Origin of the sequence: Staphylococcus coagulans (assembly GCF_002901995.1) — a bacterium.
Classification (GTDB): domain Bacteria; phylum Bacillota; class Bacilli; order Staphylococcales; family Staphylococcaceae; genus Staphylococcus; species Staphylococcus coagulans.
In genome coordinates this window covers 1-53,344 of the sequence record NZ_PPQN01000040.1, presented here as the reverse complement: position 1 = coordinate 53,344, position 53,344 = coordinate 1, and the positions used below count along the sequence as shown (strand labels likewise).

Sequence of the window (53,344 nt, the reverse complement as noted above, 5' to 3'; positions counted from 1 at the left end):
CTTTTTTAGTCATTATCTCTTCTATATTTTGCACAATTATAGTCCGTCATCATCAAAACATTTAAGTTTACGATATTCATTCATATATAAATAAAAAAATTGATATTATATATTTTTCAACTTGCATCCCATTTATAACTCAGTATAATATAAATATCTATTTGATATGAGGTGCCCGGATGTCAAAAAAATTAATATTTATTGTCTTATTATTTATTTTGCTGCCCTTTTCTTTTATGACATTCTTTTTATTTTTTAATAACCAATCAGAAAACTCTGATTTAAAAATGGTGCGTGCCAGTGCTTCCCAGCCTTTAGTGTTAAATGGCATTGTGCAATCGGACTATCAAAAAGTAATTGTAAATCAAACAGCACTAGGAGAAATTAAAAAGATTGAGGTTGTCGATGGACAATCTGTAAAAATAAATGATTCACTTCTCACTTTCCACAACGCTTCTAAATCCCACCAAATCAACTTTCTTTCCCATCTTATTCAACAAAATCGAAACCCTTCCAACACCTTAAACTATCGTGCTCAGATTGCCCAACTCCAAGAGCAACAAGACACAACAATCAAATCCCCCTTTGAAGGAATCGTGCATTTGCACAAACATTTCCCAAGTCTCCAGAACGAAAAAATACTTGAGATTTATTCCAAAAAACAGCATCTTTCATTTAAAGTTCCAGAAAATTTGTATGCGAAAATCAAAGTTAATCAGCCTGTATCTGTCAAGAAAGTTTTTGATACCAAAACTTACAAAGGCACGGTGACTTCTATATCTCCAGTACCTACCACTTCTGACAATCCTTCAAGTTTTTCCACTTATTCATTCAATGTTAAAGTAGCCGAAAGCTTTCCTATTGGTACACACTTCACTTTACAAATCGAACAACCACGTATTGTCTTACCCCAAGACACTCTTTTTGACCGTAATTCTGTTGTTATAAATAAGAATGGAAAATTCATTAAACGAATAATAAATTATGATAGAATAAATGAGCAACTTTTAATTGATAAAGGGGTTTTTATTGGAGAAAAAGTTGTTAGAAATCCAAATGCAAATATTTTAGAACCAAGTTAAACATGATATTTATCATTTTTTTACATTTTATTGCAATTTTTAGTTATTTAAAGGGAATAGTGGGTAAAAGAGCATTATATAAGAAGTTATATTGCAGAGAATGAATAAGCATCATTTCGTTTAAGATTGTTCTACAGATATCTTTCTTATTTTACAATTTTACACCAATTAGATATGCTGTAATAAATAATTGCACGCGAAATAAATTAAATATAAATTATAATCGCATATTATTATGGTGTAAGATAGACTTTGTTTGCTATAATATAAAGTGAGCACTGGATTAATTCATTGATATTTATAGCATATATGCGTATTATGATTTGAGTTAATTTTTTAAGGGTTATACAAATGGGAGGTTATGAGAATGGCTGTTACAAGAGTCAAAGATTGTTTTGAATTATTATCCATGGTTACTTATGCTGATAGATTGAAAAGTGTGATTAAAAAGGAGTTCAAAATTAGTTTTGAAGAGTTCGCTGTTTTAACACATTTAAGCTATCGTATTGAAGAGGAATACTACTTGAAAGATATTATTAACAACTTGAATTACAAGCAACCTCAAGTTGTTAAAGCTGTTAAAAATTTATCTCAAGAAGGTTATTTCGATAAGCGTCGTAATGAAAATGACGAGCGTACAGTACTTATTTTGATTAATGATGAACAACGCGAAAAAATTAATGCTTTATTAGAACGTGTGAATGAAACGATCAAATCTACTGATATTAGACCGCAATAAGAATTTACATCAATGATTATTCATAAATCATTCATCTTAATATGGGGAAAGTCTCAACACAAATGAGATTAATTAAATTAAAAACCACTCACAAAATCGACCATTTCTCATATGGTTGTACTTAGGATGAGTGGTTTTTAGGATACCTATCATCTCGCACTGCTACACTCAATTTTCTAACTCTCTTTATTGCGTGCGGTGCTTATATATTTTCTACTTAAAGATCATTTAACCTTTAAATGATACTTCATAAAACCCTCGTTTTAATAAAAAAGTGAATAAAGCGAATGAACCATCACGTTCATTGTTTTACTCACTCTTTTTAATCACTTTTTTATGATTTTATATTTTCCATTTAATACGCCTTAAATATGTGAATCTTATGATTTCGTTCTTGAAGATAATTCAATGGTGTAAAAAATAATCAGGACAAGAATCATCACCCATATCGCTATGGAAATTAATTGTGCTGCTTGTCCATCAGAAATTATAACATCAATCGTCTTTTGCAATAGTAGTAAACCGATGCCAGTGTATTCAAGATGTTTTAAATACAGACCTATACTCATAATTATTAACCCAATAAATGCTACAGCCATATGTGCGTATTGTGTGACGACATGAATACCTAAATTAAAATCGAAGGCATTCATCATAATTAAAACAAACGCAATGAGTGCTAAAATGACACCGATATAACTTTCGAATTTGTTGCGATATAAATAATTTTTATGCATGATGCGTATATAAATAATAATTGAAATGGGTAAAATAATTAAAATATAAACTAATGATAAGCCTGTTGCAGCACCAAATGCAACGAGCTGTTTATCATATAGATATGAAATCAAGATAAAGTTGATAATAAAAAACACCACTGGATTAAACTGTAGTGTAAACAAATTCTTTTGAATAATTAATATAATTTCAGCAGGTGATTTATGGCGATACTCAATGTAATCTTTATCTTCCGCTTCTGATTTTTGAATATCTTTTCTTAAATTTTCTTTTACATCATCAATCAAATGCGGAGAAACACCTTTATGCTTCAAATAATCTTCTACATTCTCTAGCAAAGTACGATTATTGACTCTCATATAATCCTCCGTCTCACTTAATACATAATCATATTATATTAAAAACCTAACGCATACGCCACCAACAATTTAATGAAGTCTTATTTGAGTTACTATCTTTTGATTGATATTTGCAAAATAATATTGATTACAAAGTCTATAAAATAAAAAGGAGCGTGGCAGAAATCATTTTGATTTCATTGCCCCGCCCTATCAAGGTCATGCACAAAAGATATCTTTAAAGGATGCCTCTTACGTTTAAGCTTCTAAATCAATGCGATAAAGTTTTAAGTGATGATCTTTTGGATTTTTAGATGCAAATTGATAAGCTACTTTGCCATCTACCACGTAACCATTATTTCCTGTCACAGAATTATAATGTGCACGTGTAATCGCTTTTTGGCTAACTTCTTTTTTTACATCCTCATAACTTGGTCCGTTGAGTGCTTGATAACTCATACTAATTCTTTTTACTTTAGACTGCTCACTTTGTCCATTTGTAGTTACAATCATAAGCCCTTTTTTAGTATGATACTCATAATAATGATCGTGTCCATAGGCTTGTTGCGTATGAATCCCTTTTCCTTTTTCACGAAAAACATCTTTCAAACTTTGACCAATTGTTACCCCTTCAATTGTTTGATCACCATTTTGTAATGCTTTAACTGACTCCAAATCATTTCCTGTCATTGCGTTTGCTGTTCCTGTGTACGTAGTCAACAATGTCACACATGCGATAAGTATTGCACTGACTAGCTTTTTCATAAAGCGCACACTCCTTTTTTATGCCGTTATCTTTAGTTATCCATACCCGTAATCACCATAAAATAACAATTTGATTACAAAAACATTACAACTCCATATGATGCGTCGTTCTTTGCATAAAATCTTTGACTTGTTTAAGAAATTTTTCTTTTTCTTCTACAAATGGGTAAACACCTGACTTATTAAATAATTCATATGTTGCATTTGGCATTAACTCTGCAACATGCTTTGACTCATTCGGTGTCACACGTTCATTTGCCTGACCTGCAATAATGAGCGTTCTCACGTGAATTTCAGGTAAAATCTTTTCTAATCCATTTTCCGTAAATGAATGATCAACAGCTGTTTTTTCATAATCTGTTAATAACGCCTCAGAATCATTCACATTTTTAAGAAATTTACGCACTTTTCCTTTAGAATGATATAAATGCTTCTCTAAAAACTTTTCTTGTTCAGATTCATTACATGTTCGAATTGTTTCTGCGTATTTGCGAAATAATCGCTCATGTGGTAATAAAGTATCATCAGCAGTAGGATTAATCAGTATTAACTCAGAAACTTTATTTGACGCACTCAAAGTCAAATCTAACGCGACCGCGCTACCTAACTCATTACCTATTACTGTCGCACTTTCAATGTAAAGAAAGTCCATTAGCTCTTTTATATCTTGGCTATATTCATGAAAATCAATCGCCAAAGGTTTATCAGAATAACCATGTCCACGTAAATCGATTAATATAACTTGAAAATAACGTGCCAATCGTGTGGCAATGTCTTCAAAAACCGTATGGTTCATATATATCGAATGTATCATAACGATGGGATAACCTTTACCCATTGAGCGATAATTTAATGCCGTACCATCAGATGTCCTAAATAGTTCCATTACTTTTCAGCCTCCCGCTTTACATTTAAAATATCTAACAACTCTTCAAGTGTTGTGATTTCATAATCCATTTCTGAATCTAGAGGAACGACTTCATCTTCTTGTCCTTCATGACGATACCAAACACTTACCATTCCCATCGCATGTGCCGGCGCAACATCGTTTAATGCATCATCCCCGACATATATAACCTCTTCGGGTTGAACATCTAACTTTTCTAAAATATCCTCATAAATACGTGGGTGTGGTTTGCGGAAGCCGACCGTTTCTGAAGTGGATAAATGATTGACGTATTCTTCAATACCTAGCGCATAAACACGATACTGTTTAATTTTAGATTTACCATTCGCAATAACGCCAATCTTATATCCCGCTGCTTTCAATCTTTCTAACGTATAGTTCGTGTCGTAAAATGGGAATACATAACGATAAAAATGCATTTCAAAGTCATGAAATAAGTCCTTCCAACTTAATCGATCAACGTTGAACTGCTTAATAATTTCTTTGTATAAGTCCGGTTTATCATGGTCTTCATCGTCATCTAATTCAATGAATTTTTTACGAAAATCCGAGGCCTGTACACGTACTAAGTAATCATGAAATCGCTCATACTGCTCTTCGATAAATTTATCTCGAGACTTTTTACGATCCAATAAAGTACCTTCTAAATCAAATATTATTGCTTTAATTTGTGTTAAGTCCATTGATTTCCCCTCATTGTTATTCTTGAAAATTACATAACTCTATCATAGTCAATTGCCTATCGCCGTTCAACTATCATGAGATAAAACATTAAAGGAATACCTATTATTGCCAATACAATGCTTGCCGGTATTTGAATAGGCGCAAGCAATTGAGTGCCTAAGACGTCTGCTAATACCATCATGGTTCCCCCGATGACGAGATTAAGCAGCACTTTAATCGTAAGGGATTGTTGACTGATACGATGTACAAATTGAGGAATCACCATGCCAATAAATCCTATGACACCAACAAAGCCTATAATAACGGTTGAAATTGCCGTCGACAATAATAAAACTACGATTGATAAACGTTCTACATGAAGACCTAAAGCAGCACTTGATAACGTATTCATTTGTAATAGCTTAATTTTAGGAAGACATATCAAAATTGCGCCTAATGTTAGACCTAAAACGATACTGACATAGATGACCTCGCGATATTCCGAAGCTGAAAAACCACCGAACATATAGGCAACGATATTTCGTAATTTTGTAGGATTAAATTGCACCATTAAAAATAATATCGCGTTTAGCAGAGAACCAATTAATATTCCGGCTAGAATCAGTGAACGCGTGGGATAACCGCGTGTTATGAAATATGCGACAGCAATCACAATGAAAAGTGAGACCATCCCCATTATCATCGCAAACGGGGCAATCCAACTAAAAGATAGGCCTAAAAGAACAGCGCATGCTGCACCCACTGTCGCACCATTTGCCAGCCCTAGCGTAAAACTGTCTGCCAGTGGATTGTTCAAAATAATTTGGAACATTTGCCCCGCTAAAGTTAAACCCATGCCTGATAAAAGTGCTAATAATACGCGTGGGAGTCTGACCTCTAATATCAATGTTGCCGCCAAAGGAGTTCCCCATTCAATTTGGCTAAGAAGGCCATACGCACAGACAACAATCAGTGCAATTATCCAAAGCATTATGCTGATTAAGCCACGCAAGGCCTTATTTTTCATATATGGCATCTCTTAACAATTTCATGGCATCATCTAAGCGTGGTCCAGGTCGAGACAACATATCATCATTTAAAGCCACGACGCTCTCTTTTTTCACTGCGCGAATTTGTTCAAAACCACCACGTTGTTTCACGCTTTGTTGATAGTCCTTTGTTGAAACGCCTGCAGTCGACACCATGACATCAGGATCTTTCTTTATAATTTGCTCTTTACTCACTTTCGGCCATCCTTCTGTATCATCAAATACATTTTTAGCGTGCAGTTGTTTAAGCATGTCATTCATAAATGTGCCTTTTCCAGCGGTATAAATTTCTGGTTCTGAAGCAATTTCAATAAATACTTTAGGCTCTTTTTTCTGTTTTGGAACACTATCTGTTACTTTCTTAATATTTGCTTTTGTCTCATCGATTAAAGATTTTGCTTGTTTTTCTCTACCTGTAAGCTTTCCGATTTGTTCAAATGATTCATACATTTCATTAATTGATTGGGCATCTTTCACATATGCCACTTTAATACCACTTTCACTCAAATCTTTTAACACTTTTCCTTGTGTCGCTTTTTGAGATTCATGCGCTAAGATTAAATCTGGTTGCGCTTTAATCAAAGCTTCTTTATTTAAATGCATCGCATCAAATTTTTCCTTTTGTTTTACTTCCTTTGGATAATCATCCACTGTAGAAACGCCGGTAACTTTATCACCGATGCCTAATGCATATAATACCTCTGTGTTACTAGGCATCAAAGAAATAATGCGCTCTGGTACTTTATTCGTTGATTTTCCCGTATCCTTAGATTGATTTGCATTAAAATTACAGCCTGCAAGCACAACTACAATGAGTAGTAAGATGCTTATAAAACTTTTCCCCCTCATGGTTTCACTCCTATTTTAATTATTTCGTATATCTTATCATTTTCTAAAGTTTAATGGTGCATAAAAATTATTTTCTATAATAAATAATGTAAAATTCGAAGCCCTATCACAATCATCCCTTGACCCAAAATCAATTTTTACGCATATTCGAAGATTGAATAACCAAAAAGAAGGCAGAAACCTATGTTCGTTTGCTAGATTTCTACCTTACTTTACTTTTAATTTTATGATTTATAGTCTAATTTTACATTTGTTCTGGTGCAGAAACGCCGACTAAATGTAATGCATTTCGTAAAGTGATACGCACTGCATCAACTAATGCGATGTGGGCCCGAGTTTTTGCATCGTCTTCTGTTAACACTTTTTCTGCGTTATAAAATTTATGGAAATGCGCAGCTAAATCTTGAATATAATTTGTCACACGATGAGGGGCTCTCGCTTCTGCTGCACTTTCAATCATCGGTTCAAATTCGGCGATTTTCTTTAATAATTCAATCGCTTTTTCATTTGTGATTGTTTGATAATCTGCACCTTTTTCTACTTGATAACCTTGTGCTTTTGCTTGTCTTAAGATAGAGCAAATACGTGCATGTGCATACTGCGCATAATATACAGGGTTATCTTGTGATTGCTCTTTTGCAAGCGCCATATCAAAGTCAAAATGTGTGTCTGGGCTACGCATTGTTAAGAAATAACGTGCTGCATCTACACCCACTTCATCCATAATTTCTCGTAGTGTAATGGCATTTCCTGTACGTTTACTCATTTTGACTTCTTCGCCATCCTGCATTAAACGTACCATTTGCATAATTTGTATTTCTAAACGATTACTATCAACACCAAATGTCTCTAATGAAGCTTTCAGACGATTAATATAGCCATGATGATCTGCGCCGAACAAGTTGATTAGTTTTTGATTACCACGTTGAATTTTATCATAATGATACGCAATATCAGGTAGGAAGTACGTATAAGTACCATCCTTTTTGATTAATACACGATCTTTATCGTCTTTAAAATCAGTCGTACGTAACCAGGTTGCGCCATCTTTTTCATACGTGTAGCCTAATTCATCCATTTTAGCGAGAACCGCTTTAATTTCATTTTTCTCATAGAGCGATGTTTCGCTAAACCAATGATCAAAATGCGTATTAAAATCAGCAAGATCTTGCTTTAATTTTTCCATTTCATAGTCTACACCTAATTTTCTAAACGTTTTTAAACGTTCATCTTCTGCTAAATCAACTAAATGCGGCTGTTTTTCTGCTAAATCTGCACCTATATTTTTAATGTCTTGACCATGATAGCCATCTTGTGGCATTTCCGCATCATATCCTAATTGTTGTAAGTAGCGTGCTTCAATGGATTTGGCTAGGTTTGTGATTTGATTACCTGCATCATTGATATAATATTCACGTGTCACGTCATAGCCGGCTGCATCAAGTACATTACTCAACGTATCTCCGACTGCAGCGTTACGTGCGTGCCCAATATGTAAATCTCCAGTAGGATTGGCTGATACATATTCAACTAGAATCTTTTCATTTTTAGGTTCAGCTACACGACCAAATGCGAGATCTTGCTCTAACGCTTGATCAATCACAACATTGAGATAACTTGGGTCTAAATAAAAATTAATAAACCCTGGTCCAGCGATATCGATAGATTTTACATGTGCCGCTTCCGTATCTAAATGGTCAACAATAAGTTGTGCAATTTCTCTCGGATTGCGCTTTGCTAATTTTGTTAAAACCATAGCGATATTTGTTGAATAATCCCCGTTTTTACTATCTTTTGGGATTTCAATTTTAATATCAGGAATTGTGTCCACGATTTGCGCTTGTTGAATACTATTTTTAATTTCTTGAACTAAAGTGTCTTTAACTTGATCGATAATATTCATCTTATATCTCCTTATATTTAATTTCGTATTGATATTTTCCAATCTGTTCATTTCCTTGAAATAAGGCGTAATACACTTTAAGTTTTCCACCATTTTCGCTCACAAAATGTAATATACTCATTGTATGGACGGTTAACACCATTTTACCATGCGGAAACTCATAAAATGTGGTCGTATCTTGACCTTCAACAAAATGAAGTGTCATATTGATATCACCTTTACGAATAATCTTGATACTGTCATCCGCTAATTTTACGGTCACATTTACAGCAGCGTCATCCACTTTTTCATGATATCGAATGAAATCTGCATCTTTTTTCAACCATTGCCCAGTCGTTTGATGGGAGAAAATGTCCTTGTCTCCATCTTTTTTTACAATTTGACGCACATCAACTTTGATATTATGTTCCACAGTGTCATTCACCTTACTTTATAGAATAATACAAGCCATTATATCACACAATACAATAAAGAAAAGAGAGCAAGACATCATGTCCGGCTCCCTTTTTCTGGAAAATGTTAGTTTGCTTCATCGTTCAGCGCTTGATGCAACGTCACATCTGAGTTGCGCCACATTTCAGGATGATGCGATTTTAAAAATTCAGCGAGGACTTTACGATTGTCCGCACCAATATGGTCGACAATGACTTTGTGCTTCATCGATTTATCCATCATATTCACATGTTCAGGCATACTTTTATATCCCCGACGAATTGACTTATTAACAAGCATATAAGCTGCAGTCACGCCAGCGTAATAGGGTCCTTGCTCTCCTCTTTCTGTTGTGACCCAACATAACCAATAGGCTTTTGCGCCATCAACATCAACAATTTCCTTGTCTGTTATCCATTTCACACCACGCTCTACTTTAGCACGTGCATGCATCGCACCAATATCTATAAACGCTTCTTGTGCTTCGATATCAATAAAAACCGGTGCCACATTATCTAAACTAATGGAACCTAAATTCGTCCCTTTATGACCATCTAGCGGGTCTTTTTTAATAATATTAAAATTAAAGCCTTTTTTCTCCGCCATTGCATATCCCTCCATCAAACATGTTCTCTCAAATACAAGTGAAGGATAAAAATTGATTTGAAAGACGTCTTCCCAATCAGTAATAGTAATAAGAAGTAAGCCACGCCTCATTCAAAGCGTATGCCCAATCCCCATCCTTAACGGCAACATAATCTTTTGTGCCCCTTCATATGACGCAAAACGCATGGTTCTCTCAATCACTAATTGATTAATTCAACTCATTCAAAAGATTAATAATAGTACTTTTTATCTCGAGATCTTCAATATTAATAATAAGCTCTTTAGGATAATAGAGCTTATAGTCTTCACGTTTAATACCTGTAATACTTGAAATAATCAGCGATTGGCTACTGATTTCTCGAATACTACCATTATTTTGTAATAAATGTATCGGTTGTCTATTAGATCCAGGTCGGTCATAATCATAAGGTAAGTCTGAAAATGAATCACTGACAAAATAATAGTCAGGGTCGATACCCGCCTGTTGAAATAGATCGCGTAACTCAGTAATCGTAATAATTGAACCATCAAATGGTAAATACTTAAATAAATCACGATTAATAAAGCGACGCGACAAATCACTTAAAATCGGATCCGTTTCTTCCATCCATTCTTTCAAGTAATATGTAACATCTGTTTCATCTAATTTAATATATTCTTCAACTGTTGCTCTATTCTCAAAAAAAGGCACAAAATCTCTTGGAGAAATCTTAAAAGCATAGCCTTGCTCATATAAGTATTTCGCGCGTTTAAAACAATGATTAAGCAAAACCTCTCCACCACGACTCACAGGGTGAAAGTAGATTTGCCAATACATTTGATAGCGACTCATAATAAAGTTTTCAACGGCATGCATTCCGCTCTCTTTAATCAGTACCTCATCTTTCGAAGGGCGCATCAATCTTAAAATACGTTCCATATCAAACATACCATAAGACACACCTGTGAAATAAGCATCCCGTTGTAAGTAATCCATTCGATCTGCATCAATTTGTGATGAAATCATTGAAATGACTAACTTATTGTCATGCGTTTTATTAATCACTTCGGCGACTTCATTTGGAAACGTGTCACTGACACGTTTCAGTACCTTATTGACTTCCGTGTCTCCTACAATAATCGCCTGAGTATATGCTTCGTGGTCTGTATCAAAGATTTTTTCAAAACTATGGGAAAATGGGCCATGTCCTAAGTCGTGTAACAAGGCTGCGCACATCGCTAGTGGTCGATCTGCATCATTCCATTCTGGCCGTCCTCTAAACGATTCGTCAATCATGCGTCGAACAATCTCATAAACGCCAAGCGAATGACCAAAACGGCTATGTTCAGCAGTATGAAATGCTAAATTGAGCGTACCGAGTTGTTTAATTCGGCGTAACCTCTGGAATTCTTTTGTTTTGATTAAATCCCAAATCAATTGATCTTGTACGTGTATATAGCGATGAATCGGATCTTTGAAAACTTTTTCTTCTGGTAATTTACGTGCTGCATAAGTTGATTTCGTCAATCGAAAATCCTCCTTAATCGCAATTTTATCTCAGTCTTTTTTTCATAAGGGCGAGATGCATCGTTTCACCATACATCACATGTTCATATGTACGTAATACTTCAAAGCCTTCTTGTTCATAAAATGCGACACCTTTTTCATTTTGCGTATCGACTTCAAGGTAGACAGCATCATATTGACCATCGTAGTGTGAAAGTCCTTTTTCTAACAATAAACGTCCATAACCTTTATTTTGTGAGTGTGGACGCACATAATGCGCTGATAAATAAAGTTCGCTTCCTTGTATAAAGTTAGCGAAACCTACCACTTCTTTATCTTCAATTGCGACAATAAAGAGTTGGTCTTCTAATCTTTTACGCAAATGCTCTTCGTTATATGAAGCCGCGAGTAATTCATTCACAGTGGAAGCCGCATAAATATTCAAATACGTATTGTACCACGCTTTGGTCGCAACATCGCGGATACCAATGACATCATCAGGTGTAGCAATTCTTACTTCATACATTCAACATTTCGCTCCTTACTTGCATTATAGAATACATACTATTATACCATAAATGCACAATTAAATAGGATTGAAAATATTTATTTCGTCACGCGTAAAACTGGTTCCAACGCTTTGCTTCTTTCATTGCATAGCTATCATCACGAATATCTCCTGGGCGTTCTGCATAGCCAATTAAATAGTCTTGTAAATGCGCACCTAAATACTGCAAACTATATTCAATCTGTTGTACGCAAGGTAGCGCTTTAATTCTAGGACTATCGCCACCCACAATAATTAATCTAAAGTTGATTCTCGCCATTTTTTCTTTAAAATCAACGTAACGCGGATCTTGTAATGTTTCCGACCAATGGTCAATAAATGATTTTAATGTCGCACTCACACTGTACCAATAAACCGGTGAAGCAAATATCACTTCATCGCTTTGTAGCACTTTATCAATGACTTCTTGATAGTCGTCATTGTAATCTAGTATCGTTTCATGTTGATGTCTGACATCTCTCACTGGATTAAACTTTAATTTTGTCAAATTAATCCATTCATAGTCGTATCCGTTTAATGCTTCTTTAACCAGTGCAGCCGTATTGCCGTGATCTCGACTTCCCCCGAATAGCACCGTAATCATAAATTATCATCCCTCTTACTTTTTTGAATGTATGGATACTATTCCCATGTAAAGCGCTAAATATGCATGATTTCTTTTATCTTGCACCTGAACAAAGTTTTCAAAACCGACTATAGCGCATAAAAAAGGCTAAGACGTCATCACGTCTTAACCTTTTTAAGGATTTGAAATGACATCATTATTTCTAGGTGCGCCACACCGTAAAACAACGGCATATCCGTACATGTCTGTCGCCATTTCTCTCTTATTTATTTTGAATCAATTCAATGATTTAACCGTTTATTGACGTTTAGCGAGTTTTTCTTTCAGCTTCCGATCTTGTTCTTCTTTTCGACGCTTACGCTCCTCATTACGCTTTCTGAGACGTTCTTCTTCCTCTGGATCTCTTGGTTTTTGGAGTTGTTTCGTTACCTTTTCTATCAATTCTTCCTCAGTTTGCGCAGCGAGTGGTCGATTGTTAACAAACGCAAAAGTTTTACGTCTTCCTGGTCCACAGTATGATTGACAGCCCACTTCAATTTCCGCTTCAGGATCTAACTTTTTAAGCTTTTGCGTCAATGTTTTAATGTTAACCGCTTGGCAATCATCGCAAACCATGAATTTATTTTTCACTTTAGCGTCCCACCTCTCAATTTTTTAACTCTATCCATTTTACTCTTTTTTCAATATTTTTCAAGTTACAAATCTTTAGAGATATGAACGTCAACCCATATTTTTACGCCACTTAACAACTTATTAAGAACGTCCCTCGCCCAACATTAAAGAACCTAAAAAAGGAGTGGAACAGAAATCGGTTTAATTTCGTTATTCCACTCCAGCACAAATGACTAAAATTGAGTAAAGCTTGCTTCAAGCATATGTGCAATCCAGTCAGTTACTGCTTTTAATTTATTTAAAACTTTTTGTAGATTGAACCCTGTATCTCATTAATATCGTTCATTTAAATCAATACGGCACTATTTATTCCATTTTTGCATTCATTTTCGCGTTACGCGCTAACATTCGTTCGTAATACCCTTCATAGCGCTCCCATTCAAATGAAGTAATTGGATCCATATTCAGTGTACCACCTAAATCTTTAATCGCATAAAGCAATTTAAACATGACCTCTTGAACAGTTAAAGAATGACCTAAAAGTTCTTCCAAAGATGCCATACATTCTGGCTCAATGCTTGGATACGTAAACTTTGTCTTCTCACCGTGAAGCGCATGTTCGTAAAATGCACGCATTAATTCAGCACGTTCACTGCCTGAGCCTTCAACACAAAGATAAATTTGCACAGCTATTCCACCTCGTACACGCCGTTGTGAGATGCCAGCAAACTTTTTATTATTGATACTCAAATCAAACTTACCTGGGCAATAAGAGTGTTGAATTTCGTGTGTATCTATGTCTACATTTTCGTCTTCAAACATTTTGCTAATTAATAAGTACATCACTGTAAAAGCTTCATCGATAGAGGTTTCCGTTTTACCTTTAAACATCAGTGAAATATTTAATACACCTTGATCTAAAACAACACCTAAACCACCTGAATTACGGACAATCGCATTATAACCGCGTGTATCTGTCAAATAACGAATACCGTCTTGCAAATGAGGAAGTCGCGAATCGTGAATACCTAAAATCACTGTATGTTGATGAACCCATGTTCTTACTACATTCGGAGATAAATCTTTGCCCACACTTTCCGAAAACGTATCATCAAAAGCAAATGATTGCATAGGCGCTAAACCAGAAGAATGGTCAACATAGCGCCATGTGTGGCCATTAAAATACTTTGATGTTAAATCCATTATTGTAAACTTTGTGCAGCAGTAATAATAGATAAGTTATAAACGTCTTCAGTTGAACAGCCACGTGATAAATCGTTTACTGGTGAATTAAGTCCTTGAAGTACAGGTCCTACTGCATCGTATCCTCCTAAACGTTGAGCAATTTTGTAACCGATATTACCTGCTTCTAAGCTTGGGAATACGAACACGTTTGCATCACCTTGAATTTGTGCACCTGGTGCTTTTTTCTTCGCAACTTCTGGTACGATTGCAGCATCGAATTGGAATTCGCCATCAATGACAACGTCCGAGAGTCCTTCAGAAGCTATTTTTTCTTGAGCAAGTTGAACAGCTTCTACAACTTTTTCTGTATCATCTGATTTTGCTGAACCTTTTGTTGAAAAACTTAACATAGCTACGCGAGGATCCATTCCAAAGCTTTGTGCTGTTTTGGCACTTTCAACCGCAATTTCTGCTAAATCTGATGCACCTAATTCTGGATTAATGGCACAATCACCAAAAATAAATTGTTGATCTTCTTTAATCATAAAGAACACACCAGAAGTTTTAGACACACCTGGTTTTGTTTTAATGATTTGAAGCGCGGGACGTACTGTATCTGCAGTCGAATGTGCTGCACCGCTCACTAATCCATCTGCATAACCTGCGTAAACAAGCATTGTACCGAAGTAGTTCACATCGTTTAAGAACGATTGCGCTTGTTCTTCAGTTGCTTTACCTTTACGTCTTTCCACAAATTTCTCAACTAATTCGGCTTTTAAGTCACTGTTTTCAGGGTGAATGACTTTTAAGCCTTCAATATTTAAAGATTTGTCAGCTGCTAATGCATTAATTTTGTCTACATCCCCTAAAACGATTGGTGTGACGTAATCAGAACCTTGCAATTCTACAGCTGCTGTTAATACACGCTCATCTTCACCTTCTGGTAATACGATACGCACATTTTTACCTGAAAGTTTGTCTTTTAAAACATCTAATAAACTAGACATTGTTGTCCTCCTCTGCTTTACTTCTCAATAATTTCCATCTATTATTATACGTTATTTAAGCATAGATTTCCATGCCACTCACTGTAAATCTAGGGATAGGGGGATCTAGTCAAATCCATTTCTATCCTGCATGTATAATTTTTGCGTAAACTCTAGTGAGCGCAGTTGATGGCTGGATTGCGCCTTCGCTTTTTCAAGCTTTGCGCAACCCTAGTCATCCTTGCCGGGGCAGGACGACGAAATCAAATAGATTTCTGTCCTGCATCTTTTGTTATCCATATCTATTAGAAAGTGCAGTAGATGGCTGGATTGCGCCTTCGCTTTTTCAAGCTTTGCGCAACCCTAGTCATCCTTGCCGGGGCAGGACGACGAAATCAAATAGATTTCTGTCCTGCTCCCTTTATGATAAAATTTAATTATAATTCTATTTCTAAGGAGTGTTCTGAATGAGTCATGCAGCAGAGACTTTAGATGGTTGGTATAGTTTGCATTTATTTTATGCGATAGATTGGGCTTCTTGGCGTTTGGTTCCAGAAGCGGATCGTGAAGAAATGGTTGCTGCTTTCCATCAATTACTCGATCGTTTTGATCAAGCGAAGTCAGATCATAGTGGCGATCAAGTGATTTACAATGTAACAGGGCAAAAGGCTGATTTATTATTATGGTTTTTACGTCCAGAAATGAAGGATTTAACTGAAATTGAAAACGAGATTAATAAGTTAGCCATCGCTGACCATTTTATTCCTACATATTCATATGTTTCAGTGGTAGAGTTGAGTAATTATTTAGGTGGTGATTCAGAGGAAGATCCTTATGAAAATCCACATGTAAAAGCGAGATTATATCCTGAATTACCACATAAACAATATATTTGTTTCTATCCTATGAACAAACGTCGTAACGAAACATATAACTGGTATATGTTATCTATGGAAGAGCGTAAAAAGTTAATGTACAATCATGGTTTAATTGGTCGCAAATATGCCGGTAAAATCAAACAGTTTATTACAGGTTCTGTTGGCTTCGATGATTTCGAATGGGGCGTAACATTATTTTCTGATGATGTACTACAATTCAAAAAAATTGTTTATGAAATGCGTTTTGATGAAACAACAGCACGCTATGGTGAATTTGGTAGTTTCTTTGTCGGTCACCATTTAGATAAAGAAGGTATTAATACTTTAATGGCGATTCAATAATATAAGCTTAATAATAACGAGATGAATGTGCCGCGAGATACGCCTTATAGCCCGTCACCAATCACATTTTGTTTCGTGTACTCTTTAAAGCTGAGGCGTTGTAACGTCTTAGCTTTTTTATGATTGTCAAATACGCGACTCTCCATATCTTTAAAAATTGTTCTTTCTATTTTTAATGGCCTTTCATTCTTCAACAAAGTCGATATTTATTTCAACATCTCTTGTGCTATAATCGGTCTATATCAAAAAGGTGCTTTCCAATCAACTTCAGCTTAATGAAACACTTTGTTTTCGCTGGTTTTTATTTTCACAATATTAAGAAATTGATATCATTTAAATCTATACTATTCATTATAATTACTTTGACCCAGGATAGGAGTTAACTATGACAGATAAAAAAGCAGGTGACATTGATGACCCAAATTATACCTTCTGATCGAGAAGTCACAAACTTAGTCATTTTAGCAGGACGCATTCTACTTGAATGTGGCGCAGAAGCTACGCGTGTAGAAGATACAATGAAACGCATTGCACAAAGCTATGGCTATGATGAAGCGCAAGGTTATGCCCTCAATATTTTTATTAATTTTTCTTTGTCACCTGATCATGATACACGCATGGTTAAAATTAAGAAAAATGACACTAACTTAAGAAACGTTTATTTAGTCAATCATATTTCGAGACAAATCGCACAGCATGCGATTGACTTTGATCGTGCATATAACATATTAAAAGAAATCGAACAAAAACAACCGCGTTACGCTTTAGGACATAAAATGCTATTTGCTGGCATGATTTCGCTAGGCTTTTCATATTTACAAGGTGCTTTTTGGATCGATGTTTTTCCAGCTGTTTTAGCAGGTGCACTAGGTTATTTTGTGACAGAATGGATGAAAAACAAGCAACTGACGCTCTTCATTCCTGACTTTTTAGGTGCCATTACAATTGGACTTATCGCCATCCCGCTCAACCATTGGTTAGGCAGTCCAAATATTGGAGCCACCATCACCGCTGCAGTCATGCCTATTGTTCCCGGCGTTCTAATAACAACCGCAATTCAAGACTTATTTGGTCGCCACATGCTCATGTTTACAGCAAAATTTTTAGAAGCAATCGTTACATCTTTCGCAATTGGTGCAGGTGTAACAACCGCGTTTTTAATATTATAGGAGGTGCTCACATTGACAATTGTCTTTATCTTTATATGTAGTTTTTTAACTTCATTTTGTTTTGCTTTTGTATACGATGCACCTACTCGACTATTTTTACCCGCTGGTTTATGTGGTGGCTTCGGTTATTTAACTTTCTTTGTTGCTAATGACGTTTTTACTATGGACAGTATCTATGCCAGCCTTTATGGCAGCTTTATTTTAGGAATTATTTCTCACATGATGGCACGCACGTATAAATCTCCTGTGATTATCTTTATGGTTCCAGGTATTATTCCTTTAGTGCCAGGGAGTATCTTTTTTAAAGCCACTCAACAATTGCTCACATTAAATTTTAATGAAGCCAGCGACATCTTTGTTCGTGCAACATTAATCGCCGGTGCAATCGCAGTAGGTCTTCTTATATCTGATCAAGTAGCCAAATCTTTTATTCGTAAACCTATTCAAATCTTAAAATCACCTCAAAAATAAATCATGATTATACTTAGCCCTGAAATGAATTGAATGCTATTCGTTTACAGGGCTTTTCCAAGCGCTAATATCTTTTTATACTATCTCACCTTGTTACGGGCCTTCTGCTTGCATTAACGCCCTTTCTAAAATATTTTTCAATTCATACACACTAAAAATATAAAGCGTTTTCATCTTGTAGATTAACTTCGCTGTTTATTGCTGAAATCCTCTAGATACGCCATTAATGAATGTGCTATACTATTTTCAAATATGATACTACTTATGGGATGGTGTATTAAAAACAAAGGGGGCAACATCATGAATAACTCTAATGAGTCACGATTGTTGACGTTTTTTACAGAGAAAAAGAAGGATCCTTCGTATACGCTTGCACAGTTAATCGGGCTAGTATTAGGACCCCTTCTTTTTGCGTTAATTTTACTATTTGTAAGACCTGACGACTTATCTTTTAAAGGCATTTATGTACTCGCTATTACAGCTTGGATTGCCATTTGGTGGATTACTGAAGCAATCCCTATTCCCGCGACAAGTTTATTACCTTTAGTTTTATTACCTTTAGGTCATGTCATGGATAGTGCCACAGTTTCTGCTCAATACGGGAACGATATTATTTATCTCTTTTTAGGTGGCTTTATTCTCGCTATCGCAATGGAACGTTGGGATTTACATACACGGATTGCCTTAACGATTATTAATAGCATTGGGACAAGTACTGGGCGTATTTTACTTGGCTTTATGTTAGCAACTGGCGGTTTATCGATGTTTGTGTCGAATACAGCTGCCGTGATGATTATGATTCCTATTGGTTTAGCTATTATCAATGAAGCACATGCCTTAAAAACTGAAAATGACAATGAAGAAAGCATTTTAAAATTTGAGCGTGCGCTCGTTTTAGGTATCGGCTACGCAGGAACGATTGGTGGACTCGGAACACTTATCGGAACACCACCTCTTATTATTTTAAAAGGCCAATATGCCTCACATTTTGGACAAGAATTAAGTTTTGGGAAATGGATGATTATTGGGATTCCAACTGTCATCTTACTATTATTTCTAGCTTGGCTCTATTTTAAATTTATCGCTTTTCGTCATGATATGAAGTCATTGCCAGGAGGCCAAAAGGTAATTAAAGATAAACTTGCTGAATTAGGCAAAATTAAATATGAAGAAAAAGTTGTATTTATTGTTTTCTTAATTGCGAGCTTCTTATGGATTTCACGTGAGTTTTTACTCTCAAAATGGGGACCTACTCAACTGGTAGCAGATGGTACGATTGCGATGTTTGTGTCAATTTTACTCTTCTTAATTCCTGCAAAAAATAAGCATAAACGTATTTTAGATTGGTCTATCGCAAAAGAATTACCATGGGGCGTGCTCATTCTATTTGGAGGAGGCCTCGCGCTCGCAAAAGGAATACAAGCAAGTGGGCTTGCAAAATGGCTAGGAGAACAAATGACGTTATTGAAAGATGTAAGTCCTATCGTTATTGTTATCGTCATTACAGTGTTCATCTTATTTTTAACAGAGATTACATCGAATACGGCAACTGCGACGATGATCTTACCGATTCTCGCTACGTTATCCGTTGCTATTGATGTACATCCATTATTATTAATGGTACCTGCTGCAATGGCTGCGAACTGCGCCTATATGTTACCAGTAGGTACACCACCAAATGCCATTGTTTTTGGTACCGGCAAAATAGAAATTAAAGAAATGGCCGTCAAAGGCTTTATCATGAACTTACTCAGCATTGTCATGATTATTGTCGTTGTCTATTTCTTATTACCTATTGTATTAGGTATAGATATTACACAAAGTTTGCCTATTAAAAAATAAGACGGCTGTTTAATAGCTCATATTACTTATATTAAAATTAAAAATGCCCTACAAAGTGTGCACTATATCTGTGCGCCTTTGTAGGGCAATATTATATGTTTTATGAGCGTGTGTTTCACAAAAATCATTAAGTGAAACACACCTCATTGATACACAACCTATCAAATTTTATAAGATAGTAGTTGTGATTAATTTTATTCGTGTGAAATATAATGTGATTTCCCTTTTAGGAAAAAGCTTAAAAATAGTGCTAAACCACTTAATGCAGTCGCGATCCAAAACGCACTATTCACACCATCAACAGATGCTAATTGATTCATAAATCGAATAATCGCAGCCATTGCATGGTCTTGGCCACCCATTTGTTGCGCCATTTCTTGCAATTCGTCTTTGATTGCTGGGTTCGTACGGTCTAGGTCTTGTTGGAAAGTTGCAAGATGTTGGTCAGTTTGTTGCGTCATCACTGTAACCAAAATCGCAGTACCAATTGAACCTGCAAGTTGTCTCATTGTATTAACAAGTGCATTACCATGAGAAATGAGACGAGATGGAAGAGAGTTAATACCCGCAGTCATAATTGGCATCATTACAAAACTCATACCAAATGAACGAATAATGTAAATCATTAAAATACTACGATATGGTGTATCCATAGTCAGCTGTGTAAGCTCCCATGTCCCGTAGGTAGTAATCGCCAAACCAAGAATGGCAATAGGTTTAACCCCTATCGTATCTAATAACTTACCAGCGATCGGTCCCATAACCCCCATGATTAGCGCACCTGGTAATAAAAGTAACCCAGAATCTAGTGGTGAAAAACCACGTAAACTTTGGAGGTAAAGTGGTAATAAAATCATACCGCCAAATAGACTCATGGTAAGTATCATATTGATAATTGCTGTTAATGTGAAGCCAGAATATTTAAGGACTTCAAAACTTAGCATTGGTACTTTCATTGTCATCTCACGAACGACAAAGGCAATTGTAAACACTGTACCGATAATGAACATAATCACAATTTTAGGTGATGTCCAACCATCGTTACCCGCTTCACTAAAGCCATATAATAGCGCACCAAAACCGATTGTACTAAATATGATACCCGGAATATCTGCTCTTGGGTTTGTCGTTCTTTGATAAATACCAAACCAAAGAAAACCAACTAAAAGCGAAATAATACCAATCACAAACATACCTATAAACATAGAGTGCCAATCATAGTTTTCAACAACATAACCTGATAATGTAGGTCCAATTGCTGGTGCTAAGATCATTGCAATCCCTAATGTTCCCATAGCCATACCACGTTTTTCAGGCGGGAAGATGGTCATAAATACATTTGTACCAAGTGGCATTAAGACACCTGCACCCATCGCTTGAAGCACACGTCCAACCATCATAATTGGGAAGCCCCATGCAATACCACAGACGAATGAACCAATTGTAAATAAAAGCATCGCAATTAAGAATAATCGTCGATAAGAATATTTATTGAATAAAAAGGCACTGATTGGAATTAAAATCCCGTTCACCAACATAAAACCGGTCATTAACCATTGTCCTGTTGACGCAGAAATATTAAAGTCCGTATTAAGTTGTGGCAATGCTGTATTCAATAACGTTTGGTTTAAAATCGCTATAAACATACCAAATATCATTGCGACTAATACTTTGCTACGAGTGGTACCTTTTTTGAACACAAAGTCTTGCGTTGCATCTGCAACTTTTTCATTCACAGGTTGACGTGGAACACGCGTCTCATGAGAAGCTTGCGCATTTGAATGATCATCGTCTAGTGTGAAAGTATGCTGACTTTGATGGGGTTCATTTGATGTTGTCATCGACTGTGTTGACGATTTGCGATGTTGTTGTTGTGGTTTACGCTTTTTACCACGGACTAAAATCCAGTTAAGTATAATAGTCACAATAAGGGCAAGAATTGTATAAATCATCACAAACATTTGATGACCCCCTTTTAATTTTTGTGAATACTTACTTCAGCGTTCATACCTGGAACAACACCACTTGATGGTTGATTGTCTAATTTAATTTTAACTGGAACAACTTGCGTTACTTTTGTGTAATTACCGTCACTATTTGATGAAGGCATCAATGAAAAGCTTGATGCAGTTGCATGACCAATTCGGTCAACTTTACCTTTAATTTTAGAATGTTCGCCATCGATAGAAACATCGACATCTCGGCCTTCTTCTACATCTTTAATGTCTGTTTCATCAACATTTGCAGTGATGTATAAGTCGTCCATGTCATAAGCATAAGCGATAGGTTGACCTGCTTGAGCAATACCTTCGTTTTGCCCATCGAGTTTAGCGATTGTTGCAGTTTGTGGCATTTTAATTGATACAGATTGTGGAGAACCATTTTCTCCTTTTCCTTGTACTTTAGCCACTGTATCGCCTTTATCTAGTTTTTGTCCTTCATGCACGTCCAAACCATCGATTTTACCTGATACTGGACTTGCAATTTTAATTTGATCGCCATCGACTTTTGCATTATCTGTTTTGATATAACTTACAGATTGATTGTAAAAATAAAAGCCGACAACACCAATAATAATTAAAAGAACGATTGTTACAATGTTAATCGTTATTATTTTCTTCATTGTCTTTACTCCCTTTCTCCAATAAAGTAACTCTTGTATTATAAAATGATTTTTTCATAAAAAATAGAGACAATCTTTTTAAATGTGTCGGATTTGAAAATATATTATAATAACAATTGGTGATACTATGACAAAATCAAAATCAAAAGCAAGACGTCAAATTATTAAAGCAATGATTCGCTTATTGAAAACCGACCCTCTTGAGTCTATTACAATTAAACAAATTTGTGCAGAGAGCGGTGTCCATCGTTCTACTTTTTATGCGCAGTTCGAAGATAAATATCAATTATTCGAGAGACTGACGACATATCACATGACAAAATACGAGCGCCTTATTCATTACTCCGTCGAAGTTATTGAGAACCATTCACTTATTGAGGTTAAAACAACCATTTTAAAAATATTCAGATTGGTATTCCGCTATTTAAAACGTCATCGTACTTTTTTTACCGCGATTATTGTTACACAGCCACAACCCGAATTGATACGTAGTTATATACAATATACTTATGGCGCGTATAACAAAATGCTGAAGCATCTGCCCGAATTACAAGAAACACAATACTTCATCAACTATACACTGGGAGGACAATTTGCGATTGTTTACAGTTGGCTCTCTAATGGTTGTCAAGAATCAGCTGATACAATGGCTAATATCTTGTATTCAAACGTAATTAAAATGAATAGATAATTTAAGGCATTCATTAAGATGAAATTGGAGTAACCACAATCAAGCTTTCCAACCCTATTCATCCTTGCTTGAACGGGACGACGAAATCATGCCGATTTCTGTCGATCTCGATATATTTACGTGCATTATGGACGGGCGCAGTCAAATAGGCCTGACGCATCACTAATAGTCGCTACGCTATTAATGTGAGCCAGGCCCTTTATTGGAGAACTTTTTGAAAATGAAAAACACAAAATGATATGCTTATACTGTTCATATATTTTGCTTAACACTAATGTAACATGTTTTTAAACTTTTTGGGATAGAAATATTGAAATTTCATTAATTTTTTATGAAATTTTTAAACTTTTTATTTATGTTGTGTGTTTGAAATGTCGCGAATCGTTTTTCAACCATAATAATCAGATTTTAAAAGTTCATAGTAATTTATGTCTTCATATTGGTGATTGCTAAACTCATCCTCGTATTTTACCCCTATCCACCGAAAACCAACCTTCTCCGCTACTCGATTGCTCCCTTTATTGTTAACATTGGCACGTAATTCCAATTTATTGAGTGCCAAATCTTCAAATGCAATATCGCACAATAGTTTTACTGCATTTGTCGTAATCCCTCGCTTTGTATATGCTTCTGCAAGCCAATAGCCTACCTCTGCTTTTCGTGTTTCTTTATCAAATGCATGTAAATCTATCATTCCGATGAATTGCTCCTCATCAAAAATCAAATAAAGCAACGCTTCACCTTTTGCAACTTGTGTTAACACCCCTTCTAAAAAATTTCTTTCAGCTTCTACTGTTGTTATATCGTCCACCCATTTTAAATAGCGACTTAAATGTGCGCTGTTTTGTTGTATGGCTTCCAATATTTCTTCTGCATATGCGATATGAGGATAAACGAGCGCGACGTCTCCCTCGATAGGTAATCTAAAATGATGCATCAATTCACCTCTTATTTTTCTGAAAATTATAACATTAGACAAAAATCTTTACAATCTCTTTTAATATATAGTCATAAATAAATAGAGCAATGCAAACTTCTAAATCAATTTTTAAAAGTTATACATTGCTCTACTATTAATATTTATTCATTTAACATTTTATCAACATCACGTTTTTTTGTATCTAAAATTAATTGTGTTAACTCATCTTTATCCATACGTTTTAATTTTGGTAAACGAATTAAGAAGAAAATCAGTCCAAGTATTGTCCACCCACCAAGCGCAATATGAGATGGTAAAGACAATGAAGCTGGTGATATAGGAAGTAACAATAACATTAAGAAAATAAACGCAATCACCGAACCGACAATAGCAAATATTTTATAAACCGGACCGTAAGTTCGACTGTTTTTATCAAAACTAAACAATTTAGCAGCGGATAGACAAGTAACAAAATAAGCGATAGAAACACCAGTAGATGACATATCTACAATCCAAGTTAACGCTGTACGTCCTAACCAAGGTGCAATTAACGTAATCGCTACTAAGAAAATAATCGCCACATAAGGTGTTTTGTATCGATGATGTAATTTACTAAATACTGAAGGCATAATGCCTGAACGGCCCATCGAGAAGAGCAAGCGACTCGCGCTCAATAAGAAACCATTCAATCCAGTAAAAATCCCCATAACAATTGCAATCGTCAATACACCTAAGCCAATCGTACCGAAAGCTTCACGCGTTACAGATCCTGTTAACCAAAGATCACTGCTTCCCCCTGCTAACCAACCTGTGTATAATATCATCATAATGTAAGTCACACTTGCAGCAAGTAAGCTATAAACAATCAATTTGAATGTTTTATTTGGAGAAAAATTAAATTCCTCTGCGGTTTGTGGAATATTATCAAAACCAACAAAAGCCCATGGTGCAACTGCTACTATCATAATAATCGCTTTAAACCATCCATATTCAGGTCCATTGTATGGTTTTAAATTATCAAAAGAAAAATTAGAACCAAAGAAAGAACCTACGAATAATAATGCCACGACAATAACCATTGCGACGCAAAAGTAGTATTGAAGTGATCCTGAGACACTCGTCCCTTTAATCGCAATCAACATAAAAATAATCAATAATAATGAAGCAATGATTATTTCAGTAATATAGACGTCCCATCCCGCGATGGTATATAATTTTCCAAATTCAATAACATCTGGCAGTAAAAACTTAATTAATAAACTAAATGCCGTCGCATTCAACGCAACTACACATATGTAACCGAATGTTAAAAACCATGCCGAGAAAAAGCTCACATAGCGTCCAAATCCTAAAAAGCTGAACGCAAAGCCACCACCTGATACTGGGAATCGCTCTACTAATGCACCGTAACTGACCGCAATAATAATCATTAATAACGCACCGATAAAAATACCGATAGATGCTGCAATCGGTCCTGAAGCTTTAATCCAATCCCCTGGAAGAATGAATGAGCCCCATCCTATACACGACCCATAAGCAATCGCCCACACAAACTTTTCAGATAAGTTTTGCTGGAGGTCTCCACGATCAGGTTTTCCGTTCTTTGTATCCATTATCATTTCACCTCTGAGTGTTATTATACCCCTGTTATAAATTTTTATAACAATTATTTTTGGCATATTAAAAATAAATCATACCTTAAAATTAAAAAAAGTGCGATAAAAAAAGGCGCTCTATTTATTGTCAAACTTTTACAAAAATATGCATCATTATTTCGTATCATGGCACAAATCCTTTTGCGACAAACAAATTTAATGCCCATCTTTATATCTCGCAATAAAAAAACGTTACCTTAAATGTATAATAATTACACTCTAGGTAACGCTTTTATAAAATTGATTAAGTTATTCTTTTAATAAATATTAAAATGACTAAATAGCTCTGTACTTAAATATACATTGCCATCAAATGAATTGCTCTACTTGATACTTTTAAACATACCCACTTACAGTTTAAAAGCGGCAATAGCTAACATCAGCCAACTTATTACAAAGAGAACACCACCGATTGGAGTAATCGCACCGAGGATACTCACTTGCGTTAAGGATAAAATATAAAGAGATCCACTGAAGCATACAATACCGATGAACATTAACCAACCGGCCCAACCCACATTAAGATGTAAAGCACCGCCAATAATGCCTATCAATATTAAACCTAAACCATGATACATTTGATACATTGTTGCTTTTTCCCATACTGACATGTAGTGCTCTGATAACTTGCCATCCAATGCATGTGCACCAAATGCACCTGTACCTACTGCCATTAACGCGTTTAATGCGCCTAATATGATAAATACTTTCATTTTATTTCCTCCTCATTAAAAATCAAAAATAGATGCGCCGTTCCCCACTTCATCATCTGTTACCATGCGTTGATTTGAATCTAATTGTTGTGGAGACGAGGACACCTTACCGCCCATCATTTTGATTTCTTCGTCAGTCACCTCAGATGAACGTGACGTATGACGATTTTTGTTTGTTTCTGATAACTTATGCTTTGAAAGCTTTGGTGTTTCCTCATCAACATATAAAGATGTCAATGTGTGTATCGCATAAATGTGTTTATGAAATGCTTCATCTGTTGTTGCTGTATCCGCTTGCACTAATTCCTGTTCCAACAATTGAATCAGTTTTTCTTTATTCATCGAATTTCTCCTTACCTTCACACCAATGGATTGGCTTTAATCCTTGTGATTCTAGATATTGATTTGCTCTTGAATAGGGTTTTGAACCAAAGAAGCCTCGATGTGCAGACAATGGACTTGGATGGGGCGACTTGATAACATGATGTTTTGTAGTATCGATTAAACGTTCTTTTTGTTGCGCCGGTTTACCCCAAAGGATAAAAACAACACCTTTCTTACCTTCAGATACTGCTTTAATAATTTCATCTGTAAAGACTTCCCAACCAATATCACGATGTGAGTGTGCCTGTCCTTGTCGAACTGTTAAGACTGTGTTCAATAAGAGAACGCCCTCTCTTGCCCAATCTTGTAAATGAGGGGAAGTTCGTTGACACCCGATATCATCTGCAAGCTCTTGATACATATTACGCAGTGATGGTGGAAACTTTGCGTTAGGCTGTACAGAAAAAGCTAACCCATGGGCTTGATTTGGACCATGATAAGGATCTTGTCCTAATATCACAACTTTAACATTTTCAAAAGGCGTTAAATCAAAGGCTTGATAAATGTTTTTTCTATCTGGATATACAATTTGCGTAGAATATTCTTTTTCTAAAAAATCGTGCATAGCCTGAAAGTCATGTTTTGTTGTAATTTCATGAAATATTGTTGACCAATCCATCTTTTTCACCTCGTTGACATTTTACCATAATTCGTCATGAATCGTGTTCTTTCATTATTAGATTCAAACATTCCATATGCATACGATAGGTGACCATGATAAGATAGTATGTAACTAAATAACTATGGAGACGTATTGATATGCGGATTTTGTCGGTCCAATATCAATAAGTTAGATTTAAAGGAGTGCGTATATTATGGCTTTAAAAAAAGTATTAACAATTGCAGGTTCAGATACGAGTGCTGGTGCAGGCATGCAAGCAGATTTAAAAACTTTCCAAGAACTAGACACATATGGCATGGTCGCATTAGCTGCAATCGTAACAATGGATAAAGAAACATGGTCTCATGATGTCACACCGATTCCATTTGACGTTTTTAATAAACAACTAGAAACTGTGATTAGTATTGGACCTGACGCAATCAAAACAGGTATGCTCGGCACAGAAGAAATTATTCAGCGCGCAGGCGAAGCTTTTACTGAATCAGGTGCCAAATATTTTGTCGTCGACCCTGTGATGGTATGTAAAGGGGAAAATGAGGTCCTTAACCCGGGAAATACTGAAGCAATGATTCAATATTTATTGCCTAAAGCAACAGTAACAACACCTAACCTTTTTGAAGCGGGTCAATTGTCAGGTTTAGGCACATTGAAATCGATTGAAGATATGAAAAAAGCAGCACAAATCATTTACGATCAAGGTGCGCAACATGTCGTAATCAAAGGCGGTAAAGCATTAGATCAAGATAAATCTTATGACCTTTACTATGATGGTCAAACTTTCTATCAATTAACAACGGATATGTTCCAACAAAGTTATAACCATGGTGCAGGCTGTACTTTTGCAGCGGCGACAACTGCGAACTTAGCGAACGGTCAAACACCAAAAGAAGCAGTCGTTAATGCAAAAGCATTCGTCGCTTCTGCGATTAAAAACGGTTGGAAAATGAATGAATTTGTTGGCCCAGTCGATCACGGTGCTGCCAATCGTATCGAACAAATTGAAGTTGAAGTAACAGAAGTGTAACAGTAAGAGACACATCCATTTCATACAGCAGGACGGAAATCAAATTCATTTCGTCGCCCTGCACTGGCAAAGATGACTCGGACCATATAAACTCACAAGCCCGCCCTCATCTTTGCCTTTATTCGTTTAAAACTTTTTCATAGATTAAGAGAGCAATACCCCCATACCGCTTTATTGCTACATTCAGGTTTCTTCTACATTGAATTTCTCACATATAGCGAATCGTTAATTTAATCTCTTCATTTGCGCCTACAACTTGGATTAACTTTGTCGTTTGTCGTATCTCTAATGGTTCATCCACACGTATAGGCTGCTGATATTTTACTTTATACACTTTTGGCTGCCATTTCAACACATGCCAGATCCTTTCCACCACCATTTGACCGGGCACAATATGCACATGAATCGGATTATCATCTTTAACGATATTGACATAGTTTTGTATGACTTCTAATGAAAATTTCAATGTCCCACCCGCTTCACAAATGTCTGTTGTATTGTATTATCATGAGGTAAAGCAAGCTCAAATTGAAACAGTTCAAATCCTTTAATCTTTTTATACGCCATATAAGTCATTGTTGCTTCTATTGATGCCTCATATAAAATGGCCTGAGGCTGATTTACATTTGTCTCTACTAAAGTAATGGCTTCTCCAATAAAAGGTTGAAACAGTTCAAATTTTGACCAATAGCGCGCAAAAAATAATAAGGGGATTGTCGTTGTTGAAGCGTCATCAAATAACGCTTGATAATCCATTAATGCTTGTTGCTCAATATTTAAATAACGGGTTTCTTTACGCCCAACGTTCAAATAACGCTGCATTACCCATACCGCCTCCAATCCCCATCGTAGCAATGGTTCTGTGCGCATCCATCATATAAAATAATCGAGTGACTAAAATGGCCCCGCTTGCACTATAAGGGTGTCCCATCGCAATGGCACCGCCAAAACGATTGAGTTGGTCATTGCGAATGTCTAGCTCTCGCTGTGATGCAAGCACTTGTGAACTGAACGCTTCATTTAACTCTACAGCATCAATTTGTTCGATTGTCAGTTGTTGCTGTTCTAGAATGCGCTTTACTGCTGGAACTGGACCTATCCCTAATAGATTGGGATCAACACCGACCATCGCATAATCAACAAATGCTAATCCTTGTGTCAAACCGAGTTGGCGTGCTTTTTGTTCAGACATCACTACAACTAAACATGCTCCGTCATGTTTAAGACAACAATTACCGACTGTTACAGTACCGCCTTCACGTAGCGGTTTTAAACGTGCGGTACGTTCATATTGGATTTTCGGTTTTACACTTTCATCATGAAGCATCTGTTGTCCATTTACAGAAAGCGGTAATATTTCAGGTTCTATGACACCCTTCGCTATCGCTTGGCTCGTGCGGTGATGACTTTGAACCGCAAACCGATCTTGGTCTTCTCTTGTCACGTGGTATTGTTTTGCGACATTGTCGGCGGCTTCAATCATACTCGGATCTTGACCCTCTGGCGCAAATGGTACGCGTTCATAAAAAGTTGGGGGACTGGAAGGATATAATGATGTCGGTTTTTCCATTTTCCAGGGCGCACGACTCACACTCTCTACGCCACCAGCGATGTAAAAATCTCCCGCGCCACTTTCAATCAACCGACATGCTAAATGAATGGCTTCTAAACCCGAACCACATTGTCGATCAACTGTAAGTCCAGGAATCGACACATCGATGCCCGCTTCTAATAAACTTTTGCGTGCAATATTCCCTCCTTTGCCAACAATATTTCCAATGATTACATCATCAAGTTCATCGAGCGGACACGGTAAATTTTCCACAAAATACTCAAATAATGGTTTTAATAATGCTTCGGGTTCCCATCTCTTTAATAACCCTCCATAAACGCCAATAGGTGTCCGTTTCGCTGCTACAATGACTGCTTTCGTCATTGATAATCACCTCTTTCATAACAAATTTGCGCATCTTTACGCGAAACTTTACCACTTGCAGTTTGTGGTAACGATGCAACACGAATAAATTTTGATGGTATTTCGTATCTTGAGACACGTGATGAAAGCCATTGTCGCACCGCATGGACATCCAACGTTGCAGTTCCTACATAAAGCGCTACGGCCAACTCACCTAGCTTATCGTGTGGACGGCGCACAATGACGGCCTCTGCAATTTCAGGCCATTGTTTAAGGTACTGTTCAATGACTGCAGGATAGACATTTTTTCCACCAATGATGAGACGGTCTTTTACACGGCCTTGTAAATACAACACATCCTCCTCTATTCGTGCATAATCCCCTGTCGCTATCCATTCATTGTCTTTTCCTTCACCCACATAGCCTGAAAATGTCATCGGGCTTTTCACAAATAATTGTCCTATACCGGTCTTGTCTTGTTCGCGTAAAGTCACTGCTACATTTGGAAACAAATGCCCAACAGAATCGAGAGGTGCCGTTTGATTACGATTAACACTGATAAAGCTTGCTTCTGACGTACCGAAAAACTCATCAATTGAACTCTCTGGAAACACTGCTTTCAGTTGTTTATGGCGGCTAGGCGGTAACTTGTCTCCTGAAATAAAAATATGACGAACCCAAGGCGAATATTGTCGCAAATGAATCCCATCATACACCATTGTAGGTACAAGAAACAAAGCACATGTCTGTTGTCGTTCTGCAAGGTCAGATAAACCTTTTGCCATATCGTATGTATCTTGTCCTATAAACGTTTTACCGTTCCACAACGCGTATATCAGGACATACAAAGTTAACGAATGTGCGTAAGGGCCAAGCGCCATATACATCTGTACTGAAGTATCTAGCAACCGATCATTCACTTCAAATGAAGCAATCCATGACGGTAAGTCTCTCATAAAGCCCTTCGGTAAGCCTGTTGTCCCTGAGGTAAAACCGATATGTAATAATTGTGGCTTTTCGGATCGCTCATGAGATATTTCAAAAGATGTACACACTAACCCATCATCTCCCCAAATATACGGAATATGATGTAACTTAATGAGCGCATCTCGTTGTTGCGGTGACCATTGAGGCCCGAGCACACAGGGTATGCCTTGACGCATCAAGACCGCTAAATAAGCGACAATAAAATGCGCTGTTTGCGTATGCGTCAACATCACCTTTTGACACGCAATAGCGTCAGTCATTGTTTCACTTTCCTCTTGTACATTTTGCCATAACATTTCGTAGGTGATGGGGACATCCTCCATCCATAACGCAAGATGCTTTGGTCTTTCTTGGGCATATCTTTCAAGTCGCTTTAACAATTCCAAATCCATCACACTTCTTTTTATACTTTTGCCCTATTTTAACATAGTAGTTGCTTTATCCATATGTGAAACTGATGCTTCTATATCTCCGTATTATACATCAGTTGAATCAATATGATGAAACCCCTTATCATCCCAAATTTAATTCAAATGATAACCAATGAAGATTTGTGCTTTTTCATATCAAAAAAAGACCAGGATATCTCCTAGCCTTTTTAAGTCGCTTATTCTTTATAGCGATAACATTATTATAAGTAATATTTATCAATGACTTTTAAATCATCTGATAATTCATAAATAAGTGGTGCGCCTGTTTTAATTTCATAACCGACAATATCTTCATCAGATACGCCTTCTAAGTATTTAATCAAGGCACGTAAAGAATTACCATGTGCGGACACAAGGACAGTTTTACCAGCTAATAATTCTTGTGAAATGTGATCATTCCAATATGGAATTACACGTACTAATGTATCTTTTAAACTTTCAGATTCAGGCATCACGCGTTTATCTAACAATTCATATTTACGATCTTTTAAATAACTTTCGCGTTGTGCTTCATCTTGTGCTGGAGGTGGTGTATCGTATGAACGTCTCCAAATATGTACTTGATCTTCACCAAATTGTTTACGCGCTTCGTCTTTGTTTAATCCTTGCAATCCACCGTAATGACGTTCGTTCAAGCGCCATGATTTAACAACAGGAACATACAGTTGATCTGATTCATTTAATAAATGAAATGTTGTTTTGATGGCACGTTTCAATAATGATGTGAACGCGATATCAACATTAATTCCTTGTTCTTTCATTTTTTTACCTGAAGTTATGGCTTCATTATGCCCTTGTTCAGATAAATCAACGTCTGCCCATCCTGTAAATAAATTTTCAGCATTCCAAACGCTTTGGCCATGTCTACATAAAATAAGTTTTGGCATATTTTACCTTCTTTCTATACGTGAACGCCAATCGCATTAAATGTTAATCAAAAATAAACGTTCACGTGCTAATCAATGTATTAACAAATGCGATTTTTTTATTATATAAATTGATTATAACAAGTTTTTTGATGCTTTTACATGATTTACACTTGATAAAATATGAATACATTGTTTCATTTCCTAGCTTACTTATTGCAAAACAATTAAATTACTTTAGAAGCGCGCACTTCTAAAAAACGCTATTAAAGTCAGTAGTCCTTATTGTTTACGACACTAATACTCGTATGCCTATATCATCTTTTCATATTTTATGATTGGCTATTCGATAAGTTTTCTTGTAATAAATTGGAATAAGATCTTCATCATGGATTATTTCATCCGCTTTTCTTAGACATAAAAAGATATTCTAGAAACGGTTACACCAGATTCATTTCTAAAATATCTATATCGCCTATATCAAACTTTTTAGACTTCTTGTTGAATAAAAATCTAACTGAATCTTCCGCTTTTTCGCGATTATTGAGGTAATAATTCGAAAAAGGGACTTACTATGATTCAGACTTATTATCGAAGTTACGCCCCTCGAGTCCTGCAAGTTCTTCTTTCGTTGCTGCTGGTGCTTTCATTTCAAAAATTTGGTCAACGACTGTGTAATCATAGTAACCTAGACGCGCAATAGGACGGATAGACTTAATATCTAACTTTCCATTATCCATAATGACATCATCATCAATATGTACTTGCGCTACACGACCGATAACAATATCTACCGTCGAAACAGGGTCGCCAGTTGGAATACGAATTGTTTGGGCATACTCACATTCAAAATGCACGGGTGACTCTTTGACACGGTAGCCTGGCGCCTCGATACATGCTTCTTTTGTCACACCTGCAAATTCAAACTCATCTTCCTCAGGTGGTAACGCTTTAGACGACAAGTTTACAGCTTCTCGCAATTCATATGTTGCCATGTTCCACACAAACCAACCTGTCTCTTCAGCATTTTTTACGGTATCTTTACGCTCATGATTTCCTAATACTGATTGATTCGCCGCAAACATCACCATTGGTGGATCCCACGTTAAATTTTGGTACTGGCTATAGGGCGCTAAATTGTCTTTTCCATCTTTTGAAACCGTTGAAATCCAACCAATCGGACGCGGTACTGTACTACTTTTAAATGGATCATGAGGTAAACCATGACTTCTAATCCCTTGTTTTGGTGAATAGTCCATAACATTTCCTCCTTGGTAGATGACTTTGCTTTAATCTAACAAATCGTGTAATCAGTTTCTAATACATAAATTCTATTAAATTATAAGAAAATTCTATTAATCGAGTGTGTCGTGCGGATGAGACATAGCTGCACTTAATCTAAAAAAGCATTTAAAGCTAAAAGCAAGCCATGCAAATTCCTCTCAACGTATTAACATTTTCAAAAAAAGCTAGTTCCACATCACTACTGTAGAAACTAGCTTTTCCCTCAACTTCAAATCATTGATTTTATTTTTGATGATACTATTCTAAATTAGCATGGTTATTTTGCATGGTTGTCTCGTTTATATCTAATGCGGACATTAAATCTAATACGACACCATCTAACATCAACTGCGCACTTTGCTCGAATAAACTACCGAGCGGTTGAGCAGAGCCTTCAGATTGATGTTTCGTACCTGCAGGAAGAACAAGCGTCACTTCTGCACGTTCACCTATCTCAGAATCAGCTTTTGTCGTTACTAAAGCAATTGTTGCACCTACTTCATGCGCTTTGTCGGCTAATAATTTTAAATGTGTCGTCGAACCTGAACCTGAAATGACAACGAGCAAATCCCCTTTTTGAATAGAGGGTGTTGTCGTTTCGCCGACGACATGCGCCTTTTGGCCAAGTTGGTTCAAACGCATCGCAAAACCATTTGCGACAAAACCCGAACGTCCTTTACCTGTCACAAACACCGCTTCTGTATTTAACACAGCTTGTTCAAATTGTCGGATGGCTTCTTCATCGACTTGAGACAATGTCTGTTCAAGCTCACGATGAATAAGTTCAAATTGCTGTTGAATAGCCATTTTATTTACCTTCAATCGCTTCACGAATTTGTTTTGCTGCTTCACGTGGATCGTCAGCGTTTGCGATACCGCCACCCACGATAATTAAGTCTGGCGATTCAGCAGCCACTTCTTTAACAGTTTCAGGTTTAATACCACCTGCAACTGCAACTTTTGCATTTTTAATGACAGATTTAACTTTCTTCAAGCTTTCTAGTGGCGATTGACCTTGTGCTTGTAAGTCATAACCTGTATGAACGGCAATGTAGTCCGCACCAAGTGCATCAATTTCTTTTGCACGTTTTTCTAAATCTTGTACTGCAATTAAGTCCACCAACAATTGTTTACCGTGTTTGTGCGCTTCTTCTACAGCATTTTTAATAGAAGCATCTTCTGCCACACCTAAAATCGTAACAACATCCGCACCAAATTTAACAGCTTGACTTACTTCATAGTCAGCTGCATCCATAATTTTTAAGTCTGCTAAAACTTTAACATCTTCATCTTTTACATTTTCTTTTAAATGTTGAACGGCAGGTAAGCCCTCATTAATTACGATAGGTGTTCCGATTTCTACAATGTCTACATAATCAGTTACCTTTTTAGCAAGTTCTGCTGCCTCTTCTTTATTTAGTAAGTCTATAGCTAATTGTAATTCCATGATTTCATCAATCCTCCGTCAAATTTGTAACTCTCATGATAACATGTTTACCCAACATATAAGAGATTAAACAAATCGGATATCGATGAGATACTGGAAAGCCTTGTCGATTAAGGCATTGCAGCATCATCTACAAACACTTCGACATGCGGGTGACGGTGCAATATTGATGCCGGCACTTCAGTTGTAATGGTTTTTGTCATTAATTGACGCATAGCCGCTCTTTTTTGCTCACCAAAAGCAAGCAAAATAATACGTTTTGCTTTCATAATTGAATGTAAGCCCATTGAAATCGCCTGTTTAGGTACGTCATCAATCGTTTCAAAATAACGGCTATTCGCTTGAATTGTACTTTCAGTCAAGTTGACACAATGCGTTAAGCTATCAAAAGAGGTACCTGGCTCATTAAAGCCGATATGCCCATTTTGACCGATACCTAATATTTGAATGTCCACTGCACCACCTGCTTCTAATAACGATTCGTAACGTTTTGCTTCTGCTTGGATATCTTGTGCAATCCCATTCGGGAGATGGATACGCTCTGGATCAAAATGTGGGTAAGCGCTAAAAAGTACTTTCTGCATATATTGATAATAACTTTCTTCATGATTTGCATCTAAGCCAACATACTCATCTAAATTAAAAGTTTCAATATGTGAAACGTCTAATTGATTTTTTTGTAGTAGCTCGACTAAATATTCATACACTTTTACCATTGTACCGCCTGTCGCCAATCCTAAGCGACTCTCTTTTTGATACAACATTTGTTTGTAAAGTTCACATGCTACATGGAACGAGGCATGTGCTTCTGAACCTAAATTGATAATTTTCATCTTCGCATCCTACTCCTCAATCATTTTTACAAATCGTCTTGTAATATCTCGAGGTCTTGTAATTGCACCGCCTACTACTGCAGCATATACCCCTTTTTCAAATACAGTTTTCAACATTTCCGGTGTGATCACATTCCCTTCAGCAATCACTTTTTGCTGTACGACTGACAAAACATCTGTTAAAAATTTAAAGTCTTGATCATACAAAACTTGTCCTTGTGTTTCTTCTGTATAGCCTCTCAAAGTAGTTCCTATATAATCAAAGCCTAGACGATCCGCATTTTTAGCTTCTTCAATCGTCGCAATATCTGCCATAATTTCAACTTGTGGCGCTTTTTCTCTTATATATGTCACTAGTGTTTCTAAATCTTGCGCTGGACGTTCTCGCAATGTGGCATCTAGTGCTATCACTTCACAACCACTCTCAATTAGTTCATCCACTTCTTTTTGTGTCGCAGTGATAAAAACAGAGGAGTTAGGATAATCGCGTTTTACAATGCCTATAATAGGCAAGTCTACTTCTTTTTGAATTGCCATAATATCTGCTTTTGTATTTGCTCTTATCCCTACCGCGCCGCCTTCTTTGGCTGCTAAAGCCATTTTGCTCATAATCCAAGATGAATGCAACGGTTCATCTGGTAACGCTTGACACGATACGACCAAGCCTTGAGGTATTTTCATATTTTTCCACATTCCTTTCGTTGTCTGTTCATTTGTTTTGACCTGTATGACATAGGTTTACGCTTCGATTCAGCTATTTTTATCCATCATATGACTACTTTTCATTTTTTGAAGTATATATCTATTCATAGCCTACGCCATATTTCATTAAAAAAATCTGTCTATATTTATGATTTCAATGATGCTTCATTCAATTCAAATCGTTCTACGCAACATCTTTCACAGTTGAAAACGTACGGCTAAAAAATACTTCATTTTTAAAGTACAGTACAAGGTGCATAACTATGCGTTTATGCTTTGTGTTTCAATGCATCATCTGTCCACTTTCAATATATCATTTTGAAAAAAATCGTCAATAAAATCCATTGTTTTGAAAAATCTTTTCAAATACAATGAGATTAAAGGAGAATTGCTATGAAAATTGAAAATCGTATTCAACAATATCAACATCTTTTCACAAAAGTAGATCGACAAATTGCAAATTATATTTTAAATATCGATTACCAAATGGATATTGGCGCCATAAATAATTTAGCTGATGTGATTGGGGTATCGCCTTCAAGTGTGACGCGCTTTGCTTATAAACTACAGTATGATAGCTTTCAATCTTTTCGATTCGCTATTCAACATGAATTGCAAGTGAAGCCGATTCATAATAGTCCGTCTATACAAATTTTGCACCAACACTATCGTTCAATTATGGATCATACCGGAGAATTTTTAGTTGAGTCAGATTTGCTCTACCTCGTAAATACCATTAGAAACAGCGAAAAAACAATTTTTATCGGTATTGGTAGTTCTGGACTGAGCGCGCAAGAACTTTATTTTCGTACTGCTCGTATGGGGTTTAATACGCTTGCGATTACTGATGCCCATTTAATGACTGTCGCCGGGCATATGTGCAATAACAAAACAACCATTGTTGCTTTTACCAATAGTGGTGCGACGCAAGAAATTATTGATAGCATTTATCATGGACACCAAAATGAGGCGACGATTATTGCTATTTCTCATTTGCGCACGCCTGCACTTGAAACTTATTGTGACCGTATTATTATCACTGCCGATCGCAGTCGTACGCATGATGCGTATTTTATCAATTCACAATTAGCCAATCACTTTATTATTGACCTACTCAGCTATCATCTTTTACAAGATCAAGAGCGTCTTGATTATTTTACAGAAAGTTATCAACAGCTCGTGATGAGAAGACAACCCACACCTCAATTAAGTAAAGATTTGCTTTTATTTGAGGATTAAAATGAGCAGAGCTATATTAATTTTCTTTCTTTTTTAGTAAAATGGACAGATAACCATAATCAGGAAGGCAGTGAATTTTTTGCAACCGATTACAGACGAAACTGTTCATAAATTATTTGATGACTATGCCAATGAACCTGTCTATGTCCACGTTGAGACAACAAATGGCGCTTATGCGAATCATTTTGATCAGCGTGTATTCAACGCAGGCACATTTTTAAGAAATATACAGCTGACTTATCAGCACGCCCAACTTAAAGGGGGCGGCAAGGATCCTTATCGCGTAGGTTTAAAGCTCGACAACAACGGTTGGGTTTACGTTCAAGGCTTAACACACTATGAAGTGAACGATGATGAGGAGTTCTTATTAGCAGGATTTAATTATGAAGGTCAACTTGCGGCAGCACTTGAAATTAGTCGCAAACCTTTTAAGGCGTAGAAAGGAGTACGAATACAAATGACGATTGAAAAACATATTCTTGTCATCTTTCCTCATCCTGACGATGAGACATTCTCCTCTGCTGGTACACTTGCACGTTATATCAACGACGGTGTGCCAGTTACTTATGCTTGTCTGACACTTGGTCAAATGGCACGTAACTTAGGAAATCCCCCTATCGCGACACGCGAATCACTGCCTAATATTCGTGAACGCGAACTTGAAGATGCTGCAAAGGCGATTGGGATTACAGATTTACGTAAAATGGGGCTACGCGATAAAACGGTTGAATTTGAACCCCATGAAGAAATGGATGCGATGGTTCAAAAATTAATTGATGAGACGCAACCTACAACCATTATTTCTTTCTATCCTGGGCATGCGGTTCACCCAGATCATGAAGCGACTGCTGAAGCTGTTGTAAGAACAGTAGGTCGAATGGAAGAAAGTCGTCGCCCAAGACTACAACTTGTAGCATTCAGTAACGACGCCATTGATGTGCTCGGTGAACCTGATATCATCAATGACATTTCAGACTATAGAGACCAAAAATTTGCTGCTTTTGAGGCGCATCGTTCACAAACAGGTCCGTTTTTAGAACAACTTGCGAATCCTCAAGGACAGGCATCGGGTGTACCCAAAGATGCAGCAGCTTATTTAACAAGAGAAACATTTTGGACTTATCAATTTAAATAAATGGTATGACATTCGTATTACTGTGAAAATTTAGTGGAGGAAGATACATGACTGAATTTGATTTATCAACGCGTGAAGGTCGTTGGAGACATTTCGGTTCGGTTGATCCCGTTAATGGAAGTAAGCCGACAACAAAATCTGAAATGCCCGACCTTCAAAGTACGCATAAAAATTTCTTATTTGAAATAGAAGAAGTAGGAATTAAAAATCTCGTTTATCCTGTTTGGATTGATCAATACCAAACGGCTGGTAATTTTAGCTTTTCGACAAGCCTGACGCAAGATGAAAAAGGCATTAACATGAGTCGTATATTAGAATCTGTTGAAGCGGAATATGACAATGGGATTCGACTTGAATTTGAAGCATTAACACAACTGATGAATCGTCTCAAAACAAGTATGAAACAACGAAGTGCTGGTGTAGACGTGAGCGGAAAGTGGTTTTTTGATCGCTTGAGCCCAGTCACTCAAATTAAAGCAATTGGCCATGCAGACGTCACATATGGTTTAGCTGTCGATAACGATCAAGTTACACGCAAAGAATTGACAATTGAGGCTGCAGTGACAACGCTCTGTCCATGTTCTAAGGAAATCAGTGAATACTCTGCACACAATCAACGTGGTATGATTACTGTCAAAACATATATTGACAAAAACGCGATATTACCTGAAAACTATAAAGAGATTATTTTAGATGCAATGGAAGCCAATGCGAGCTCAATGCTTTATCCTATCTTAAAAAGACCTGATGAAAAAAGAGTAACAGAGCGCGCTTACGAAAATCCACGTTTTGTAGAAGATTTAATACGCTTGATTGCTGCTGACTTAGTAGAGGTCAACTGGATAGAAGGCTTCGATATTGAATGTCGTAACGAGGAATCTATCCATCAGCATGATGCGTTTGCAAAATTGAAATATAGAAAATCATAGTTTGCACTCATAAAATTATCTTTTTTGAGGCAAACTCATCATAATTTTAATGATTTAGAAGGGACTCTAGATTAAACCAATAATCTAGAGTTCTTTTTTATTGGTTTATAAATTGTTCTTGGGAACTAGACAATTTACCGTCGTTATAGTGATTCTCTATTTTTATTCATAAAAAAATCGGAAAGGCAAAATTGAAATATCATTTCACCAATCCGATTGATACAAAATCCATCATGCTAGATGGATTATACCCGCTATAATAGAGTTAAAAGACAATATGCAGTATCACGCTTAAGCCAAATTAATTATTCTCACCTAAAACACGATAGATTGCTTTTGCGACACCACTTTCTTCATTCGAAGCTGTTACAAAAGTGGCATTTTCTTTTAATTCAGGTAAAGCATTGTCCATTGCCACAGCAATACCTGCACGATCTAGCATTGATTTATCGTTCAAATTGTCACCGATTGCCATGGTATCTTTCATATCAATGCCTAATTTTTCAGCAATCGCACATAATGCTAACCCTTTTTGTGCATCTATGTGCGTAATTTCTAAATTACCTTTTGAAGAAGAAGACACCGCTAAATTACTACTCTCTGACAATTCAGCCTTCACTCGGGCAATTTTATCTAAATCCGTATCATGTGCAAGAACTTTCATGATTAACTCTCCTGTTACGGATTCTATATTGTCATAGTTGTTTACTACTTTTAATGTTCCAATTTCAATACGATGATTAATATGTTGACGTATTTTTTCAACATCAGGTTGTTGTCCTGAGTATTTAGCAATGTCCAAATAAATTGCTAAATCACGCTCAGGGTCTTCAGTGTAAATACCAAAATTTGTATAAATTTGGTAATAGATATTTTCACGAACCAGCACGTTTCGAATACGTTGATAAAGTTCATGATTTAGACTCGATGTATGGACAATATCAAAGCTTTCATCACGGACTTCTGCGCCATTCAAACAAATATATGGGACTTTTAATCCTGTTGGTTTAATCGGATCATTCGCTTCATAAAACGCTCGGCCTGTCGCAATGGTTACTGTAACACCGCGTGATTGTGCGTATTGAATGGCTTCAATATTTTCTTGTGAAACTTCATGTGCTGCGTTTAACAACGTGCCGTCCATGTCTGTGGCAATAAGTTTTACCATCTTTATCCCTCTCTCTTTTATGTTTTAACTATAAAATGACTGTCTCAAATACAGTCTCATTCTATCAAAATTATGACAATAAGTATTGTTCAAACATCTTCATTTATTTAAACGAAAGAAAGGATTGTTGGTACAAGGCTATGTCATTCAGTCGGGGATTTGTTGTTTACACTTGGCACCAACTCATATCTTTTTTTCATGCCTCGATAACTTAATCACAGCCTAGTTTGACATCGCCTTAGTGGCTTTTCGTTGACGTAGCGTTCTAAAAAATTGACGTAAGATTTCACCACATGAGTAGGCCAATACACCTTCAATCACTTTTGCTCGGTGATTCATACGCTGATCTTGAACGAGATTCATTAAACTACCGGTGCATCCCCCTTTGGGATCATATGCACCAAATACAACAGTGTCCACTCGACTCATCACAATGCTTCCTGCACACATCACGCAAGGCTCTAGTGTCACATACAATGTACATCCTTCTAATCGCCATGTTCCTAGTGTTTCAGCAGCTCGTTCTATTGCTAGTTGCTCAGCATGTGCAGTCGGAATTTGATTTGTTTCACGTAAATTATGTGCACGTGCAATCACTTTTTCATTTTTAACGATAATGGCACCGATAGGCACTTCTCCTTTTTTTGCCGCTTCACGTGCTTCTTCAAGTGCCAATGACATATAATATTGATGACTTGTCATACAGAAATAGCCTCACTTATGTTAAAATTTGTAATACTGGTTCAATAAAATTTTTATGGAGAGAAAAATATGAAAAAACCGTTTATCGCAATCGAAGGACCGATAGGCGTTGGCAAATCTTCATTAGCGCATAAGTTGAGTCAATCTTATCACTTTTATGAAGCAAAAGAAATTGTCGGCGAAAATCCTTATCTATCAGATTTTTATACAGATATTTCCAAATGGAGTTTTCAAACGGAAATGTTTTTCTTATGTCATCGTTACAAAGCTTATCAAGATCTAGCTGAATACGATGGTGGCATTGTCAGCGACTATCATATTTATAAAAACAAAATTTTTGCGCGTAATACTTTAAATGATAAGGAATATGATAAATTTTCCAGAATTTATGATATTTTAACGGAAGATCTGATTTCTCCAGACTTCACTGTTATTTTAGATGCAGATTTAAGTATACTTAAAGCACGTATCGCCAAACGAGATCGTGATTTCGAAGCGAATATCCAAGATGATTATTTATTAAAACTTAAAGAAGATTATGCAAATTACTATCAATCATTAAAAAATGATGGTCATCATGTTTTATGGATTGACACAACAAAAATTGACTTTGTTGAAAATCCTGATGACTATGCGCATGTATTAGAACAAATTAACGAACTAATCGGAGGCAAATGAAATGAATCAATATAACATTCCTTCCAATGCTATTATTACAATAGCTGGAACCGTTGGTGTTGGTAAATCATCATTAACGCAAGCTTTAGCTGAGAAGCTTAACTTTCGAACTTCTTATGAAAATGTCGAAAATAATCCTTACCTCGATAAATTTTATCAAGATTTCAATCGATGGAGTTTCCATCTTCAAATTTACTTTTTAGCAGAGCGTTTCAAAGAACAAAAACGTATGTTCGAATATGGCGGTGGTTTTGTACAAGATCGTTCTATTTATGAAGACGTCGATATTTTTGCGAAAATGCATGAAGAACAAGGTACAATGTCTGAAGAAGATTTCCAGACCTACTCAAACCTTTTCGAGGCAATGGTATTAACACCTTACTTTCCTAAGCCGGATGTCCTTATTTATCTCGAATCTGATTATGACACTGTGATTGAACGCATTCAAACACGTGGACGTCAAATGGAAATCGAAACTGATCCAGAATATTGGAAAATGTTGTTTAAACGTTATGACGATTGGATTAATCAATTTAACGCTTGTCCAGTTGTTCGTGTCAATATTAAAGAATACGACTTATATGAAAACCCCGAGTCGATTGATATCGTGCTCAAGAAAATCGAACATGTAATTCATACATATAGACAAGTGGATTCGCGTTCATAATCCGAATCTTATCAAGATTAATGCGCTAATTTTAAAGCAGGTTAAAGAAGAAACAACGCACGTCGTTAACTTCTTTGATCTGCTTTTTTATCTAATACAGACAGTAATTGACTGACGTCATCAATGACCACATCTGCCGCTTCAAATGTCGCTTCTTGCCCTAATCCTGTTCTTACACCTACATTTAAAGCACTACCTGCATTTTTTCCAGTCAACATATCGTTATCTGTATCTCCCACCATCACAAGCGATTTACCTTGTACGCCCATGTCCCACAAAGGTTGAAGCAACCGTGCATCTGGCTTTTCATAATGATTACCCTCTGTAGAAATCAATAAGTCAAAAACCTGCTCTAATTGTGTAGTTTTGATAAATTTGTCTACCCCTACCGCATTATCACTTGTCACTAGACCTAAATGATAAGACTGTTGTTTTAGTTCATAAAGCAATGTCTGCACACCTTCATACAACTCGATTTCAGGCTGTCTTTGACGTATCAGTTGCTGACTTCTTTCTGAAACCCATTTTGTAGTATCCGCATCTGTAAAAGCGTTAAATACATTTATCATATCTTTTAACGTCCCTGAAGCCATGATACTTCCTTTCACAAATTGATGATCACGTATACCTAATTTGTGATACACTTCGCTCTGATTATTAATTTTATAATAAGCACAGACGTCATCAACTAATTGTATGCCTATCTTGGTCCAACTCTGATCAAAATGTATCAGTGTGCCATCTTTATCGAATAGTATCCATTGTTGATTTGTCATTCTTTCCTCACCTCATCTTTTTTTGCGTTAGGTTTATCATACTTCAAAATAAAAAGCGTCCAAAATTGAACAACGCAATTTTGACGCTTTCTTTTTCAAATTTAAAAATGATTCAAATGTCTTATCTTTCGTAATGTGGTACAACTACACGCCATCCTTTAGGATCATCTAATTTTCCACTTTGAATACCTGTGTAGTGATCATAAAGTTCTTGTGTGATAGGGCCTGTTTGATTATCATTAATTACAATCTGTTGATCTTTAAATTGTAATGTCCCTACAGGTGAGATGACTGCTGCTGTACCGGTACCAAACACTTCTTGTAAAGCGCCTTCTTTATGAAGATCAAATAATTCATCAATCGAAATACGACGCTCTTCAACTTCATACCCTAATGTTTGTGCCAATTCGAGCACCGTTTTTCTCGTAATCCCTGGTAAAATACTCCCGTTTAATTGTGGCGTAACCACTTTGCCATTAATGACAAAAAAGATGTTCATACTTCCTACTTCTTCAACATATTTTTGTTCTACACCATCTAACCATAGTACTTGATCAAAACCGAGTTCATTCGCATTTGCTTGAGCAAGTAAACTTGCAGCGTAGTTACCTGCTACTTTCGCGAATCCAACGCCTCCACGCACGGCACGTACGTATTCATCTTCAACATAAATTTTAGTTGGACGTAATGAGTCACCGCCATAATATGAACCCGATGGTGATAAAATAATTAACAAGCGATATTCGTGGGACGGGTGAACACCTAACACACCTTCTGTCGCAAATACAGTCGGTCGAATATAAAGAGACTGACCTTCTCCTTCTGGTACCCAATCACGATCAATATCTACGAGCTGTTTTAATCCTTCTAGCAATAATGCTTCGTCAATTTCCGGCATTTTTAAACGTGCCAACGACTGATTGATACGTTTAAAGTTTTCCTCAGGTCTAAACAAAACAACCTCGCCGTTATGTTTGTATGCTTTTAACCCTTCAAATACTGATTGGCCATAGTGAATACTCTGTGCTGACGGTGAAAGTTCAATTGGACCATAAGGAATAATCTTTAAATCGTGCCATCCTTTTTCTAATGAGTACTCAAAGCTTAACATGTAATCAGTGAAGACTTCACCGAAAGTAAGCGATGCATTGTCGGGCTTTTCTTTGAGTGATTTTCTGGCATCAAGTTTAATGAGTTCTGACATGATTATTCCTCCTAATTATGTAAATGTAATATATGCATTATAACAATGACAGTCATACAATTCAATGAGAATTCCGAAAATTAAAACAATTTATAGATTTTATTTTAATTTTTGTGAAATATTTCTGCCATTTCAAAAAAGATAGCGCTATTTCGAATAACCTATACGAAATGACTATATTATCATCTATCTTACTTTCTAACCGATTGAACTTCAATTGTTTTGATATATACGTCGACACCCCTATTATTGTTTAGCTCTGAAATGACACTATAACAAGCAAAAAAACAGTAAAGTTATTGAAATGGTGAATTTCCTTGAGCCACATACTTTTCAACAACTTTACTGCTTTATTTAATATTAATTTAGGCTTTATGACTTTCTTTCTCGCGAATACCTTCTAACATACGTGTTGTCATCGCTTCTAAATCATATTTAGGGTTAAAGCCCCATTCGCCACGTGCGCAACTCGTATCAATATTATCTGGCCAACTTTCAGCAATATCTTGACGTACAGGATCTACATCATAGTCTAGCGTAAATTCAGGCATATGTTCTTGAATTGCTGACTTTACCATTTCTGGTTCTATACTCATTGCACTTAAGTTATATGCATTACGATGAATCAGTTTACCACCGTCTGCTTCCATTAATTGAATAATCGCTTGTATCGCATCATCCATAAACATCATATCCATATATGTGTTTTTATCAATATAGCTTGTGTACTTACCTTCTCGAACCGCTTGGAAATAAATATCAACGGCATAATCCGTTGTACCGCCACCGGGCTCTTTAACATATGAAATCAAACCAGGGAAACGAACACTGCGTGTATCCACACCGAATTTAGTAAAATAGTAATCGCACAATAATTCCCCAGAAACTTTATTTACACCGTACATCGTATTTGGTCTTTGGATTGTAACTTGGGGTGTGTTTTTCTTAGGTGTATTGGGTCCAAAAGCACCGATAGAACTTGGGGTAAAAAATTGTAAGTTTAAGTGACGCGCTGTTTCTAACGCATTTACAAGTCCACCCATGTTCAAATTCCATGCTAATAAAGGCTTTTGTTCAGCAGTTGCAGACAATAGCGCAGCCATATGCATCAAAGTATCAGGCTTAAATGATTCTGCAATTTGCATCATTTTATCTGCATCTGTCACATCTAGTATTTCAAACGGACCTTCCGCAACTATAGAACCTGCTTCTGGCTCACGAATATCAGTAGCAAGCACATTTTCAGTACCATAAACTTCACGGCATTTTGCGACAAGCTCAGTCCCAATTTGTCCTAACGCACCGGTAACCATAATTCTTTTCATAACGTCATCCATCTCCATTCTGTGTTTCTCCTGAGGACACATGTGTTTTATGTACAATCATTTTCTTTAAAATATAGAGTAATTATAACATTAAAGCGTTTTCTTGTATATGCATGATATACATATAAATACACATTGATTTCAAATTCTAACTTTATCGCAAATTTAAATATCAAAGACATCTTAATGTTAAATCAGTTTGAGCTATAAGCATATTTTAAGCTAAAGATAAAGCTCTAAACAAATAAAGGAAGTCACTCACTAGATTTCGTATTCGTTTATAACCATTTATACGCAATTGCAGTTATCTTTACCAAAGTTTCACAATAAAATTAATTTTCTGTCCTGCATACGATATGACACTTAAATCAAAAAAGAGCAAGGTAAAATCATTACACTGCTATGATAAGTGTACACCTTGCTCTTTTAAAGATGACTCGAATATGTGCCCTTTTCCAGCTCAAATAACGAATCTTAATATATAATTTTTTTAGTTAAATGACTTCTAATTCTTTACCCACACGTTCATACACCGCTAACGCTTCATCTAGCATTTCTTTTGTGTGTGCAGCTGTTGGCATATTACGTACACGTCCTGTACCACGTGGCACAGTTGGAAATACGATAGATTTAACATAAATGCCTTCATCCATTAAACGTTTACTAAATTGTTGTGTTTTCTTTTCGTCTCCAATAATTACAGGCGTAATCGGTGTTTCAGATTTACCTGTATTAAATCCTAATCGGTTCAGACCTTCTTTTAAATAATGCGCATTGTCCCATAGTCGATCATGAAGTTCAGTTGATGCCATTAATTTATTAACTGCTTCAGTAATCGCTTTTGTATCGCCAGGTGCCAATGAAGTAGAGAATAAGAACGGACGTGATTGTACTTTCAACCAGTCAATTAATTTTTGTGAGCCCGCAACATAGCCACCCACAACACCAATTGCTTTAGATAATGTTCCGATTTGGAAATCAACTTTGTCTTGTAAGCCGAAATGTTTTACTGTACCTGCACCTTTACCCATCACACCTGAACCGTGTGCATCATCCACGTAAACCATGATACCGTATTCTTCACAAATTTCGACAATTTCAGGTAATTTAGCAACATCACCATCCATACTGAAAACACCGTCAGTAATGTACATCACTTTATTGTATTGCCCAGATTCTACAGCTTCTTTTGCTTTTTGACGTAAATCATCCATATCTGAATGGTTAACACGAATAATTTTCGCTTTTGATAAACGGCAGCCATCAATAATTGAGGCATGGTTTAATTCATCAGAAAGAATAGCATCATTTTTATTCATAACCGCTGAAATTGCAGCCATATTACAATTGAAACCTGATTGGTAAGCAATTGCCGCTTCAGTGCCTTTAAATTTCGCCAAAGTCGCTTCAAGTTCATCGTGTAAATCTAATGTACCATTAATAGTACGTACTGCCCCTGCACCTACACCATGAGAATCAATAGCACTTTTAGCTGCCTTTTTCAAATCTTCGTTTGTTGCTAAGCCTAAATAGTTATTTGAAGAAAGGTTAATGTATTTTTTGCCATTAATTTTAATTTCAGGACCGTTTGCACCTTCAATTGTATCAATTTCATTATAAAGACCATTATCTTTTAAATAACTAATATTTTCTTCAAGAAAGTCATTTAACTTTTGTACCATGATTAAGTTCCCCTTTCAATTTTCATACACTTTAATCATAACGTATTTTGTACAAACTTAAAAGCAAGTGTATAATAAATGAAATAACTGCAAGTAAGGAGGGAGCATCGTGACTGATTGGTTCCAATTGGCTTATGAAAAAGAACAGGATATGATTGAAACACGTCGTTATCTTCATCAATATCCCGAATTGTCTTTTCAAGAAAAACATACTCATGATTATATTGTAGAGCGCCTCCAAAAATTAAACTTTCAAATTGATGCGCATGTAGGACAAAACGGTATATTAGCCCGTATATTAGGCGAAGAGCCCGGCCCTACAATTGCTTTGCGCGCTGATTTCGATGCGCTACCTATCGATGATTTAAAAGACGTCCCTTATCGTTCTAAAGTACCAGGCATCATGCATGCCTGTGGTCATGATGGCCATACATCTATATTATTAACCGTCGCGGAACTATTACACGAGCATCAATCGGAGTTGAAAGGGACAGTCGTTCTGATATTTCAATATGGCGAGGAATTAACACCGGGTGGCGCTCAAGAAATGATTGCAGACAATGCATTAATGGGCGTTGATAAAATCTATGGCAACCATTTGTGGACAGGCTACCCTACCGGCACGATTCATACACGACCCGGGCCTATGATGGCACAGCCGGATGAATTTCATATTACGCTCTTTGGTAAAGGAGGGCATGGCGCGAAACCCCACGAAACCATCGACCCCATCGTTATTTTGGCAGAGTTCATTTTAAGTGCTCAAAAAATCGTCTCAAGAACGATAGATCCCGTCAAACAAGCAGTACTCTCTTTCGGTAAGATTGAAGCAGGAAACGCCGATAGCGTTATTCCTGATACAGCCACTTGCCAAGGCACTGTTCGAACTTTTGATTCTGAAGTTCAAACACACATCTATCATAAGATGGATAAGCTGCTTCAAGGACTCGCATTGGCAAACGATATCACTTATTCATTTGATTACATTAAGGGTTATTTACCTGTCTATAATCATGAAGCGTCAGCAGAAACCGTTAAAAAGGCAGCCAATGCATTGAACTTTCGATACCATGACTCTGACCTCATGATGGTTGGAGAAGATTTCTCTTTTTATTTAAAAGCCAGACCCGGTGCTTTTTTCTTTACGGGTTGCGGTAACCCTCAAAAAGAAACCGATTGGCCCCATCATAGTCCACACTTTGATATTGATGAAAGTGCGATGAAGTACGCCGTAAGTACATTCATGAAAATATTAGAACTTGAAGGCAACTTTTAGTTAAGGTTTCAAGTTGAGAATATAAGCAAGATAGAAAATCTTTTTGATGATGTCGTTACTTCTCAAACGGCTAATTCAGGTGCGCTATCATACATTAATGGATAATTTCATATTTATAACAATTTAGAAAAAAGAGGACAATAATGATTTGATTGTCCTCTTCTTTGCGTTTTATTCACTCACTAAAATGAGCTCATTTTTATATCAAAATCCCTTTTACTTCATTTATTATTCTATATTTTAATTGTTGAAAAATTGATATTATCTGATAGCCAAAATTCATGTAATCGCTTAATACAAGTCATATCAACGACTTAATAAATTGATATTTTTAAAGTAACTATTTCCATCTAAATAATAAAAACATTGTTTTTGATTAAATTAGTTTTGTGTTCTAGACTTAAAATAGGCATAAGTCATATGAGTGATCTATTTGATGCCCTGCTAATATATTTTAGGTATGAATCGTTCACTGATACTGACTTATCTTACATGATAAGGAAGGAATTGATAACATGACTCATCAAAACTATTCAGCTGCAGATATGGTGATTGATACTTTAAAACATCACGGTATTGACTATGTATTTGGTATACCGGGTGCAAAAATAGATTTTCTTTTTAATGCATTAAAAGATGATGGCCCTGAACTTATTGTTACGCGTCATGAGCAAAATGCTGCCATGATTGCGCAAGGAATTGGCCGATTGACTGGAAAGCCAGGAGTTGCCCTTGTAACAAGTGGACCAGGGGTGAGCAATCTTACTACCGGCCTTCTCACTGCAACTTCTGAAGGTGACCCTGTGCTCGCTATTGGTGGACAAGTTAAGCGTAATGATTTACTTCGTTTAACCCATCAAAGTGTGGACAATGCATCATTATTGAGATCTTCTACAAAATTCAGTGCGGAAGTTCAAGATCCTGAATCATTATCAGAAGTGATGACAAATGCGATTCGAGAAGCAACTTCTGGAAAAAATGGTGCAAGTTTTATCAGTATTCCACAAGACGTTATTAGTGCGCCAGTTCAAACGGAAGCAATCACTGTTCCTCAAAAACCAAAATTAGGTGTTCCTGCAGAGGAAGATATTAAAAATATTGTCGAAGATTTAAAATCTGCACAATCACCTGTATTATTAGTGGGTATGCGTAGCTCTAGTGAAGCTGAGACACATGCAATTCGTCAACTTGTTGAAAAGTCAAAATTACCTGTTGTTGAAACATTCCAAGGTGCAGGTGTGATTAGCCGTGAATTGGAGTCACACTTCTTTGGAAGAATAGGTTTATTTAGAAACCAAGTGGGTGATGAGCTTCTTAGAAAAAGTGATTTAGTCATCACAATTGGTTATGACCCAATTGAGTATGAAGCAAGTAACTGGAATAAAGAATTAGAGACTGAAATTATCAATATTGATGAAGTTCCTGCAGAAATCACGAACCATATGCAACCTAAAGCTGAATTGATTGGTAATATATCAGAGACAATTCAACTCATTTCTGAACATATTAATCATCCAATCTTAGACGAAGAAAAATTACAAAAACTCGATTCACTTAGAGATAATGTATCTGAAGCAACAGGGATTAAAGCAAAGCATGTTGAAGGTGTCCTTCACCCTATCGAAATTATCGATGCGATGCAAAAAACAATTAGTGACGATTCAACAGTGACTGTCGATGTAGGAAGTCATTACATTTGGATGGCTAGAAAATTTAGAAGCTATAAACCACGTCATTTATTGTTCAGTAATGGGATGCAAACATTAGGTGTCGCTTTACCTTGGGCAATTGCTGCTGCACTCGTTAGACCTCATGAACGGGTAATCTCAGTTGCTGGAGATGGTGGCTTCCTATTTTCTGGCCAAGAACTTGAAACAGCAGTTCGTAAAAACCTTAATATTACACAATTGATTTGGAATGACGGACGTTACAATATGGTTGAATTCCAAGAGGAAATGAAATATCAACGTTCTGCAGGTGTTGAATTTGGGGAAGTTGACTTTGTCAAATACGCAGAGTCATTCGGAGCAAAAGGCGTTCGCGTCACTACACCAGCAGAATTAGAACAAGCAATTAAAGAAAGTTATACGACAGAAGGACCTGTTTTAATTGATATTCCGGTCAATTATGCCGATAACATTAAATTATCAACAAATGTACTACCCGATGCATTAAATTAAACAGAAAAGAAAGCAAAGGAGTAATTAGAGTATGGCACACACATTATATCAACACGGGACTTTAGGTACGTTAATGGCAGGACTATTAGAAGGCACTATGAGTGTAAAAGAAGTACTGGAACATGGTGACTCTGGACTTGCAACATTAACAGGATCCGACGGTGAAGTGATTTTTCTAAATGGAGAAGCTTATCACGCAAATGAACATAAAGAGTTCGTTAAATTAAAAGGCGACGAAATGACGCCTTATGCAACAATTACACGCTTTTCTGCTGATGAAACTTACCAAACAGAAAATAAACCTTCTGAAGACGTGTTAGAAGAAGTGAAAGCACATATGCTAAGTGCAAATATGTTTTCATCTGTAAGAATTACAGGAACATTTAAAAAAATGCATGTGCGTATGATGCCTGGGCAAGAGCCCCCTTATACACGTTTAATCAATTCTGCGCGTAGACAGCCAGAACAAACAGAAGAAAATATTCAAGGAACTCTTATTGGCTTTTTTACACCTGAACTCTTTCATGGGATAGGTTCTGGAGGGTTTCATATCCATTTCGCTGATGATGCCCGTCAGTTTGGTGGGCATGTCCTCGATTTTGAAGTCGATCATGTTACAGTTGAAATTCAAAACTTCGAAAATTTTGAGCAACATTTCCCAGTTCATAATCGTACATTCACAGAAACTGAAATAGATTATAACGATATTGCTGATGAAATTAGAGAAGCTGAATAAACCATAATAGTGGCATATTCATTTAAATCTTAGTATTTAAATCTAACTATCAATAGAAAAAAAGAGATTGAGCATGGTATCTAAACATTATGTTGCTTGATTTTCATTATCCTTACTTAAAGAGGGGATGAAACATCATCATATTCATACGCGCTTACTCGCGCTAGGCTTGTAATACTGTTAGTGATTGAATACGATACCCCCTTTTTATAAATAATTAAAAGTCATATGCACTGATTTTTTGAAATCTATTTTAAGTTGATCTCAAACTGTATCACAAATCAAAACCACCCGTGTGAACGGGTGGTTTGTTCTTCGGCTGAAAGCCTCTGTTACTGACCAGCCCTTATAAGGGCACTGAGAAAATCAACCAACC

At 36.4% G+C, this 53,344-nt stretch carries 55 protein-coding genes; 17 read left to right on the top strand and 38 right to left on the bottom strand.

Annotated elements, in window-relative coordinates:
- Positions 1–179 precede the first annotated feature (179 nt).
- Together CD118_RS08820 and sarA are read left to right on the top strand one after the other, a co-directional pair.
- Positions 180–1,082, top strand: coding sequence for an efflux RND transporter periplasmic adaptor subunit (locus CD118_RS08820; RefSeq protein ID WP_060830331.1), 903 nt, complete (start codon positions 180–182; stop codon positions 1,080–1,082).
- A gap of 367 nt (positions 1,083–1,449) precedes the next feature.
- A complete protein-coding gene (gene sarA, locus CD118_RS08815; RefSeq protein WP_016424365.1) occupies positions 1,450–1,821 on the top strand; it encodes a global transcriptional regulator SarA in 372 nt (123 codons plus the stop codon).
- A 380-nt stretch (positions 1,822–2,201) separates the two neighbouring features.
- Here the strand turns inward: sarA and CD118_RS08810 are convergent, their stop codons facing one another.
- The 15 genes from CD118_RS08810 to pta all read right to left on the bottom strand — a co-directional run bounded on the left by CD118_RS08810 (position 2,202) and on the right by pta (position 15,494).
- Complete coding sequence (locus CD118_RS08810) at positions 2,202–2,918, bottom strand: hypothetical protein (RefSeq protein ID WP_060830332.1); 717 nt, start codon at positions 2,916–2,918, stop codon at positions 2,202–2,204.
- A 237-nt stretch (positions 2,919–3,155) separates the two neighbouring features.
- On the bottom strand, positions 3,156–3,662 hold the full coding sequence (locus tag CD118_RS08805) for an SA0570 family protein (protein WP_060830333.1): 507 nt from the start codon (positions 3,660–3,662) through the stop codon (positions 3,156–3,158).
- 85 nt (positions 3,663–3,747) lie between these two features.
- Positions 3,748–4,548: an alpha/beta fold hydrolase gene (locus CD118_RS08800; RefSeq protein ID WP_050331713.1), complete on the bottom strand. Its 801-nt coding sequence runs from the start codon at positions 4,546–4,548 to the stop codon at positions 3,748–3,750.
- Positions 4,548–5,252 (bottom strand): HAD family hydrolase, encoded by a 705-nt coding sequence (locus CD118_RS08795; RefSeq protein WP_016424361.1) that lies wholly within the window; start codon positions 5,250–5,252, stop codon positions 4,548–4,550. The genes CD118_RS08800 and CD118_RS08795 overlap by 1 nt, the downstream gene beginning before the upstream one ends.
- A gap of 56 nt (positions 5,253–5,308) precedes the next feature.
- Positions 5,309–6,259 carry a FecCD family ABC transporter permease gene (locus CD118_RS08790; RefSeq protein WP_103356579.1) on the bottom strand — a complete coding sequence of 317 codons (951 nt, stop codon included), beginning with the start codon at positions 6,257–6,259 and terminating at the stop codon, positions 5,309–5,311.
- Positions 6,249–7,130, bottom strand: a complete 882-nt coding sequence (locus CD118_RS08785; RefSeq protein ID WP_103356578.1) for an ABC transporter substrate-binding protein — start codon at positions 7,128–7,130, stop codon at positions 6,249–6,251. Before CD118_RS08785 ends, CD118_RS08790 begins: the two co-directional genes overlap by 11 nt.
- A 244-nt stretch (positions 7,131–7,374) precedes the next feature.
- Entirely contained in the window at positions 7,375–9,033 is a 1,659-nt protein-coding gene (argS, locus tag CD118_RS08780) for an arginine--tRNA ligase (RefSeq protein WP_060830336.1), read from the bottom strand.
- A 1-nt stretch (position 9,034) separates the two neighbouring features.
- Positions 9,035–9,445 carry a YwiB family protein gene (locus CD118_RS08775; protein ID WP_050331717.1) on the bottom strand — a complete coding sequence of 137 codons (411 nt, stop codon included), beginning with the start codon at positions 9,443–9,445 and terminating at the stop codon, positions 9,035–9,037.
- Positions 9,446–9,552: 107 nt separating this feature from the next.
- The gene (locus tag CD118_RS08770) at positions 9,553–10,071 is read right to left on the bottom strand and encodes a YwhD family protein (RefSeq protein WP_050331718.1); all 519 of its coding nucleotides are present in this window, start codon (positions 10,069–10,071) and stop codon (positions 9,553–9,555) included.
- Between the two features lie 208 nt (positions 10,072–10,279).
- On the bottom strand, positions 10,280–11,578 hold the full coding sequence (locus tag CD118_RS08765; RefSeq protein WP_050346044.1) for an HD domain-containing protein: 1,299 nt from the start codon (positions 11,576–11,578) through the stop codon (positions 10,280–10,282).
- A gap of 25 nt (positions 11,579–11,603) precedes the next feature.
- Complete coding sequence (locus CD118_RS08760) at positions 11,604–12,083, bottom strand: GNAT family N-acetyltransferase (RefSeq protein WP_050331720.1); 480 nt, start codon at positions 12,081–12,083, stop codon at positions 11,604–11,606.
- Between the two features lie 88 nt (positions 12,084–12,171).
- The gene (locus CD118_RS08755) at positions 12,172–12,708 is read right to left on the bottom strand and encodes a flavodoxin family protein (RefSeq protein ID WP_060830337.1); all 537 of its coding nucleotides are present in this window, start codon (positions 12,706–12,708) and stop codon (positions 12,172–12,174) included.
- Positions 12,709–12,987: 279 nt separating this feature from the next.
- The gene (locus CD118_RS08750; RefSeq protein WP_050331722.1) at positions 12,988–13,320 is read right to left on the bottom strand and encodes a YuzB family protein; all 333 of its coding nucleotides are present in this window, start codon (positions 13,318–13,320) and stop codon (positions 12,988–12,990) included.
- A gap of 348 nt (positions 13,321–13,668) precedes the next feature.
- Positions 13,669–14,505, bottom strand: a complete 837-nt coding sequence (locus tag CD118_RS08745) for a lipoate--protein ligase family protein (protein ID WP_060830338.1) — start codon at positions 14,503–14,505, stop codon at positions 13,669–13,671.
- Complete coding sequence (gene pta, locus CD118_RS08740) at positions 14,505–15,494, bottom strand: phosphate acetyltransferase (protein ID WP_050346048.1); 990 nt, start codon at positions 15,492–15,494, stop codon at positions 14,505–14,507. The genes CD118_RS08745 and pta overlap by 1 nt, the downstream gene beginning before the upstream one ends.
- Positions 15,495–15,940: 446 nt before the next feature.
- On the opposite strand from pta, the gene hemQ reads away from it, so the two are divergent.
- The 4 genes from hemQ (at position 15,941) to CD118_RS08720 (ending at position 20,175) form a co-directional block, all read left to right on the top strand.
- On the top strand, positions 15,941–16,693 hold the full coding sequence (gene hemQ, locus CD118_RS08735; protein ID WP_050331725.1) for a hydrogen peroxide-dependent heme synthase: 753 nt from the start codon (positions 15,941–15,943) through the stop codon (positions 16,691–16,693).
- Between the two features lie 413 nt (positions 16,694–17,106).
- Positions 17,107–17,862 carry a threonine/serine exporter family protein gene (locus CD118_RS08730; RefSeq protein ID WP_060830339.1) on the top strand — a complete coding sequence of 252 codons (756 nt, stop codon included), beginning with the start codon at positions 17,107–17,109 and terminating at the stop codon, positions 17,860–17,862.
- A 12-nt stretch (positions 17,863–17,874) separates the two neighbouring features.
- Entirely contained in the window at positions 17,875–18,333 is a 459-nt protein-coding gene (locus CD118_RS08725) for a threonine/serine exporter family protein (protein ID WP_050331728.1), read from the top strand.
- Between the two features lie 300 nt (positions 18,334–18,633).
- Positions 18,634–20,175, top strand: coding sequence for an SLC13 family permease (locus CD118_RS08720; RefSeq protein WP_103356577.1), 1,542 nt, complete (start codon positions 18,634–18,636; stop codon positions 20,173–20,175).
- Positions 20,176–20,369: 194 nt separating this feature from the next.
- Here CD118_RS08720 and CD118_RS08715 read toward each other — a convergent pair whose 3' ends face one another.
- Together CD118_RS08715 and CD118_RS08710 are read right to left on the bottom strand one after the other, a co-directional pair.
- Positions 20,370–22,136, bottom strand: coding sequence for a DHA2 family efflux MFS transporter permease subunit (locus CD118_RS08715; RefSeq protein ID WP_060830341.1), 1,767 nt, complete (start codon positions 22,134–22,136; stop codon positions 20,370–20,372).
- A 14-nt stretch (positions 22,137–22,150) separates the two neighbouring features.
- A complete protein-coding gene (locus CD118_RS08710; RefSeq protein ID WP_060830342.1) occupies positions 22,151–22,798 on the bottom strand; it encodes an HlyD family secretion protein in 648 nt (215 codons plus the stop codon).
- 127 nt (positions 22,799–22,925) lie between these two features.
- On the opposite strand from CD118_RS08710, the gene CD118_RS08705 reads away from it, so the two are divergent.
- A complete protein-coding gene (locus CD118_RS08705) occupies positions 22,926–23,489 on the top strand; it encodes a TetR/AcrR family transcriptional regulator (protein ID WP_060830343.1) in 564 nt (187 codons plus the stop codon).
- A gap of 388 nt (positions 23,490–23,877) precedes the next feature.
- Here the strand turns inward: CD118_RS08705 and CD118_RS08700 are convergent, their stop codons facing one another.
- From CD118_RS08700 to CD118_RS08680, 5 genes are all read right to left on the bottom strand, one after another.
- A complete protein-coding gene (locus tag CD118_RS08700) occupies positions 23,878–24,426 on the bottom strand; it encodes a GNAT family N-acetyltransferase (RefSeq protein ID WP_060830344.1) in 549 nt (182 codons plus the stop codon).
- Positions 24,427–24,569: 143 nt separating this feature from the next.
- Positions 24,570–26,021 carry an APC family permease gene (locus CD118_RS08695; protein WP_060830345.1) on the bottom strand — a complete coding sequence of 484 codons (1,452 nt, stop codon included), beginning with the start codon at positions 26,019–26,021 and terminating at the stop codon, positions 24,570–24,572.
- A gap of 392 nt (positions 26,022–26,413) precedes the next feature.
- Positions 26,414–26,776, bottom strand: a complete 363-nt coding sequence (locus CD118_RS08690; RefSeq protein ID WP_050331735.1) for a DUF423 domain-containing protein — start codon at positions 26,774–26,776, stop codon at positions 26,414–26,416.
- A gap of 15 nt (positions 26,777–26,791) precedes the next feature.
- Positions 26,792–27,118, bottom strand: a complete 327-nt coding sequence (locus tag CD118_RS08685; protein ID WP_060830346.1) for a DUF5327 family protein — start codon at positions 27,116–27,118, stop codon at positions 26,792–26,794.
- A complete protein-coding gene (locus CD118_RS08680) occupies positions 27,111–27,788 on the bottom strand; it encodes a uracil-DNA glycosylase (RefSeq protein ID WP_342587136.1) in 678 nt (225 codons plus the stop codon). Before CD118_RS08680 ends, CD118_RS08685 begins: the two co-directional genes overlap by 8 nt.
- Positions 27,789–27,975: 187 nt before the next feature.
- Between CD118_RS08680 and thiD the strand changes: the two genes are divergently transcribed.
- Positions 27,976–28,806, top strand: a complete 831-nt coding sequence (thiD, locus tag CD118_RS08675; protein WP_103356576.1) for a bifunctional hydroxymethylpyrimidine kinase/phosphomethylpyrimidine kinase — start codon at positions 27,976–27,978, stop codon at positions 28,804–28,806.
- Positions 28,807–29,014: 208 nt separating this feature from the next.
- Here thiD and CD118_RS08670 read toward each other — a convergent pair whose 3' ends face one another.
- The 10 genes from CD118_RS08670 to CD118_RS08625 all read right to left on the bottom strand — a co-directional run bounded on the left by CD118_RS08670 (position 29,015) and on the right by CD118_RS08625 (position 37,250).
- The gene (locus CD118_RS08670) at positions 29,015–29,272 is read right to left on the bottom strand and encodes a hypothetical protein (protein ID WP_060830349.1); all 258 of its coding nucleotides are present in this window, start codon (positions 29,270–29,272) and stop codon (positions 29,015–29,017) included.
- Positions 29,269–29,628 carry a hypothetical protein gene (locus tag CD118_RS08665; RefSeq protein WP_060830350.1) on the bottom strand — a complete coding sequence of 120 codons (360 nt, stop codon included), beginning with the start codon at positions 29,626–29,628 and terminating at the stop codon, positions 29,269–29,271. The genes CD118_RS08670 and CD118_RS08665 overlap by 4 nt, the downstream gene beginning before the upstream one ends.
- Positions 29,600–30,742: a thiolase family protein gene (locus tag CD118_RS08660; RefSeq protein ID WP_103356575.1), complete on the bottom strand. Its 1,143-nt coding sequence runs from the start codon at positions 30,740–30,742 to the stop codon at positions 29,600–29,602. The genes CD118_RS08665 and CD118_RS08660 overlap by 29 nt, the downstream gene beginning before the upstream one ends.
- Positions 30,739–32,094 carry an AMP-binding protein gene (locus tag CD118_RS08655; protein ID WP_240621925.1) on the bottom strand — a complete coding sequence of 452 codons (1,356 nt, stop codon included), beginning with the start codon at positions 32,092–32,094 and terminating at the stop codon, positions 30,739–30,741. Before CD118_RS08655 ends, CD118_RS08660 begins: the two co-directional genes overlap by 4 nt.
- 245 nt (positions 32,095–32,339) lie before the next feature.
- Complete coding sequence (locus CD118_RS08650) at positions 32,340–33,026, bottom strand: 2,3-diphosphoglycerate-dependent phosphoglycerate mutase (RefSeq protein ID WP_016424335.1); 687 nt, start codon at positions 33,024–33,026, stop codon at positions 32,340–32,342.
- Between the two features lie 551 nt (positions 33,027–33,577).
- A complete protein-coding gene (locus tag CD118_RS08645; protein ID WP_103356574.1) occupies positions 33,578–34,264 on the bottom strand; it encodes a flavin reductase family protein in 687 nt (228 codons plus the stop codon).
- Positions 34,265–34,547: 283 nt separating this feature from the next.
- Positions 34,548–35,096 carry a 6-phospho-3-hexuloisomerase gene (hxlB, locus tag CD118_RS08640; protein ID WP_060830357.1) on the bottom strand — a complete coding sequence of 183 codons (549 nt, stop codon included), beginning with the start codon at positions 35,094–35,096 and terminating at the stop codon, positions 34,548–34,550.
- Position 35,097: 1 nt separating this feature from the next.
- A complete protein-coding gene (hxlA, locus tag CD118_RS08635) occupies positions 35,098–35,736 on the bottom strand; it encodes a 3-hexulose-6-phosphate synthase (RefSeq protein ID WP_016424326.1) in 639 nt (212 codons plus the stop codon).
- Positions 35,737–35,846: 110 nt separating this feature from the next.
- A complete protein-coding gene (gene nagB, locus CD118_RS08630) occupies positions 35,847–36,569 on the bottom strand; it encodes a glucosamine-6-phosphate deaminase (RefSeq protein WP_050346058.1) in 723 nt (240 codons plus the stop codon).
- 9 nt (positions 36,570–36,578) lie between these two features.
- On the bottom strand, positions 36,579–37,250 hold the full coding sequence (locus CD118_RS08625) for an N-acetylmannosamine-6-phosphate 2-epimerase (RefSeq protein WP_060830358.1): 672 nt from the start codon (positions 37,248–37,250) through the stop codon (positions 36,579–36,581).
- A gap of 414 nt (positions 37,251–37,664) precedes the next feature.
- On the opposite strand from CD118_RS08625, the gene CD118_RS08620 reads away from it, so the two are divergent.
- The 4 genes from CD118_RS08620 (at position 37,665) to folE2 (ending at position 40,574) form a co-directional block, all read left to right on the top strand.
- Positions 37,665–38,510 (top strand): MurR/RpiR family transcriptional regulator, encoded by an 846-nt coding sequence (locus CD118_RS08620; protein WP_103356573.1) that lies wholly within the window; start codon positions 37,665–37,667, stop codon positions 38,508–38,510.
- Positions 38,511–38,589: 79 nt separating this feature from the next.
- On the top strand, positions 38,590–38,949 hold the full coding sequence (locus tag CD118_RS08615; RefSeq protein WP_169925601.1) for a YojF family protein: 360 nt from the start codon (positions 38,590–38,592) through the stop codon (positions 38,947–38,949).
- 18 nt (positions 38,950–38,967) lie between these two features.
- The gene (bshB2, locus tag CD118_RS08610) at positions 38,968–39,645 is read left to right on the top strand and encodes a bacillithiol biosynthesis deacetylase BshB2 (protein ID WP_060830361.1); all 678 of its coding nucleotides are present in this window, start codon (positions 38,968–38,970) and stop codon (positions 39,643–39,645) included.
- Positions 39,646–39,692: 47 nt separating this feature from the next.
- Entirely contained in the window at positions 39,693–40,574 is an 882-nt protein-coding gene (folE2, locus tag CD118_RS08605) for a GTP cyclohydrolase FolE2 (RefSeq protein WP_050346062.1), read from the top strand.
- A gap of 301 nt (positions 40,575–40,875) precedes the next feature.
- Here folE2 and CD118_RS08600 read toward each other — a convergent pair whose 3' ends face one another.
- A complete protein-coding gene (locus CD118_RS08600; protein ID WP_050331749.1) occupies positions 40,876–41,742 on the bottom strand; it encodes a Cof-type HAD-IIB family hydrolase in 867 nt (288 codons plus the stop codon).
- A 222-nt stretch (positions 41,743–41,964) separates the two neighbouring features.
- Positions 41,965–42,444, bottom strand: a complete 480-nt coding sequence (tadA, locus tag CD118_RS08595) for a tRNA adenosine(34) deaminase TadA (protein WP_103356571.1) — start codon at positions 42,442–42,444, stop codon at positions 41,965–41,967.
- 69 nt (positions 42,445–42,513) lie between these two features.
- Here tadA and CD118_RS08590 point away from each other — a divergent pair, with 69 nt between their 5' ends.
- Positions 42,514–43,122 (top strand): deoxynucleoside kinase, encoded by a 609-nt coding sequence (locus CD118_RS08590; RefSeq protein WP_050331751.1) that lies wholly within the window; start codon positions 42,514–42,516, stop codon positions 43,120–43,122.
- 1 nt (position 43,123) lies between these two features.
- Positions 43,124–43,789 (top strand): deoxynucleoside kinase, encoded by a 666-nt coding sequence (locus CD118_RS08585; protein WP_050331752.1) that lies wholly within the window; start codon positions 43,124–43,126, stop codon positions 43,787–43,789.
- 65 nt (positions 43,790–43,854) lie between these two features.
- On the opposite strand, the gene CD118_RS08580 is transcribed toward CD118_RS08585, so the two are convergent.
- From CD118_RS08580 to CD118_RS08565, 4 genes are all read right to left on the bottom strand, one after another.
- The gene (locus CD118_RS08580; protein ID WP_103356570.1) at positions 43,855–44,565 is read right to left on the bottom strand and encodes an HAD family hydrolase; all 711 of its coding nucleotides are present in this window, start codon (positions 44,563–44,565) and stop codon (positions 43,855–43,857) included.
- A 121-nt stretch (positions 44,566–44,686) separates the two neighbouring features.
- A complete protein-coding gene (locus tag CD118_RS08575) occupies positions 44,687–45,769 on the bottom strand; it encodes a branched-chain amino acid aminotransferase (RefSeq protein WP_060830365.1) in 1,083 nt (360 codons plus the stop codon).
- A gap of 365 nt (positions 45,770–46,134) precedes the next feature.
- Positions 46,135–47,094 carry an L-threonine 3-dehydrogenase gene (locus CD118_RS08570; RefSeq protein WP_060830533.1) on the bottom strand — a complete coding sequence of 320 codons (960 nt, stop codon included), beginning with the start codon at positions 47,092–47,094 and terminating at the stop codon, positions 46,135–46,137.
- A gap of 494 nt (positions 47,095–47,588) precedes the next feature.
- Positions 47,589–48,776 (bottom strand): glycine C-acetyltransferase, encoded by a 1,188-nt coding sequence (locus tag CD118_RS08565; RefSeq protein WP_016424311.1) that lies wholly within the window; start codon positions 48,774–48,776, stop codon positions 47,589–47,591.
- Positions 48,777–48,885: 109 nt separating this feature from the next.
- On the opposite strand from CD118_RS08565, the gene CD118_RS08560 reads away from it, so the two are divergent.
- The 3 genes from CD118_RS08560 to budA all read left to right on the top strand — a co-directional run bounded on the left by CD118_RS08560 (position 48,886) and on the right by budA (position 52,968).
- Positions 48,886–50,052 (top strand): M20 family metallopeptidase, encoded by a 1,167-nt coding sequence (locus CD118_RS08560; protein ID WP_103356569.1) that lies wholly within the window; start codon positions 48,886–48,888, stop codon positions 50,050–50,052.
- 515 nt (positions 50,053–50,567) lie between these two features.
- Positions 50,568–52,232, top strand: a complete 1,665-nt coding sequence (alsS, locus tag CD118_RS08555; protein ID WP_060830366.1) for an acetolactate synthase AlsS — start codon at positions 50,568–50,570, stop codon at positions 52,230–52,232.
- Positions 52,233–52,263: 31 nt separating this feature from the next.
- A complete protein-coding gene (budA, locus tag CD118_RS08550; RefSeq protein WP_103356568.1) occupies positions 52,264–52,968 on the top strand; it encodes an acetolactate decarboxylase in 705 nt (234 codons plus the stop codon).
- The last annotated feature ends 376 nt before the right edge of the window (positions 52,969–53,344 follow it).

What these genes read in the sequence shown, in the direction of transcription:
- CD118_RS08770 (WP_050331718.1), bottom strand. Translation starts at nt 10,071, where the DNA reads ATGGCGGAGAAAAAAGGCTTTAATTTTAATATTATTAAAAAAGACCCG.
- alsS (WP_060830366.1), top strand. Translation starts at nt 50,568, where the DNA reads ATGACTCATCAAAACTATTCAGCTGCAGATATGGTGATTGATACTTTA.
- CD118_RS08730 (WP_060830339.1), top strand. Translation starts at nt 17,107, where the DNA reads ATGACCCAAATTATACCTTCTGATCGAGAAGTCACAAACTTAGTCATT.
- CD118_RS08580 (WP_103356570.1), bottom strand. Translation starts at nt 44,565, where the DNA reads ATGACAAATCAACAATGGATACTATTCGATAAAGATGGCACACTGATA.
- CD118_RS08810 (WP_060830332.1), bottom strand. Translation starts at nt 2,918, where the DNA reads ATGAGAGTCAATAATCGTACTTTGCTAGAGAATGTAGAAGATTATTTG.
- CD118_RS08710 (WP_060830342.1), bottom strand. Translation starts at nt 22,798, where the DNA reads ATGAAGAAAATAATAACGATTAACATTGTAACAATCGTTCTTTTAATT.
- CD118_RS08795 (WP_016424361.1), bottom strand. Translation starts at nt 5,252, where the DNA reads ATGGACTTAACACAAATTAAAGCAATAATATTTGATTTAGAAGGTACT.
- CD118_RS08570 (WP_060830533.1), bottom strand. Translation starts at nt 47,094, where the DNA reads ATGAAAAGAATTATGGTTACCGGTGCGTTAGGACAAATTGGGACTGAG.
- CD118_RS08690 (WP_050331735.1), bottom strand. Translation starts at nt 26,776, where the DNA reads ATGAAAGTATTTATCATATTAGGCGCATTAAACGCGTTAATGGCAGTA.
- hxlA (WP_016424326.1), bottom strand. Translation starts at nt 35,736, where the DNA reads ATGGAATTACAATTAGCTATAGACTTACTAAATAAAGAAGAGGCAGCA.
- CD118_RS08620 (WP_103356573.1), top strand. Translation starts at nt 37,665, where the DNA reads ATGAAAATTGAAAATCGTATTCAACAATATCAACATCTTTTCACAAAA.
- CD118_RS08705 (WP_060830343.1), top strand. Translation starts at nt 22,926, where the DNA reads ATGACAAAATCAAAATCAAAAGCAAGACGTCAAATTATTAAAGCAATG.
- CD118_RS08785 (WP_103356578.1), bottom strand. Translation starts at nt 7,130, where the DNA reads ATGAGGGGGAAAAGTTTTATAAGCATCTTACTACTCATTGTAGTTGTG.
- CD118_RS08720 (WP_103356577.1), top strand. Translation starts at nt 18,634, where the DNA reads ATGAATAACTCTAATGAGTCACGATTGTTGACGTTTTTTACAGAGAAA.
- hemQ (WP_050331725.1), top strand. Translation starts at nt 15,941, where the DNA reads ATGAGTCATGCAGCAGAGACTTTAGATGGTTGGTATAGTTTGCATTTA.
- hxlB (WP_060830357.1), bottom strand. Translation starts at nt 35,096, where the DNA reads ATGGCTATTCAACAGCAATTTGAACTTATTCATCGTGAGCTTGAACAG.
- CD118_RS08790 (WP_103356579.1), bottom strand. Translation starts at nt 6,259, where the DNA reads ATGAAAAATAAGGCCTTGCGTGGCTTAATCAGCATAATGCTTTGGATA.
- CD118_RS08565 (WP_016424311.1), bottom strand. Translation starts at nt 48,776, where the DNA reads ATGGTACAAAAGTTAAATGACTTTCTTGAAGAAAATATTAGTTATTTA.
- bshB2 (WP_060830361.1), top strand. Translation starts at nt 38,968, where the DNA reads ATGACGATTGAAAAACATATTCTTGTCATCTTTCCTCATCCTGACGAT.
- CD118_RS08755 (WP_060830337.1), bottom strand. Translation starts at nt 12,708, where the DNA reads ATGATTACGGTGCTATTCGGGGGAAGTCGAGATCACGGCAATACGGCT.
- CD118_RS08625 (WP_060830358.1), bottom strand. Translation starts at nt 37,250, where the DNA reads ATGAAAATACCTCAAGGCTTGGTCGTATCGTGTCAAGCGTTACCAGAT.
- CD118_RS08715 (WP_060830341.1), bottom strand. Translation starts at nt 22,136, where the DNA reads ATGTTTGTGATGATTTATACAATTCTTGCCCTTATTGTGACTATTATA.
- CD118_RS08745 (WP_060830338.1), bottom strand. Translation starts at nt 14,505, where the DNA reads ATGGATTTAACATCAAAGTATTTTAATGGCCACACATGGCGCTATGTT.
- argS (WP_060830336.1), bottom strand. Translation starts at nt 9,033, where the DNA reads ATGAATATTATCGATCAAGTTAAAGACACTTTAGTTCAAGAAATTAAA.
- CD118_RS08585 (WP_050331752.1), top strand. Translation starts at nt 43,124, where the DNA reads ATGAATCAATATAACATTCCTTCCAATGCTATTATTACAATAGCTGGA.
- nagB (WP_050346058.1), bottom strand. Translation starts at nt 36,569, where the DNA reads ATGAAAATTATCAATTTAGGTTCAGAAGCACATGCCTCGTTCCATGTA.
- CD118_RS08665 (WP_060830350.1), bottom strand. Translation starts at nt 29,628, where the DNA reads ATGCAGCGTTATTTGAACGTTGGGCGTAAAGAAACCCGTTATTTAAAT.
- CD118_RS08820 (WP_060830331.1), top strand. Translation starts at nt 180, where the DNA reads ATGTCAAAAAAATTAATATTTATTGTCTTATTATTTATTTTGCTGCCC.
- CD118_RS08805 (WP_060830333.1), bottom strand. Translation starts at nt 3,662, where the DNA reads ATGAAAAAGCTAGTCAGTGCAATACTTATCGCATGTGTGACATTGTTG.
- CD118_RS08685 (WP_060830346.1), bottom strand. Translation starts at nt 27,118, where the DNA reads ATGAATAAAGAAAAACTGATTCAATTGTTGGAACAGGAATTAGTGCAA.
- pta (WP_050346048.1), bottom strand. Translation starts at nt 15,494, where the DNA reads ATGTCTAGTTTATTAGATGTTTTAAAAGACAAACTTTCAGGTAAAAAT.
- CD118_RS08645 (WP_103356574.1), bottom strand. Translation starts at nt 34,264, where the DNA reads ATGGACTATTCACCAAAACAAGGGATTAGAAGTCATGGTTTACCTCAT.
- thiD (WP_103356576.1), top strand. Translation starts at nt 27,976, where the DNA reads ATGGCTTTAAAAAAAGTATTAACAATTGCAGGTTCAGATACGAGTGCT.
- CD118_RS08660 (WP_103356575.1), bottom strand. Translation starts at nt 30,742, where the DNA reads ATGACGAAAGCAGTCATTGTAGCAGCGAAACGGACACCTATTGGCGTT.
- CD118_RS08760 (WP_050331720.1), bottom strand. Translation starts at nt 12,083, where the DNA reads ATGTATGAAGTAAGAATTGCTACACCTGATGATGTCATTGGTATCCGC.
- CD118_RS08700 (WP_060830344.1), bottom strand. Translation starts at nt 24,426, where the DNA reads ATGCATCATTTTAGATTACCTATCGAGGGAGACGTCGCGCTCGTTTAT.
- tadA (WP_103356571.1), bottom strand. Translation starts at nt 42,444, where the DNA reads ATGACAAGTCATCAATATTATATGTCATTGGCACTTGAAGAAGCACGT.
- sarA (WP_016424365.1), top strand. Translation starts at nt 1,450, where the DNA reads ATGGCTGTTACAAGAGTCAAAGATTGTTTTGAATTATTATCCATGGTT.
- CD118_RS08650 (WP_016424335.1), bottom strand. Translation starts at nt 33,026, where the DNA reads ATGCCAAAACTTATTTTATGTAGACATGGCCAAAGCGTTTGGAATGCT.
- CD118_RS08695 (WP_060830345.1), bottom strand. Translation starts at nt 26,021, where the DNA reads ATGGATACAAAGAACGGAAAACCTGATCGTGGAGACCTCCAGCAAAAC.
- folE2 (WP_050346062.1), top strand. Translation starts at nt 39,693, where the DNA reads ATGACTGAATTTGATTTATCAACGCGTGAAGGTCGTTGGAGACATTTC.
- CD118_RS08590 (WP_050331751.1), top strand. Translation starts at nt 42,514, where the DNA reads ATGAAAAAACCGTTTATCGCAATCGAAGGACCGATAGGCGTTGGCAAA.
- CD118_RS08600 (WP_050331749.1), bottom strand. Translation starts at nt 41,742, where the DNA reads ATGGTAAAACTTATTGCCACAGACATGGACGGCACGTTGTTAAACGCA.
- budA (WP_103356568.1), top strand. Translation starts at nt 52,264, where the DNA reads ATGGCACACACATTATATCAACACGGGACTTTAGGTACGTTAATGGCA.
- CD118_RS08800 (WP_050331713.1), bottom strand. Translation starts at nt 4,548, where the DNA reads ATGGAACTATTTAGGACATCTGATGGTACGGCATTAAATTATCGCTCA.
- CD118_RS08575 (WP_060830365.1), bottom strand. Translation starts at nt 45,769, where the DNA reads ATGTCAGAACTCATTAAACTTGATGCCAGAAAATCACTCAAAGAAAAG.